Source organism: Rahnella sp. RcJ3 (genome assembly GCF_009498575.1).
In the GTDB taxonomy this organism is placed as follows: Bacteria; Pseudomonadota; Gammaproteobacteria; order Enterobacterales; family Enterobacteriaceae; genus Rahnella; species Rahnella aceris.
Map to the genome: position 1 here is coordinate 1 of NZ_QSNX01000023.1, position 57,671 is coordinate 57,671.

Annotated in this window: 47 protein-coding genes; 17 read left to right on the forward strand and 30 right to left on the reverse strand. The window is 53.7% G+C overall.

Going from position 1 to position 57,671, the window contains the following annotated elements:
* Positions 1-111: 111 nt before the first annotated feature.
* From lplT to DXU84_RS21670, 3 genes are all read right to left on the reverse strand, one after another.
* Positions 112-1,323, reverse strand: a complete 1,212-nt coding sequence (gene lplT, locus DXU84_RS21660) for a lysophospholipid transporter LplT (protein ID WP_153376639.1) — start codon at positions 1,321-1,323, stop codon at positions 112-114.
* The gene (gene aas, locus DXU84_RS21665; RefSeq protein ID WP_112152357.1) at positions 1,320-3,485 is read right to left on the reverse strand and encodes a bifunctional acyl-ACP--phospholipid O-acyltransferase/long-chain-fatty-acid--ACP ligase; all 2,166 of its coding nucleotides are present in this window, start codon (positions 3,483-3,485) and stop codon (positions 1,320-1,322) included. Before aas ends, lplT begins: the two co-directional genes overlap by 4 nt.
* Positions 3,486-3,842: 357 nt before the next feature.
* A complete protein-coding gene (locus DXU84_RS21670; RefSeq protein WP_119261284.1) occupies positions 3,843-6,101 on the reverse strand; it encodes a molybdopterin guanine dinucleotide-containing S/N-oxide reductase in 2,259 nt (752 codons plus the stop codon).
* Between the two features lie 252 nt (positions 6,102-6,353).
* Between DXU84_RS21670 and galR the strand changes: the two genes are divergently transcribed.
* Positions 6,354-7,361, forward strand: a complete 1,008-nt coding sequence (galR, locus tag DXU84_RS21675; RefSeq protein ID WP_013574155.1) for an HTH-type transcriptional regulator GalR — start codon at positions 6,354-6,356, stop codon at positions 7,359-7,361.
* Here galR and DXU84_RS21680 read toward each other — a convergent pair.
* Genes DXU84_RS21680 through DXU84_RS21700 form a run of 5 tightly spaced genes read right to left on the reverse strand, consistent with a single transcriptional unit; the run spans position 7,358 to position 11,761 of the window.
* Entirely contained in the window at positions 7,358-7,807 is a 450-nt protein-coding gene (locus DXU84_RS21680) for a GNAT family N-acetyltransferase (protein WP_013574154.1), read from the reverse strand. The genes galR and DXU84_RS21680 overlap by 4 nt on opposite strands.
* 5 nt (positions 7,808-7,812) lie before the next feature.
* Positions 7,813-8,586, reverse strand: coding sequence for an FCD domain-containing protein (locus DXU84_RS21685; RefSeq protein WP_013574153.1), 774 nt, complete (start codon positions 8,584-8,586; stop codon positions 7,813-7,815).
* Between the two features lie 38 nt (positions 8,587-8,624).
* On the reverse strand, positions 8,625-8,942 hold the full coding sequence (locus DXU84_RS21690; protein ID WP_013574152.1) for a PTS sugar transporter subunit IIB: 318 nt from the start codon (positions 8,940-8,942) through the stop codon (positions 8,625-8,627).
* A 14-nt stretch (positions 8,943-8,956) separates the two neighbouring features.
* The gene (locus DXU84_RS21695; RefSeq protein WP_153376641.1) at positions 8,957-10,393 is read right to left on the reverse strand and encodes a glycoside hydrolase family 1 protein; all 1,437 of its coding nucleotides are present in this window, start codon (positions 10,391-10,393) and stop codon (positions 8,957-8,959) included.
* Between the two features lie 24 nt (positions 10,394-10,417).
* A complete protein-coding gene (locus DXU84_RS21700) occupies positions 10,418-11,761 on the reverse strand; it encodes a PTS sugar transporter subunit IIC (protein WP_013574150.1) in 1,344 nt (447 codons plus the stop codon).
* A 277-nt stretch (positions 11,762-12,038) separates the two neighbouring features.
* On the opposite strand from DXU84_RS21700, the gene DXU84_RS21705 reads away from it, so the two are divergent.
* A complete protein-coding gene (locus DXU84_RS21705; RefSeq protein WP_013574149.1) occupies positions 12,039-12,356 on the forward strand; it encodes a PTS lactose/cellobiose transporter subunit IIA in 318 nt (105 codons plus the stop codon).
* A 164-nt stretch (positions 12,357-12,520) separates the two neighbouring features.
* On the opposite strand, the gene lysA is transcribed toward DXU84_RS21705, so the two are convergent.
* The gene (gene lysA / locus DXU84_RS21710; RefSeq protein ID WP_153376642.1) at positions 12,521-13,780 is read right to left on the reverse strand and encodes a diaminopimelate decarboxylase; all 1,260 of its coding nucleotides are present in this window, start codon (positions 13,778-13,780) and stop codon (positions 12,521-12,523) included.
* Positions 13,781-13,914: 134 nt separating this feature from the next.
* Here lysA and DXU84_RS21715 point away from each other — a divergent pair, with 134 nt between their 5' ends.
* Positions 13,915-14,838 carry a LysR family transcriptional regulator gene (locus DXU84_RS21715; RefSeq protein WP_112197521.1) on the forward strand — a complete coding sequence of 308 codons (924 nt, stop codon included), beginning with the start codon at positions 13,915-13,917 and terminating at the stop codon, positions 14,836-14,838.
* A gap of 64 nt (positions 14,839-14,902) precedes the next feature.
* Here DXU84_RS21715 and DXU84_RS21720 read toward each other — a convergent pair whose 3' ends face one another.
* Positions 14,903-16,066 (reverse strand): MFS transporter, encoded by a 1,164-nt coding sequence (locus tag DXU84_RS21720; protein ID WP_013574146.1) that lies wholly within the window; start codon positions 16,064-16,066, stop codon positions 14,903-14,905.
* A 220-nt stretch (positions 16,067-16,286) separates the two neighbouring features.
* Positions 16,287-17,204 (reverse strand): LysR family transcriptional regulator, encoded by a 918-nt coding sequence (locus tag DXU84_RS21725; RefSeq protein WP_013574145.1) that lies wholly within the window; start codon positions 17,202-17,204, stop codon positions 16,287-16,289.
* 115 nt (positions 17,205-17,319) lie between these two features.
* Here DXU84_RS21725 and DXU84_RS21730 point away from each other — a divergent pair, with 115 nt between their 5' ends.
* Positions 17,320-18,189, forward strand: coding sequence for an MBL fold metallo-hydrolase (locus DXU84_RS21730; protein WP_013574144.1), 870 nt, complete (start codon positions 17,320-17,322; stop codon positions 18,187-18,189).
* A 192-nt stretch (positions 18,190-18,381) separates the two neighbouring features.
* A complete protein-coding gene (locus DXU84_RS21735) occupies positions 18,382-21,159 on the forward strand; it encodes an RHS repeat domain-containing protein (RefSeq protein WP_153376643.1) in 2,778 nt (925 codons plus the stop codon).
* Positions 21,160-21,344: 185 nt separating this feature from the next.
* Here the strand turns inward: DXU84_RS21735 and DXU84_RS21740 are convergent, their stop codons facing one another.
* Positions 21,345-22,061, reverse strand: coding sequence for a tetratricopeptide repeat protein (locus DXU84_RS21740; RefSeq protein WP_112152353.1), 717 nt, complete (start codon positions 22,059-22,061; stop codon positions 21,345-21,347).
* 129 nt (positions 22,062-22,190) lie between these two features.
* Here DXU84_RS21740 and DXU84_RS21745 point away from each other — a divergent pair, with 129 nt between their 5' ends.
* Together DXU84_RS21745 and DXU84_RS21750 are read left to right on the forward strand one after the other, a co-directional pair.
* A complete protein-coding gene (locus tag DXU84_RS21745) occupies positions 22,191-23,945 on the forward strand; it encodes an ABC transporter ATP-binding protein/permease (protein WP_112152352.1) in 1,755 nt (584 codons plus the stop codon).
* A gap of 183 nt (positions 23,946-24,128) precedes the next feature.
* Positions 24,129-24,869, forward strand: coding sequence for a GntR family transcriptional regulator (locus DXU84_RS21750; protein WP_015689424.1), 741 nt, complete (start codon positions 24,129-24,131; stop codon positions 24,867-24,869).
* A 6-nt stretch (positions 24,870-24,875) separates the two neighbouring features.
* Here DXU84_RS21750 and DXU84_RS21755 read toward each other — a convergent pair whose 3' ends face one another.
* Positions 24,876-26,477, reverse strand: a complete 1,602-nt coding sequence (locus tag DXU84_RS21755) for a PTS transporter subunit EIIC (RefSeq protein WP_112152351.1) — start codon at positions 26,475-26,477, stop codon at positions 24,876-24,878.
* Positions 26,478-27,095: 618 nt separating this feature from the next.
* Between DXU84_RS21755 and DXU84_RS21760 the strand changes: the two genes are divergently transcribed.
* From DXU84_RS21760 to DXU84_RS21770, 3 genes are read left to right on the forward strand one after another with little or no spacing between them, the layout of a single operon-like run.
* Positions 27,096-28,229 (forward strand): efflux RND transporter periplasmic adaptor subunit, encoded by a 1,134-nt coding sequence (locus DXU84_RS21760; protein ID WP_134706627.1) that lies wholly within the window; start codon positions 27,096-27,098, stop codon positions 28,227-28,229.
* A 9-nt stretch (positions 28,230-28,238) separates the two neighbouring features.
* A complete protein-coding gene (locus DXU84_RS21765; RefSeq protein ID WP_013574138.1) occupies positions 28,239-31,388 on the forward strand; it encodes an efflux RND transporter permease subunit in 3,150 nt (1,049 codons plus the stop codon).
* Positions 31,381-32,784, forward strand: coding sequence for an efflux transporter outer membrane subunit (locus DXU84_RS21770; protein WP_013574137.1), 1,404 nt, complete (start codon positions 31,381-31,383; stop codon positions 32,782-32,784). The genes DXU84_RS21765 and DXU84_RS21770 overlap by 8 nt, the downstream gene beginning before the upstream one ends.
* Positions 32,785-32,843: 59 nt before the next feature.
* On the opposite strand, the gene DXU84_RS21775 is transcribed toward DXU84_RS21770, so the two are convergent.
* The 11 genes from DXU84_RS21775 to DXU84_RS21825 all read right to left on the reverse strand — a co-directional run bounded on the left by DXU84_RS21775 (position 32,844) and on the right by DXU84_RS21825 (position 45,743).
* Positions 32,844-33,110 carry a type II toxin-antitoxin system YafQ family toxin gene (locus tag DXU84_RS21775; RefSeq protein ID WP_013574136.1) on the reverse strand — a complete coding sequence of 89 codons (267 nt, stop codon included), beginning with the start codon at positions 33,108-33,110 and terminating at the stop codon, positions 32,844-32,846.
* Positions 33,111-33,113: 3 nt separating this feature from the next.
* Entirely contained in the window at positions 33,114-33,371 is a 258-nt protein-coding gene (locus DXU84_RS21780) for a type II toxin-antitoxin system RelB/DinJ family antitoxin (RefSeq protein WP_013574135.1), read from the reverse strand.
* Between the two features lie 167 nt (positions 33,372-33,538).
* Positions 33,539-33,808, reverse strand: coding sequence for a helix-turn-helix transcriptional regulator (locus DXU84_RS21785; RefSeq protein ID WP_047607556.1), 270 nt, complete (start codon positions 33,806-33,808; stop codon positions 33,539-33,541).
* A 310-nt stretch (positions 33,809-34,118) separates the two neighbouring features.
* The gene (locus DXU84_RS21790; protein WP_126124634.1) at positions 34,119-34,487 is read right to left on the reverse strand and encodes an endonuclease domain-containing protein; all 369 of its coding nucleotides are present in this window, start codon (positions 34,485-34,487) and stop codon (positions 34,119-34,121) included.
* A gap of 254 nt (positions 34,488-34,741) precedes the next feature.
* Positions 34,742-35,143 (reverse strand): hypothetical protein, encoded by a 402-nt coding sequence (locus DXU84_RS21795; RefSeq protein ID WP_131638655.1) that lies wholly within the window; start codon positions 35,141-35,143, stop codon positions 34,742-34,744.
* Positions 35,121-35,537 (reverse strand): polymorphic toxin type 44 domain-containing protein, encoded by a 417-nt coding sequence (locus DXU84_RS21800; protein WP_131638654.1) that lies wholly within the window; start codon positions 35,535-35,537, stop codon positions 35,121-35,123. Before DXU84_RS21800 ends, DXU84_RS21795 begins: the two co-directional genes overlap by 23 nt.
* Before the next feature lie 2 nt (positions 35,538-35,539).
* On the reverse strand, positions 35,540-36,025 hold the full coding sequence (locus DXU84_RS21805; protein ID WP_131638653.1) for an Hcp family type VI secretion system effector: 486 nt from the start codon (positions 36,023-36,025) through the stop codon (positions 35,540-35,542).
* Between the two features lie 610 nt (positions 36,026-36,635).
* Positions 36,636-38,084 (reverse strand): efflux transporter outer membrane subunit, encoded by a 1,449-nt coding sequence (locus tag DXU84_RS21810; RefSeq protein ID WP_153376644.1) that lies wholly within the window; start codon positions 38,082-38,084, stop codon positions 36,636-36,638.
* Entirely contained in the window at positions 38,077-41,202 is a 3,126-nt protein-coding gene (locus tag DXU84_RS21815) for an efflux RND transporter permease subunit (protein ID WP_153376645.1), read from the reverse strand. The genes DXU84_RS21810 and DXU84_RS21815 overlap by 8 nt, the downstream gene beginning before the upstream one ends.
* Positions 41,203-44,403 carry an efflux RND transporter permease subunit gene (locus DXU84_RS21820; RefSeq protein WP_153376646.1) on the reverse strand — a complete coding sequence of 1,067 codons (3,201 nt, stop codon included), beginning with the start codon at positions 44,401-44,403 and terminating at the stop codon, positions 41,203-41,205. It abuts the gene before it with no gap.
* Entirely contained in the window at positions 44,400-45,743 is a 1,344-nt protein-coding gene (locus tag DXU84_RS21825; RefSeq protein WP_134706620.1) for an MdtA/MuxA family multidrug efflux RND transporter periplasmic adaptor subunit, read from the reverse strand. The genes DXU84_RS21820 and DXU84_RS21825 overlap by 4 nt, the downstream gene beginning before the upstream one ends.
* Positions 45,744-46,214: 471 nt before the next feature.
* Here DXU84_RS21825 and DXU84_RS21830 point away from each other — a divergent pair, with 471 nt between their 5' ends.
* From DXU84_RS21830 to DXU84_RS21845, 4 genes are all read left to right on the forward strand, one after another.
* Complete coding sequence (locus tag DXU84_RS21830; RefSeq protein ID WP_037035205.1) at positions 46,215-47,045, forward strand: gamma-glutamyl-gamma-aminobutyrate hydrolase family protein; 831 nt, start codon at positions 46,215-46,217, stop codon at positions 47,043-47,045.
* Positions 47,042-47,587, forward strand: coding sequence for a D-alanyl-D-alanine carboxypeptidase family protein (locus DXU84_RS21835; protein WP_153376647.1), 546 nt, complete (start codon positions 47,042-47,044; stop codon positions 47,585-47,587). The genes DXU84_RS21830 and DXU84_RS21835 overlap by 4 nt, the downstream gene beginning before the upstream one ends.
* Positions 47,588-47,638: 51 nt before the next feature.
* The gene (locus tag DXU84_RS21840; protein ID WP_015689418.1) at positions 47,639-48,193 is read left to right on the forward strand and encodes a GNAT family N-acetyltransferase; all 555 of its coding nucleotides are present in this window, start codon (positions 47,639-47,641) and stop codon (positions 48,191-48,193) included.
* Positions 48,194-48,355: 162 nt separating this feature from the next.
* Positions 48,356-49,540, forward strand: coding sequence for a sugar transporter (locus tag DXU84_RS21845; RefSeq protein ID WP_131638650.1), 1,185 nt, complete (start codon positions 48,356-48,358; stop codon positions 49,538-49,540).
* Positions 49,541-49,615: 75 nt separating this feature from the next.
* Here the strand turns inward: DXU84_RS21845 and DXU84_RS21850 are convergent, their stop codons facing one another.
* Positions 49,616-50,032, reverse strand: a complete 417-nt coding sequence (locus DXU84_RS21850; RefSeq protein ID WP_153376648.1) for a DUF2000 domain-containing protein — start codon at positions 50,030-50,032, stop codon at positions 49,616-49,618.
* A gap of 132 nt (positions 50,033-50,164) precedes the next feature.
* On the opposite strand from DXU84_RS21850, the gene DXU84_RS21855 reads away from it, so the two are divergent.
* Entirely contained in the window at positions 50,165-50,641 is a 477-nt protein-coding gene (locus tag DXU84_RS21855) for an Lrp/AsnC family transcriptional regulator (protein WP_153376649.1), read from the forward strand.
* Positions 50,642-50,696: 55 nt separating this feature from the next.
* Here DXU84_RS21855 and DXU84_RS21860 read toward each other — a convergent pair whose 3' ends face one another.
* From DXU84_RS21860 to DXU84_RS21875, 4 genes are all read right to left on the reverse strand, one after another.
* A complete protein-coding gene (locus tag DXU84_RS21860) occupies positions 50,697-51,800 on the reverse strand; it encodes an amidohydrolase (protein ID WP_013574122.1) in 1,104 nt (367 codons plus the stop codon).
* A gap of 47 nt (positions 51,801-51,847) precedes the next feature.
* Positions 51,848-52,315 carry a YjiG family protein gene (locus tag DXU84_RS21865; protein ID WP_013574121.1) on the reverse strand — a complete coding sequence of 156 codons (468 nt, stop codon included), beginning with the start codon at positions 52,313-52,315 and terminating at the stop codon, positions 51,848-51,850.
* Entirely contained in the window at positions 52,308-52,988 is a 681-nt protein-coding gene (locus tag DXU84_RS21870; protein ID WP_015689416.1) for a nucleoside recognition domain-containing protein, read from the reverse strand. Before DXU84_RS21870 ends, DXU84_RS21865 begins: the two co-directional genes overlap by 8 nt.
* A 365-nt stretch (positions 52,989-53,353) precedes the next feature.
* On the reverse strand, positions 53,354-54,493 hold the full coding sequence (locus tag DXU84_RS21875; RefSeq protein WP_153376651.1) for a M20 family metallopeptidase: 1,140 nt from the start codon (positions 54,491-54,493) through the stop codon (positions 53,354-53,356).
* A 128-nt stretch (positions 54,494-54,621) separates the two neighbouring features.
* Here DXU84_RS21875 and DXU84_RS21880 point away from each other — a divergent pair, with 128 nt between their 5' ends.
* Both DXU84_RS21880 and argG read left to right on the forward strand, forming a co-directional pair.
* Positions 54,622-55,527: a LysR family transcriptional regulator gene (locus tag DXU84_RS21880; protein ID WP_037035253.1), complete on the forward strand. Its 906-nt coding sequence runs from the start codon at positions 54,622-54,624 to the stop codon at positions 55,525-55,527.
* A 150-nt stretch (positions 55,528-55,677) separates the two neighbouring features.
* The gene (argG, locus tag DXU84_RS21885) at positions 55,678-57,039 is read left to right on the forward strand and encodes an argininosuccinate synthase (RefSeq protein WP_015689414.1); all 1,362 of its coding nucleotides are present in this window, start codon (positions 55,678-55,680) and stop codon (positions 57,037-57,039) included.
* Positions 57,040-57,110: 71 nt separating this feature from the next.
* On the opposite strand, the gene DXU84_RS21890 is transcribed toward argG, so the two are convergent.
* Positions 57,111-57,362 (reverse strand): helix-turn-helix transcriptional regulator, encoded by a 252-nt coding sequence (locus DXU84_RS21890; RefSeq protein ID WP_013574116.1) that lies wholly within the window; start codon positions 57,360-57,362, stop codon positions 57,111-57,113.
* Positions 57,363-57,671 lie beyond the last annotated feature (309 nt).

Here is a 57,671-nt window from a genome sequence, read left to right on the forward strand (position 1 = left end):
CGAGGGAAGTGAGAGAAAAAAGGTCGAAATATCCCTTAAAAAACAATGCCGGTCACCTTAAGTGACCGGCATTAGGCGCTGAGCGCCCTTTTCTTTTGTGCGAAAACAACATTACGCCATACGGCGTTTCTGCATGTTTTTCCAGATCCACAACCCGGCAATCGCCAGCGCGAACACCACACCGAACCCGATGCCAATCGCCACCACCGGCGCACCGGCCATCACCACCAGCGAATACAAGCCGAGCATCAGCAGCATGGCGGTGTTTTCACCCAGATTCTGTACGGCAATCGCGTTACCGGCACCGACAGAAATTTTACCGCGATGTTGCAACAGGGCATTCAGCGGGACCACAAAGAAGCCGCCTAAAACCCCCACCACCACCAGCACAATGTAAGAACTCAGCATGCTGGTTTGCAGCGCAAAGACCACCACGGCGATACCAATGGCGACGCCTGCTGGCAGGCAGCGTTTCACGGTTTCCAGACGGATTAACTTCGCCGCTGCTCCCGCACCAAACACAATCCCGATCGCCACCATCGCATTCAGCAAGGTCGGGGTTTTGTTATCGGTGATGCCCAGCGCCACGGGAACCCACAGCACCAGCAGGAAACGCAGCGTCACGCCCGCGCCCCAGAACAAGCTGGTACCGACCAGCGAGAAGCGGGTTTCGCCATCCTGCCACAAGGTTTTGCAGGCAGAGAAAAATGTCCGGCTCATTTTTGCCGGATTCCATGACTGCCCCGGACGCGCCGGGTTCAGCTTCGGAATAAACCAGTTTGCCGCCACTGCCGCGCCATACGCCAGCACACAGATACCGAGCGCCGCCAGAATGCTCCAGTCAGCCAGTGCGCCACCGGCCACAGAACCCAGCAGGATCGCGGCAATAGTAGAGGCTTCCATCAGGCCATTGGCTTTCACCAGTTGTTCACCACTGGCGATCTCGCCCAGAATGCCGTATTTCGCCGGTGAATAAGCCGCAGCGCCAATGCCGACCAGCGTATAACCGAGGAACGGATTCATGCCCGCGCAAATCACCGCCGCGCCCGCCAGTTTCAGCAGGTTAGCGACCATCATCACGCGGCCTTTGGAAAAACTGTCGGCAAACTGCCCGACAAACGGCGCGAGAATGATGTACGTCGCCACGAACGCCATTTGTAAAACGGGCTGGCTCCAGTCGGGATAAAGCTGTTGTTTGATCAGCGCCAGCGCGGCAAACAACAGCGCGTTATCACCGAAAGCCGACAGGAACTGCGCCACGATCACCGCCGTCATACTCTTTGACATCAACGGCCCTGCAGCTGCCTTTAAAGGCTGACTCATGCTTCACTCTCCGGGTTCTCTGCCATCTCGCGCAGGGTGACAAAATCGGGTTTACCGCTGCCGAGCAACGGTAACGCTTTAACGACGCGAATTTCACGCGGCACGGCCAGTTCCGGCAACCCCAGTTCACGGGCAGCTTTACTTAACGCATCACGACGTAATTCAGGATCGGTGGTGAACAGCACCAGTGCCTCGCCTTTGCTGGCATCACTGCGCGATGTCGCCGCATGCTGTTTATCGGGTGAAGCCTTGATCGCCAGTTGCTCGACACTTTCCAGCGAGACCATTTCTCCCGCCAGTTTGGCAAAACGCTTCACGCGACCACGGATGGCACAGAAACCTTTTTCATCCAGCGTGACGATATCACCGGTGTCATACCAGCCCGCCTGCATTTCACCTGCGGCATTCTCAGCCTGCGGAGTTTCCAGCACACCCGGATTTTCGACGCGCAGATAGCCTTTCATGATGTTCGGCCCGCGCAGTTGCAGACGACCGCCCTCCTCAATGCCCGGCACGGTAATCAGACGAGACTCCATCCCCGGCAGAATTTTGCCGACGGTATTCACTTTGGTCGCCATCGGTACGTTGATCGCCACCACCGGCGCACATTCGGTCACACCGTAGCCTTCGAGAATGCGGATACCGAATTTGTTCTGCCAGATTTCTTTGGTGCTTTCAGCCAGTTTTTCCGCACCGGCCACCACATACCGCAAGCGGGCAAAATCATACGGATGGGCAAAGCGGGCGTAATTACCCAGGAAGGTTGAAGTACCGAAAAGCACGGTACAGTTCTGGTCGTAGACCAGTTCGGGCACGATGCGGTAATGCAGCGGACTCGGATACAGGAACACGCGAGCGCCGGTGATCAGCGGCGTTAACAATCCGACGGTCAGGCCAAAGGCGTGGAACAGCGGCAGCGACGACATAAAGCGGTCACGCGGCGTGAAGTCCGCCACGGTACGGATTTGCTCGACGTTAGCCAGCAGGCTGGCGTGTGAATGCACCACGCCTTTCGGATTGCCTTCAGAACCCGAAGTAAACAGCACCAGTGCTGCATCATCGGCTTTTTGCGGCAGCATCGCACGACGCGGGAAGATCAGATGGAACAGGATCCACAGCTTGTCCTGCGTGGTCACCGTGTCTTTCAAATCTTCCAGATAGACCCAGTTCGCCTCTGGCACGTTCTCCGGCAGGTGCGTCAGTTTGCCTTTTTCAAGGAACTGGCGGGAGGTAATAATGGTTTTGATCTGCGCCGCTTTCATCGCGCTTTGCAGCCCTTTGGCACCCGCAGTGTAGTTAAGCAACGCCGGAATACGGTTGCGCATTGACGCGCCAAACAGCGCCGCCGCCATGATCGTGGCATTTGGCAACAGCATCCCGACATGCTCACCTTCGCGGGTAAAACGTTGCAAAATGCGGCTCACGCCCAGGCATTTTTTCAGCAGTCCCTGATAGGTATCTTCTTTGAACGCGATATCAGCGATACAGGGTTTGCGACGGCCATAACGGGTTTGTGCGGACAAAAACGCCTGATACAGCGTTTCCGGTTCGCGGGTATCCATACGCGCCTGCATCATAATTTTATGCAGTTGCTCACCGGCGAGAATGCGGCGGTCACGTGAACGCGGCGCATCCGGCATCGGAATGGTAGTCGGCGGCAAAAGATTGATGGTGACCTTCGGGAACCAGCGGATTTTAAAGCTGCCGAACAACCGGCCAAACGGCGTGTATTCCGGCCCGTCTATGCGCACCGGAATGACGGTCGCCTGTGACTTCGCCGCCACAAAGGCCGCGCCGTCGTAAATCTTCATTAATGAACCGGTAACCGTAATGCGCCCTTCCGGAAACACAACTACCGGACGCCCTTTCTCCACTTCGCGGATCAAATGCTTGATCGCCATCGGTTTGGTGGGATCCAGCGGCATGAAGTCCACATAGGGTTTCAGCCAGCGCATAAACCAGCTGTCCGTGATGTTGGAATACACTGCAAATACCGGTTTGACCGGCAGGAAAAGCACCAGCAACATGCCGTCAATAAACGAGACATGGTTCGGCGTGAGGATTAAACGCGGGTAATTAAAATCGTTTCTCGCCGGGGTCACGGTAACCCGGAACATCAGGCGGAAGAGCCATCTGAACGCGGCGAAAAGAAAGTTATACATGTTTGCCATCTCCTTATGTGTCATCCCTGATCTTGAAGAAAAAGGTTGGGGAAACAGCATACTATAAGCCGCTGAAAAATGACGACAGTCAGAGAGAGTTTAGGAGGGAACTGATCGGTGTGCCGGAGTTGAGGCAAAAAAAAACCTACGCATCCGCGTAGGTTGGTGCAAATTTAATCGGTATCAACATGCAGAGCACGTTGATGATTCACCAATCAATACCTCTGGGACGTTCAATTTAGCTGTTTTGTACGAACCACAGCCAGCAGGCAATCGAAACATAATTCCGCAAAGTGTAACGAGTGGTGAAAATAGGCCCGATTTATCCTAAATCGGGCTAACTATTTAAAAACTACCTTAAACAGGTCCCACTTCGACCAGGCAACTCATGGCATTTGGCCCCTGCGTCAGACGCGACGTGCCGATATCCAGCGTCAGTACATTCGGGTTCCCCGCCTGCTCGGTTTCCTGCCATTGACCACCAAAGCCAGGATCAAACCAGGCGCCGGTCGACATCAGCACCACGCCACGCGTAATTCCGTCACTGAGTGACACCCCCGCCAGACAACTGCCACGCGCATTGTGCACTTTCACCCGGTCTCCCTCCTTCAGCTGACGGCTGAGAGCATCTTCCGGATGCATAAACAACGTTTCCTTACCGGCGGTTTTGTTCGACTGCGCCAGCGGCGACTGATCAAGCTGGCTGTGCAGACGATCTTTTGGCTGAATGGAAATCAGGTGCAGCGGCCACTGTTTGGCACTTTCCGCGCCCAGCCATTCGACCGGCGGCTGCCACTCCGGGTGCGGCGCGAAATCGTCATAACCGTAACCCGCGATGGTTTCGGAGAACAGTTCGATTTTGCCGCTGTGGGTCCCCAGCGGATTAGCACGCGGGCTTTTACGGAATTCCTCAAAGAACACGTAATCTTTTTCCGGCACCGGCAGTTCAACAAAACCGCGCTCCCAGAAGGTTTCAAAGTCAGGCCATTCCACGCCGGTGCCTTTCTGCGCTTCGCCGCACTGACGGTAAATATGGCGCAACCATTGATCTTCATTACGCCCCTGCGTGAACTGCTCGCGGTAACCGAGACGGTCAGCAATGTCAGCGAAAATATCAAAATCGTTACGCGCCTGATGTTGTGGCGCAACAGCCTGATGCATCGCCAGCACGAAGCGGTCGCGTGACGATCCGCCGATATCATTACGTTCCAGCGATGTTGTCGCAGGCAGCACGATATCCGCCATCTGCGCCGCTGGCGTCCAGACGTTATCCTGCACAATCACGGTGTCCGGCTTCTGCCAGCCTTCGACCAGACGGTTCAGTTGCTGATGATGATGGAACGGATTACCGCCCGCCCAGTGCACCAGGTGAATATCGGGATAATTCAGCGTTTCGCCCTGGAATTCATACGGCTGGCCGGGATTGAGCAGCATGTCACTGATACGCGCCACGGGGATCGACAAACCAGAAGGATTCGGCCCGGCACTGACGGCAGGCCCCGGCGTGTCATAACGCGGATTACCCACGCTGTTCATCGAGCCGTGACCGAAGGAGAATCCGCCACCCGGCAAACCGACCTGCCCGAGCATGGCGGAAATGGCGATCATCATCCAGTAAGGCTGCTCGCCACGGTGAGCACGCTGTACAGAATAAGAACAGGTGATAAAGCTGCGTACACCGATCAGATCATCCGCCAGACGCGCAATACGCTCAGCCGGCACGCCGGTAATGTGGCTTGCCCAGTCAGGGGTTTTCGGGATGCCGTCAGTGTCGCCGCGCAGATAGGCGGCAAGTTGCGGATAACCGACACAATGGCTCGCCAGAAACGCCTCGTCCTGCGCTTCTTTGCGCTGAATCTCAAACGCGACGGCCATCATCAGCGCCGCATCGGTGTTCGGGCGGATCGGGATCCACTCTGCATTCACGAATTCCGGACAGTCGTCGCGCATCGGGCTGATGTTAATGACGCGGGTGCCTTTTTTCGCCAACTGTTCCAGCGCCGGTTTCAGGGTATGTTCCACCGCGCCGCCGGACGCCACTTGCGCATTTTTCAGCGCCAGACCGCCAAATGCGACCAGAATGTCAGCGTGTTCGACCACACTTGGCCACGAGGTCACGCGTCCGGTCAGCGGGGTAAACGTGCCGATAACGTACGGCAGGAAAAATTGCGCCGAGCCCCAGCTATAGTTGCCCTGCTGATCCACCCCGCCGCCACCGGTGAAATAAAAACGACGCACCAGAGAACGGGCGTGATGCAGACGTCCGGCCGATGACCAGCCGTAAGAGCCGTTGAAAATGCCGGAAGCGCCGTAGCGATCACGCACGCGTTTATTCTCTTCGGCCACCAGATCCAGCGCCAGATCCCAGTCCACTTCGACAAAATCTTCGCGGCCCCGCAGCGAACGATCGCTGTTTTCGCGATGTTTCAACCACGAGCGGCGCACGGCCGGTTTGCGGATACGTTTGTCGGAATAGACCAGCGGCGCAATGGAATCGAGCAGAGGTGAAGGATCGGCATCCGCCTTATAAGGTTCACAACGGATTAAGCGGCCATCTTCCACCACAGCGGTATATGCGCCCCAGTGGGCCAGTTGCGGATAGCGTTTTATCGACATAATTTCTATTTTTCTCAGCGCAGATAAATGACTTTAAAAATACCATTCACTGCGCTGACACTTCAAAGAACAAATAATCTTAATAAAACGCATTTCCACCCTATCGCACTGGGATTTCGGTTAATCACCACGATCTTTTCCCGTTACATCGCGCTTACATCAAAAAGTTGCGATCAGCATCCTTGCAGCCACCGGTCTTTTCCGCAAAACTGGTCAGTGTAAACGATTACCCTCACGGAAAACGGAAGTGTTATGGCAACGATTAAGGATGTAGCAAAACTGGCAGGCGTATCGGTTGCGACCGTTTCACGCGTGATAAACCATTCCCCGAAAGCCAGCGACAGCTCGCGGGAAGCCGTACAGAACGCCATGCAGCATCTGCAATATCATCCGAATGCCAACGCCCGTGCCCTCGCCCAACAGGCAACCGAAACGCTGGGGCTGATCGTGGCCGACGTTTCTGATCCGTTTTTTGGCGCGATGGTCAAAGCGGTCGAACAGGTGGCCTACGCCACCGGCAATTTTCTGCTGATTGGTAACGGTTATCACAACGTTGAAAAAGAGCGTCAGGCCATTGAGCAGTTGATCCGCCACCGCTGTGCGGCGTTAGTGGTTCACGCCAAAATGCTGCCAGAAGATGAGCTGACCAGCCTGATGCAGCAAATCCCCGGAATGGTGCTGATTAACCGCACGTTGCCGGGTTTTGAACAACGCTGTATTGCACTCGATGACCGCTACGGTTCCTGGCTGGCGACGCGCCACCTCATTCAGGCCGGCCATCAGCGCATCGCGATTTTATGTTCCAACCACGGCATTTCCGATGCCAGCGACCGGCTTCAGGGCTATATCGACGCCCTCACCGAACACAACATTCCGGTAGATGACAAGCTGATTGCCTACGCGGAACCGGATGAAATCGGTGGTGAAAAAGCCATGGCGGATTTACTGGGATTGGGCAAAGGATTTACGGCGGTGACCTGTTACAACGACCCGATGGCCGCCGGTGCATTATCGGTATTAAGCGATAACAGTATTGATGTGCCGGGCGAAATTTCGCTGATTGGCTTTGATGATGTGCTGATTTCACGCTATCTGCGCCCGCGTCTGACCACCGTACGTTATCCGGTGGTGGCGATGGCGAATCAGGCAGCGCAACTGGCGTTAGCGCTGGCAAACGGTCAGCCGTTACCGGAAACAACCCATATGTTCAGCCCGACGCTGGTACGTCGTCACTCGGTGAGCGGCCCGGCAAACAGCTAAAGATGTTGATGGAAAAGATGCACCGGCTTATCCGGATAATCCAGCGCATCGCCGATGTATTTCCAGCCAAAACGTTCGTAATAGCCGGTGAATTCGGCATACAAATACAACTCACAAAAGCCGCTGCGGCGGCTCTGTTCCAGTACAAATTCCTGTAACTGCTGCCCCAGCCCGCACGAACGGAAATTTTCATCCACGTATAACGCCGCCAGCCACGGGGTAAGATCCTGACGGCTGATTAAATCACAGCGCCACAGGCCCACGGTTCCTGCCAGCCTGTCGCCTTCGAGTGCGATAAATGTTTGCGGTAAGTCCGCGCCGGACAGGCTGCTTCGCACCACGCTGGCAAAAAACTCCCGGCTGTTTTCGCTGCCAAATGCCTGCCAAAGCCAGTCTGTGACCGCGTCCTGAAATTCAGGCCGTTCACTCAGATTAATAATCTTCATCGTGTTCAGACCATCTTTCCCTGAAAAATCGGCACAGATTCAAACAGATAGCCGTCAAACTCCGGCGCATCCACATCCGACAATTCCATCAGCGTATTTTTCACATTTTCCATGTGCTGCCACATCGCCTGATACGAGCCCATGACGTCGCGGCGGCGCAGTGCGGCCAAAATATTCTGATGATCAGCCAGCCATTTCAGGCGGTAACCGCGGGTAGCAATATGGCTGTGTAACTGTTTCCACAGCGGGCTGGAATCCCGGTGCATCCAGATATTTTTCACCGAATCGAGCAGCATCTGGTTTTGTGTCGCACCGGCAATCAGCAGGTGGAACAGCCGGTCGTTATCACCGCTTTCGTCGTTAGCCACGATGGCGATTTGTTCCTGCTCCAGCGTGCGGCGCAGATTTTCGATATCCGCTTTGGTGGCCATTTTGGCGGCAAACGCGGCAATATTACTTTCGAGCAACTGCCGCGCCTGTAAGATTTCAAAGGGGCCAATCTGCCCCTGATACAACAGTTCGTCTTCGCCTTCTTCCTGAGAAGGAATGCGGATCACGTACACGCCGGAACCCTGACGGATATCCACCGTGCCCTCCAGTTCCAGCATCAGTAAGGCTTCGCGCACAATCGTCCGGCTGACGCCGTAGTTTTCCGCCATATTGCGTTCGGGCGGCAGGCGGGATCCCACGGCGAAATGCCCTTGCTTGATTTGCTCACGCAGGTCATGCCCGATTTCCTGATACTGCTTTCTGTCCTGCGAAACCACACCTTTTTCCACACAATCACCCTGATGCAAAAAACAAAAAAGACCGGATGTTACTGTATCAGAGATAATGCCTGATCCAGCACTTTTGCACCGTTTAACGTGCCGTAAGCCACCATGTCGATCACCGCAATCGGAATGCCGTGTTCATCGGTCAGCTTTTTATTCTCCGCCAGTTTAAAACGCACCTGCGGCCCGAGCAGCACGGCGACAATATCGCGGCCATAGGCTTCAAGCTCGTCACGCAGATTGTTTTCAGGGATCGCGTAGATCTGATATTCCAGCCCCCGCGCAGTAACTTCTTTTTCCATTTTGGTGACCACCAGTGACGTGGACATCCCTGCCGAACAAGCTAAAACGATTCGTTTCATAGTGTTTCCTTAGGTTATTTTTCCTGGTCATCGAGCGTTAAAGACAACACACCGCTTTCACTGAGTGATTTAAACCAGTGAGAGGATTTCTTCTGACGGCGATCACGATTGTTATCAAGATCAATTTCGATCAGCCCGTAACGGTTTTTAAAGGCGTTCATTGGCGAGACATTATCGGTAAAGGCCCAGAGCATATATCCCTGACAATTGGCGCCGTCTTCACGCGCTTTTAATGTCCAGTAAAGATGCTCGGCAATAAATTCAATACGATAGTTGTCCTGAATTTCCCCGCTGACGGCATCGCGAAACTGGCCTTCATTTTCGATACCCATGCCGTTTTCAGCCACAAACCACGAAATATTTCCGTATTCCGCTTTAATGCGCATCGCCATGTCATAAATAATTTTCGGATAGATTTCCCAGCCACGCGATTTATTCATCCGGCGTCCGGGCAATTCGAAATGTTCGTAGTAATACGCCGGATGGAATGGCGTGTCTTTATTCCATTCGCGGGACGGTGCTTTCACCCGGTGCGGGTAATAAAGATTAATACCCACTTCATCCACGGTGTTATTACGGATAACCGCCAGTTCCGCTTCTGTATAATCGAAATGTACGCCGTGCTTTTCCAGTAGCTCCAGCAATTCCTGCGGATATTCCCCGTTGATCATCGGGTCTAAAAATACGCGGTTATAGAATAAATCGTATAAATGCGCCGCCTTTTGGTCATGCGCCGCCGATGAACGGGCGTACGTCACTTCCGGATTTAAAATCACCCCGACGGTACCTGCGGCGTGATATTTTTTGCGATGGAACAGTTCGACCACTCTGGCGGTTGCCAGCACTTTGTGGTGATTCCACTGCATCCATTTCGCGGTGTTTTGCTCGAACGGCCAGCGGATCGCATCCAGATACACGCGGGTTTGCACCACCACCGGTTCGTTGAAGGTAAACCAGCGGCGGACTTTTCCGGCATACCGTTCGAAGACTTTTTCTGCATACAACACAAACAGATCGACGACTTTTTTCGAGCTCCAGCCGTCGTATTTTTCGATCAGAAACGCCGGTAATTCGTAGTGTTCCAGACACAGCATCGGTTCGATACCGTTACGTTTCATCTCATCGAGCAGATCGTCGATATATGCCGCGTATTCTTCATCGACCGTACCCAACTCATAGTCGGTGAAAAAGCGCGACCAGTTAACTGACGTGCGGTAATGACTCAGCCCGCTGGCTTTCATCAGCGCCACATCTTCTTTGTAGCGGTTGATGAAATCGGTGGCTTTCGCCGGGCCGTAACCGTTGTGCCAGACATGGCGGTTATTTTTGTACCAGAGATCCAGATACGAATCCTGCCCGTCTTTTTTGCCGCTCCAGCCTTCGGTCTGCCACGCAGAGGCGGCGGCACCGAGAATAAATCCGTCAGGAATGGCGATTGAAACCTTACTCATAACATCCCTCATTTTCCGAATAATTTACGCCGTGGCAGCCTGTTTCTGGCTCTGCTGCATGGCTTCAAGCTGAGCCTGATCGGCACGACGCGCCGCGACTTTCACAAACGGCAGATAAATCAGTACCGCCACCACAATGCAGCCAATCTGGGTAAACACCGCGCCCATCGATCCGGCCGTTGACAGCCAGGCGTTGATAATCGGCGGTGTGGTCCACGGCACCATCACCACCGCGCGTCCGGCGAATCCGAGGCTGGTGGCAAAATAGCCGATGGTGCCGGTGATCAGCGGCGTGATGATGAACGGGATAGCCAGGATCGGGTTGAGCATAATCGGCATACCGAAAATCACCGGTTCATTGATGTTGAAGAAACTTGGCCCGAGGGACAGTTTGGCGATTTCGCGCATCTCTTTGCGGCGGGTAGCGATCATCACCGCCAGCAACAAACCGATGGTACAACCCGAGCCTCCGATGCTCATATATACATCCCAGAACGGCATGGTGATGATGTTTGGCACCTCATGACCCTGCTCAAACGCGGTCATGTTAACCATGATGGCGCCGAGCAACAGCGGTTCGCGAATCGGTTTAATCATCTGGTTGCCATGAATACCAATCACCCAGAACAGCTGCGCGACAAACATCAGCAGCAGAATGCCCGGCAGACTTTGCATCACCGATTCCAGCGGACGCTGAATCACCTGATACACCGCATCGTACAGATACATGCCGGTGACGCGGTGGAATACAAAGCCGAAGGTAGCGACGAGCACCACGGTAATAATGGCGGGAATTAACGCCGAGAATGACGCCGACACATTGGGCGGTACGCTCTCAGGCATCTTTATACGCAGGCCGTTAACCCGTTCCAGACGGGAATAAATCTCCACCGACAGAATGGCAATAAACATGCCGAGGAACAGACTTTTAGTATCGGAGAATTGTTTTGCCAGCACATCTTTCACTTCCTGCATCTGGCCGTTAACCATCATATCGACGGTGGTTGGCGTCACGGCAATAAAACAAATCACTGCCAGCAGGCCGGGAAATAACGAACGTGAGCCGTTAATTTTCCCGAGTTCGATACCAATTAAAAACACCGCACCGATGGTCAGAAAACTGAGCGTGGCGTAGTTAATACTGCTCATGATCGGTTTGAGGGTGGCCAGCCAGGAGAACATTTCAAAATGCGCTAATCCGTTTTTCGGATCCATCACCATATTTGAAATTAAAACTGAGAATGCCCCCACAATAATAACGGGCATTAACGTGATAAAAGACGCCTTAATAGCCATGATGTATCGGAAGCTATTAAAGGTGTTGGCGAATCCCCCCAGAGAATCGATAAAGCGGTCTTTCAGTGACATGACAGCACCTCATTTTCTTTTTTCTATACTTCACAGGTGTTGATTTCGTCTTCACCTTTTATATTGAATGAGGAATAAAGGTGTCGTACGAAGCAGGGTCAGATTCCGGTTCTGTAAATCATCCTGTCGGCCATATTTCGGGAATAATTTCGTAATGTGGCATGCCAAAAAATAGCGGAATACGAATTAATTTCTGTGACAGCGTTCTCACATGTGAATATTGGAATTCCAATATGATGACTTCACCCCTTTCTGGTATACCAATTTGGAGTTTTCGATGGAATTCGATCTGGAACAAACGGTGATGGAGTTATTGATCAACGCCGGAGAAGCACGATCTAACGCCATGATGGCGATTCAGCATGCACGTAAAAAAGAATGGGAACAGGCTGATGCGATGCTGAAAGCCTCGGACGACGCGGCGCGTGTTGCGCACAAAGTACAGACGCAACTGATTGGCCTGGATGAAGGCGTGGGGAAAATTCCGGTGAATCTGATCATGGTGCACTCGCAGGATCATCTGATGACCGCCATGCTGTGCCGTGATCTGGCAGAAGAAATCGTGTTACTGAGAAAAGAGATGTTTGATAAGTAAACTTTCTCCCCTGCGAAGGGGAGGGTTGGGGTGGGGTATTAAGGTCAAAAACAAAATTCAAAGTGTGCTTTAACTCATTGCTTTGTATTTAAAACCCCCTCCCCGCCTCCCCCTTCGCAGGGGGAGGAGCAAAGCAAGCCACCTCACCGGCTCAGACGCAGAGACTAGAGCTCCAGAGCAATTAACTCTTCCACCGTCTGCCTGCGACGAATCAGTCTTGGCACGCCATTCTCAAACAATACTTCCGGCAGCAGAGGTCGGGTGTTGTAGTTCGATGACATGGATGCGCCATAGGCACCTGTATCGTGGAACACCAGATAATCGCCGATGTGTACCGGCGGCAGCGGGAAGGTTTCCACTCCGCCGCCTGCCTGCTGGGTAAACACGTCGCCGGATTCACACAGCGGACCGGCGATCACGGAATCCGTCAGCGGTTGTCCGCTCACATCGCGGCCATCGGCCGGTAACAGTGAAATATGATGATAGCTGCCGTACATCGCCGGGCGCATCAGGTCATTAAAGCCTGCGTCGCACAGCACGAAATGACGGCTGCCCATGTTTTTCACCGCACGGATTTGCGCCACCAGCACGCCGGATTCCGCCACCAGGAAACGCCCCGGTTCGATCTCCAGTTTAATCTCATGCCCGAGATGCGCGGCAATCTGCTCGCGCGCACGATTCCACAGACCAAAATAGTGGCCGGTATCAATGGATTCTTCTTCAAAATGATAGGGGATCGACAGGCCGCCACCGGCGGAGATCGCTTCAATATCGTGTCCTGTTTCAATCACCTGGCGCACCATCGCATCGCAAACCTGCTCAAGGTGACCATAATCCACGCCGGAACCGATATGCATATGAATGCCCACCAGTTTCAGGTCGTAACGGGCAATCTCTGTCAGCGCCTGCGGTAAATCGGCATACCAGATCCCGTGTTTACTGTTTTCGCCGCCGGTATTGGTTTTCTGGCTGTGCCCGTGACCGAAGCCCGGGTTCACGCGCAGCCACACCGGATGCCCGGCTTTATGCTGACCAATCTGACTGAGCATGTCGATGGAACCGGCGTTCACCGGAATATCCAGCGCTGTCACGCGCTCCAGCGTCGGTTGATCCAGTACGTCAGCAGTAAACACAATCTCACTGTCTGTGCCGCCCGGAATAAAACCGGCCACCAGCGCACGCTCAATTTCACCCAGAGAAACGGAATCGACCTTCACGCCCTGCTCGCGCATCAGACGCAGGATATGAATATTAGAACAGGCTTTCTGCGCAAAACGGATCACGTCAAACTGGCGCAACTGCGCGATGCGCTGTTTGATAATCTCAGCGTCATACGCCCACACAGGGCAGCCAAATTGTTGCGGCAGAGCCAGTAAATTCGCGGCATTAAGCGCGGTAGACATATCGTTCAGAGCGCGTGGCATAAGATTTTCCGTCAGTTGAAGTCCGTCATATTTCCCTCAGTATGCCGCGTGGCAGACCGGCGATGAAATATCTATTTCAGGCAAGTCTATTCATTTATGATATGGGCTATTGTCATCGCTTAGCGGATGAAACCATGCCAGCTATTTCCCTGCGCCATATCGAAATTTTTCATGCGGTCATGACCACCGGCAATCTGACGGAAGCCGCTGCGTTGCTCAATACCTCGCAGCCGACAGTCAGCCGTGAACTGGCGCGCTGCGAAAAGTTGCTGAATCTGCAGTTATTCGAACGCCTGCGCGGACGGTTGTATCCGACGGTGCAGGGGTTACGGCTGTTTGAGGAAGTGCAGCGCTCGTACTACGGGCTGGACAGAATTATCAGCGCAGCGGAAGGCATCCGCCAGTTCGAGCAGGCGCAACTGTCGATCGCCTGCCTGCCGGTGTTCAGTCAGTCGCTGCTGCCTGCGGTGTGTAAACCGTTTCTCGACCGCTACCCTGACGTCAGTTTCAATATTGTGCCGCAGGAATCGCCGCTGCTGGAAGAATGGCTGTCGGCGCAGCGCCATGATTTGGGGTTGACGGAAAACACCCAGACCCCAGCCGGAACCGAGCGCCAGACGCTGCTGACACTGAACGAAGTGTGCGTGCTGCCTGCCGGACATCCTTTGGCTGAGAAATCGCGACTCACACCACAAGATTTCAGCGGGCTGAATTATATCAGCCTGTCAGCGACCGACAGTTACCGGCAACTGCTGGATACGTTATTTATGGAACAACAGGTTACGCGGCGGCTGGTGATGGAAACCCACAGCGCCGCGTCAGTGTGCAGTATGGTGCGCGAAGGCGCGGGCGTGTCGATCGTCAACCCGCTGACCGCATTGGATTATTGTGACAACGGACTCGTCCTGCGGGAATTCAGCGTCGCCGTACCCTTTACCGTCAGCCTGATCCGGCCATTGCACCGCCCCGCTTCGGCGCTGGTCACCACATTTATCGAACACTGCCATCAGCAGGCGCAACGCTTTGCCGGGCATCTCGAGGCCGCGCTGATGCGCTGAACAGAAAAAAATAAGGCCACGCCGGAGAAATCCTGCATGGCCTTTAATTTTTTTAGCGGCTGAATTACGCGGCCGCTTTTTCCGCTTTCTTCGCCGCACGGCGGAAAGTGATCACACACAGTACGAAGCCGATAGCGCCGAGTGCGCCCGCCGCCAGCGGCACAGTGCTCAGTCCCATTCCGCGTTCAATCACCGCGCCGCCCACCCAGGCACCCAGCGCATTGCCCACGTTAAACGCCGCAATGTTCAGGGTCGACACCAGGTTTGGCGCGTTTTTGCCGTAGGTCACCACGTTAACCTGCAAGGCAGGCACCGCGGCAAAGTTCACCATCGCCCAGATAAACAGCGTGATTTCCGCCGCCACCAGATGAACGCTGGTGTAGCTGAACAGCACGGAGAATATGGCGATCATCAGGAAAGTCAGGGTCAGCGAGATACCCAGACGCCAGTCCGCCAGACGCCCGCCCAGCACGTTACCGATGGTCAGACCGAGGCCGATCAGCAGCAGCGTCCAGCTGACACCGTGCTCAGACACGCCGGTAATTTGCGTCAGGATAGGCGCGATATACGTGAACAGCGCGAACATCGCGGCAGCAAAGAAAATAGTGATCGACAGCGACAGCCATAATCCCAGGCTACCCAGCGCACGGATTTCCTTACGCAGATCAGTCGGCTCTTCTTCTTTCTTATCCGGCAGCTTTTTATAGAGTGCGAACAGTGAGGCCACGCCAATCACCGCCACCACCCAGAAGGTTGAACGCCAGCCGAAAGCCTGTCCGAGCGCAGTACCGAGCGGAACGCCCAGCACGTTAGCCAGTGTCAGGCCGGTGAACATCAGCGCAACCGCTGAAGCACGACGGTTAGGCGCCACCAGACTTGCCGCTACCACCGCGCCAATCCCGAAGAAGGCACCATGACACAGCGCGGTGATCACGCGCGCCAGCATCAGGAAATCGTAGCTGTACGACAGCGCGCACATCACGTTGCCAATAATAAAGATGCTCATCAGCAGCAGCAGGGTGTTCTTGCGCGGCAGTTTTGCCGTCAGCACGGCCATGATCGGTGCCCCGATTGCCACACCCAGCGCGTATCCGCTGATTAACCAGCCTGCAGAAGGAATACTGACATTCAGATCCCCCGCCACGTTGGGGAGCAGCCCCATGATGACGAATTCAGTGGTACCGATGGCAAACGCGCTGAGCGCCAGTGCCAGGAGTGCGACAGGCATAAAAACTCCGGATATTTTTAGTGATGAGTAAAGGCACCGGCATTGCGCCGGATGGGTTTAAATACCACGTTGATCACACTTTTGACCAGACGCAGTCTGTGCCCTTGCTGCCTGAAAAACACCCGATATCAGGATTAATCTTTACATAACAATACATTGCAGGGAATGCGCGGAAGACGAAAAAGGGACCGATTCCACTGGCTTATTCCCTGCCGGTGACTCAGCGTTTTTCTTCTGTCAGCGACAGCCAGCGCGGATGGCCTTTGAACCATTCCACCAGAAAATCGAGCAGCGCTCGCAACGCCGCCGGCATTTGCCGCCGGGACATGTAAATCGCATAAATCCCCATTTCCTGTGGCTGCCACCCGCTGAGTAAGGCGACGAGCTGGCCGCTGGCAATCAGCGGTGCCGCCGAATAATAAGGCTGCATGACGATTCCCGCGCCTTCCACTGCCCCGGTCAGCAGCACCAGCGATTCATTGGCGCTCAGATTTCCGCTCACCGGAATCGCGACCTGTTCACCCTGCCGTGCAAACTGCCACAGGCTTTTGCCGAACCAGGTGTACGTCAGGCAGTTGTGGACTGCCAGATCCTGCGGATGCTGCGGCGTACCCTGCGCGGCCAGATAAGCCGGAGACGCGCAGACGACCGACGGACACAGCGCCAGTGGCCGGGCGATCAGGTTCGGATCCAGATCGTTAGTGATGCGCAGCGCCAGATCGATCCGGTCTTCCACCAGATTGATCGCCCGGCTTTCCAGCTGAAGATCGATACTGACCTGCGGATGTCGGCGCAAAAATTCACTGACCGCAATCACCACCGCACCCTGCCCGAAAGATTGTGAGCAACTCAGACGCAGCAAACCGCGCAACGCTTCATCGCCCGTATCCGCCACGCTGCTCATTTCCGCCGCCACCGACAGCATTTTCCGGCAACGCGCCAGCGTGTTTTCGCCCGCATCCGTCAGGCTGAGTTTGCGGGTGGAGCGGTGCAGCAGGCGCGCGCCCGACCACTTTTCCATCTCCGACAGATAACGTGTCACCATCGCCCGCGACATATTCAGCGATTCGGCAGCACTGACCATGCTTCCCCGTTCAACAATGGCAACAAACACTTGTGCAGCGGTAATTCTGTCCATGATTCGTCCGGTTTATGCAACAAACAGTTGCGCATTATCCGGTTTTTCCCGCGGATTATGCAACGTACAGTAGAGTCTTACTGAATGTGATTATTTACGTCTCTGAGGAAAACCCATGCAACTGAAACATCTGACTCTGATCGCCGCCCTGCTGGGCAGCAGCCTGTCCGCTCACGCCGCCAGTGCACTGAAAATGGACGTGTATAACCCCGGTGAAAAAAGCGTTTTCCCGGTTTCTTCTGAAATCATTACCGGCGATAAAGAAGCGGTTCTGATCGACGCGCAGTTCCAGCGCAATGACGCAGAAAAACTGGTGGAAATGATCAAGGCGACCGGCAAGAAACTGACGACGGTGTACATCAGCCAGTCCGACCCGGATTACTACTTCGGGCTGGATGTCATCCATGCCGCGTTCCCGGACGCCAAAATCGTGGCAACGCAGGCCACCATCGACCAGATCAACGCCAGCAAAGACGGCAAAGTCGCTTTCTGGGGACCGCAGTTGAAAGACAATGCGCCAAAATCTGTTGTGGTTCCTGAACCGCTGAAAGGCACGACCTTTGAACTCGAAGGCCATAAGTTTGAGGTTCAGGGCGTAGATAAAGAACGGACGTTTGTCTGGATCCCGTCGCTGAAAGCGGTAGTGGGCGGCGTGCTGGTGAATGGCAATAACATGCATGTCTGGACAGCAGATACGCAGACGCCGAAATCCCGTAAACAGTGGGTAGAAGCGCTCAATGAAATTACCGGTCTTAATCCGCAAGTCGTTGTACCGGGACATTTCCTGCCGGGCGCGCCAAAAACGCTGGAATCGGTGGAATTCACCCGCCAGTATCTGCTGACGCTGGAAAAAGAATTACCGAAAGCGAAAGATTCTGCCGCGCTTATCGCCGCGATGAAAAAACATTATCCGCAACTGAAAGACGATTCTTCATTACAACTGAGTGCGAAAGTATTGAAGGGCGAAATGAAGTGGCCGCAATAAATATTGTTTCTCCTTTTTAATGACGAATTCAGAGGTACCGATGGCAAACGAGCATTGAGGGTGCTGAGCTCACAGCCCCGAAATGCTCGTGGGTTAACCCCCCGTAAGCTAAGTTCATAAGGTTCTGCGCGCATAAGCTAAAATTATCTCTGATGTGTACCTTACACATCGCTGAAGATAACGGAGCTTATTATGAATGTCTCATTATTTGGCCAAACCCCTGCCATCACGGTGCTTGATAACCGTGGTCTCTACGCCCGTAACATCACCTATCACCGCCATCCCGACACACCAGAAGAGACGGACGAACGTATCATGCGCCATCAGTACAATACCGGGGGCTTCCTGACACAAAGCAGTGACCCGCGTCTGTACGGATTCGGGCAGGCAAATTTTATCTATCGAAATGACCTCTCCGGTCATGTCCTGCGCGCACAGAGCGCCGATGCGGGCATCTCGGTGACACTCAATGACATAGCGGGCCGGATCCGTATGGCTGGATCCAGCATCAGAATTGATGACAAGGGTCGGGAGGACATCAGTCAGGCAGTCTTCCGCACCCGGCAGTATGAGGGGAATACACTGCCAGGCCGTCCTCTGAGTGTGACGGAAATAACTGCTGACGGCATATCCAGAGTGAGCGAACGGTTTGTGTATGCTAAAAACTCACAGGCAGAAAAGGACGTGAATCTGGCTGGCGAGTGCACCCACCATTACGATCAGGCGGGTTTGTTACAGACCAACAGTATGTCCGTAAGCAATGTCGCGCTGTCAGTAAGCCGCCGGTTGCTGAAGGATGCAGATAACCCCGCCACAGTGGCTGACTGGCAGGGAGACACTATCACTGCCTGGAATGTACGGCTGGATGAAGTGCGCCATACCACCCTGAGCACGGTGGATGCCACCACATCGGTATTAACCACCCTTGATGCCGCAGGTAACCGGCAGCGGGTGGCGTATGATATTGCGGGTATGCTGAAAGAAAGCTGGCTGACCCTGAAAAACGCTGAAGAGCAGGTTATCGTCAAATCTCTGACCTATTCTGCCGCCGGGCAAAAATTACGCGAGGAGCACGGTAATGGCGTTGTGACCACTTACTTCTACGAAGCGACAACACAACGCCTGACAGGAATGAAAACCGAGCGCCCGGCAGGACATGCCGCCGGAGCAAAAGTACTGCAAGACCTGCGTTATGCGTATGATCCGGTGGGCAACGTAACCACCGTCAGCAATGATGCTGAAGAAACCCGTTTCTGGCGCAATCAGAGAGTAAAACCTGAAAATGCCTATACTTATGACAGCCTTTATCAGCTGGTGAAAGCCACCGGACGCGAGATGGCTAATGCCGGTCAGCAAAGCAGTCATTTTTCATCCAGCCCCCTTGCCCTTCCTGCCGATAACTCAGCGTATACCCTTTATACCCGCACCTACACCTACGATACCGCTGGCAACCTGACAGAAATCCGACACAGTGCTCCGGCCACCAACACTTATTACACCACCTCAATCACGGTCAGCAACCGCAGCAACCGCGGAGTATTGAGCACGCTGACCAACAACCCCGAAGAAGTTGAAGCATGGTTCACGGCAGCCGGATATCAGATGCAACTACAACCGGGTCAGGATCTGACCTGGACGCCGCAGGGCGAACTCCTGACGGTGACGACAGTCTTGCGGGACGCGGGTGACAATGACGGCGAGAATTACCGCTATGACAGCATGAGTCAGCGCATTCTGAAAGTCAGTAAACGCAAAACAGGTGATACGCAGCAGACGCAGCACGTAACCTACTTGCCCGGTCTGGAGCAGAGGCTCTCTCTCACCGGCAGTACCGGGACAGAAAGCCGCCACACCATCATCGTGGGCGAAGCGGGACGCGCTCAGGTACGGATACTCCACTGGGAAAGCGGATTGCCCGCTGGCATGACCAACGATCAGGTGCGTTACAGCATTGACAATCTGACCGGCAGCAGCGGACTCGAGCTGGACGGGCAAGGCGAGATCATCAGTCTGGAAGAATATTATCCCTATGGCGGCACAGCATTGTGGGCTGCCCGCAGTCAGATAGAAGCTGAATATAAAACTGTCCGCTACTCCGGGAAAGAACGGGATGCAACGGGTCTGTATTATTACGGATATCGTTATTATCAGCCGTGGGCGGGCCGCTGGCTGAGCGCTGACCCCGCAGGAACGGTGGATGGCCTGAATCTATTCAGGATGAATAGAAATAATCCGGTAACGTTTTATGACAGTGACGGTAAAAAGCCTGTCGCGGGCAATGATGATTACAAAATTATCGTTGATACCGATGTTAAAGAGCTTTTCAGGGCCGATGGCCGCAGTCCGGAAGAGATAGTAAAAGCGGGAGGGTTCTCAAATGCCGTCAGTATTCATGATGCTGGCACATTGGGCCAATATCATAACGGTGAAGCGGCTGAACCTATTATCTATACAGCAGAAACGGCGCTGGGAATGAAAGACTTTGCGAATCAAATGCCCGGAGAGAAATACTTTTATCAGATTGACGCCGTGAACCTGCGGGTTGCCAGTTACGAAAAAAACTTTGCGACGTTGACGGCCAGAAAGAATCTGGTCCAGCATTTAAAACAACAGAAGAGTTTAATGGACAAGATTCTCAATGAAGGATGGGAAACGATGGATGAGAAAACGTTAAGGGACAAAATCTCTGATGTCAGTAATCCGGAATCCTGGCGTTCACTGACCACAGGTGTCAATGAAGCTCATGTTATTGGAGAACCCGAGCAATTGTTAACGGCGGCGCAATTGTCTCAGGGGGAAAATTCACCCATCATCCCGCTCGATCGCATAACCGTTATAGGTAAACGTTCGGAAGGAATATGGTCCGACAAAGGAAAACATATAAAACTGGCGAGTATGCAAGCCGGAAATGAACCCGCAGCAAACCTATCGCCAAAAAGCCGCCGCCGCGTATTATCACACGCCGACTGAACAGCCGGTTGACATAAGCGCAGAGACAGGGATTTAAGTCGTCAGAATGTCAGATAAAAAGATGGGTGCAATGTTCCGCGCTCATCTTTTATTCCTGAAGGCCCCCTCAGCCGGTACTGGTTTTTCTCAGCAAACGGTCAGGAGATTACAATCAGCGTCTGGCAATAATACAGACGCCTGGCAGGCTACTGCATCACCCGCACAAATTCGCCTTCGGCCTGCACGTTGTGACCGAAACCGCAGTCATTGGTGGTGTGAAGTTTAACGCTCCGGGGTGCGAAATTCATGTCCACGCTACACTCGCCGCCACCGGCGGAGGCATCATCGGCTTCGTGGTAAACCGCGTGATTATCCTTGATTGCCGTCACCACCGAAAAATCGCCGGTATTCGGGCCGTAATACAGTGACATCTGCCCCATGTATAAACCGCTGAAATCGATTTTAAACTGCGCTTCTTCGGCTTTCACTTCGACGATATTCCAGCTACCAAACCCGGCATATTGCCAGTAAATCCCTGCCGGACTTTCGGCTGGCGGCAAGGCATCCAGTTTTGGCTGCATCTGACTCAGGTTGTATTGTGATTTTTTGTCAGCAGGTGCCAGCATCAGCCAGGCCTTGGCTTTCAGATAATCGCCCTGCTTTATGTAGGTCAACGCAATGTTGTTGTAGGCCGTGGCAATCTGGTCCTGCGGCTTATGGCAAAACTCGCTCCAGGCGACCTGATTACGAAAAATTTCCCGGGCTTTGCCCATATCACCCTGCTGATAAGCCACTTTTCCGGCAGCGGCATAAATCCCGGCTTTAACACAATCGGCGTCGATATCCGGTTCATCAATCTGGGCAAACGCCTGAACACTGGCAAAACATCCTGCCACCAGCAGTAAATTCACTGCGACTTTCATCAAACATCCTTCTACTTTTGTGGTCTACAGAGCTTCGTGCTGGAAAAACATCCTTACAAGTGGCTCATTGCCCTATCGCACTGAGCCACTCATTCTGGGATGATTGGCTTTACAACATATCGATTACACATGGCTATTATGACTAAAAAACCTGGGAAATCGGCGCAATGGGGCGCCGTCTGGCAGTTAATTAAGCCTTACTGGCGCTCAGAAGAAAAGTGGCGTGCCTGGGGCATGTTGACCACAATCATCATCCTTTCGCTGGCCGGTGTGTACCTCAGCGTACAGTTTAACGAATGGAACCGTGTCTTTTATGACGCGCTGCAAAACAGAAACTATCCGGTTTTCAAAGCCCAGCTATTTAAATTTACCTGGCTGGCGCTATTGTTCATCGTTATCGCCATCTACAGAGTGTATCTGACGCAGGGTCTGCAAATGAGCTGGCGGCGCTGGATGACTGAAGAGTATATGGAGAAGTGGCTGACCAATCACGCCTATTATTACACGGAGTATCAGCATCAGGTGGATAACCCCGATCAGCGTATTTCCGATGACCTGAATGCCCTGACCAGCGGGACACTTTCTCTGGTGCTCGGTCTGCTGTCGAGCGTGGTGACGCTGTTCTCCTTCGTATTTATTTTGTGGTCGATCAGCGGGCCGCTGAACTTTATGCTCGCGGGCCATCACGTTGAAATCCCCGGCTACATGCTGTGGTTCGCGCTGCTCTATGCCGCCATTGGTTCCTTCATTATCTGGTATATCGGTAAACCCCTGGTAAGACTCGGGTTTAATCAGGAATGGTTCGAGGCGAACTTCCGTTTTGGCCTGATCCGTATTCGTGAAAACAGCGACGCGATCGCGCTGTATCACGGTGAAAAAAACGAGCACGATCAGCTGACCGGCAAGTTTGAATCCATCAAAACCAACTGGTGGTCTATCATGCGCGTCACCCGTCGCCTGAACGTGGCATCCAACTTTTACGCGCAGTTTGCCAATATTTTCCCGATCCTGGTGGCGTCACCGCGCTATTTCTCCGGCGCGATCCAGATGGGTGCGCTGATGCAGATTGCTTCCGCGTTCGGTCAGGTGCAGGGCGCGTTGTCCTGGTTCATCGATGCCTTTACCGATCTGGCAAACTGGAAAGCCACGGTTAACCGTCTTGCCGGTTTCAATGCGGCAATCGATCAGGTTAACGCTCAGCCGCGCGGCATCAGCGTAGGCAAAAGCACCGAACACGCCTTACAGCTTGATAAACTGACGCTGAACCTGCCGAACGGGAATCCGCTGTTTTGCAATATTTCTGCTGCCATGCAACCGGGCGAACGCGTGCTGATTGCCGGGCCTTCCGGTTGTGGTAAATCAACGTTGCTGCGTGCGATTGCCGGTATCTGGCCTTACGGCTCAGGCAATATTGCGCTGGCAGAAGGTAAGCGTTATCTGTTCCTGCCACAGCGCAGTTACATTCCGATTGGCACATTGCGCGATGCGCTCAGTTATCCTGACGCCAGCCGTGAATATACGGATGAACAGCTGCAACAGGTGCTGACGCAATGTCGTCTGTCACATCTGGCGGCGGTAGAAATTCTGGATGATTACGCCAACTGGAGCCAGCGCCTCTCGCCGGGTGAACAGCAGCGGCTCTCCTTTGCCCGTGCGCTGTTGATCAAACCCGATACGCTGTTCCTCGACGAAGCCACCAGCGCACTGGATGACGAAACCGAACAACAGGTATACGCTCTGCTGCTGAGCGAATTGCCGGAAACGTCAGTTATCAGTGTGGCGCACCGTAATTCGGTCGCGAAATACCATCAGCACTGCTGGCGGTTCAAAAATCAGGAAAATGGCCCGTGCGGATTCACCTCCACGGCGCTGTTGCCTGAATAACGCCTGACGCCACCGGAAAGTGGTTTCAAAATGCAGAAAGGTTGCTGATGTCAGCAACCTTTATTTTTTGTGTGTGCTGAAACCCATTTTGAGCAGAAAACCAACAGGGTGGCTGGCTGCTTTGTATAGCTGACTATACAATTATTCTTAAGTGAAATTTAAAAGGGTCGGAGGTAAGGGTTAATGAAGATAGACAAAAATTCGTTCACGCCGCTTTATCTGCAAATTGAGCAGCAACTTACCGAAAAAATCAGCACCGGTGAAATCCGCCCCGGAGATCCGATTCCGACCGAAGCCGCCATGTGCGAAATCTATGGTGTCTCGCGCATGACCGCGCGAAAAGCTGTGGATTATCTGGTGCGTCAGGGGCGTGTGGCCCGTTTTCGCGGTCGCGGCACCTTTGTCGTTGAGCCGCCAAAGCAGCAAAAAATCATTCTGCCGCTCGACCGGCATCTCACCGCCAGCGAAGTCGCCCAGGAAAATAATCAGCGCATTGAAAATCAGGTGCTGGAATTTCGCCGTATGCCTGCCAGTGAAGACATTGCCCGCGAACTGAATATTCCCGCCGGTACTGAAGTTTATTTTATGATCCGCCTGCGTCTGCTCGGTGATGAGCCGTTTGTGTATGAACAATGCTGGATGCTGTGCGACCGGTTCCCGGATATCACGCGCGCCGCCATGACATCGTCAAAATATGCTTATATTCGCTCGAAAGGTTTCCAGCCTGCGGGCAGCACCAAACTGATTTCGGCAGAACTGCCGTCCAACGAGATACGCGTCGCGCTCAACCTGTCACGCGACCAGCCGGTGCTGCATTCCCACGCGATTGTGTCGTTCACTGACGGCACGCTGTTTGAAGTGTCTGATGTCTACTACAACCAGAAAAACTATGGCTTCAGCGTCCATGCCAAAGTGAAAGCTTAAGCGCCGTCAGGCAATGCCCGACAACTCCGCCTTCACCAGATTCGCCACCTGCTCAACCTGCGGGCCATAGATCACATGCACATCCGTTTCGGTGATGCGTTTCACCCCCATCGCGCCGGTTTTCATTAATGTGCCATCCTGTACCTGAGCCATGTCTTTGACCTTCACGCGCAGGCGGGTGAAACAGCAATCGACCGCCGTAATATTCCCCTCGCCGCCCAGACCGATGATGATATTTTTGGTTTTTTCGCCCGTGCCCTGCGCCGGTTTTGCGCGTTCTTCGGCATCATTTTCATCCTCACGCCCCGGCGTTTTTACCTGCATCCGCAGAATGACCCAGCGGAACGTGAAGTAATACAGTGGCGCGTAGATGATGCCGAGGATCAGCGGATACCACCAGTGCGTGCGGCTGCCGCCGAGCACACCGAAGATCAGGAAGTCGATCGCCCCGCCCTGCACGTTACCGATCATCACATGCAGCATTTGCATCAGCACGAACGACAACCCCGTCAGCACCGCATGCAGGAAATACAGCACCGGCGAAACGAAAATAAAGCAGAACTCCAGCGGTTCAGTGATCCCGGTGGTAAATGACGCCAGTGCGCCCGCCAGCATCAGCGCTTTCACGCGGCCTTTATGTTCCGGCCGCGCGCAGTGATACATCGCCAGCGCCGCCGCCGGTAACCCGAACATCATCACCGGGATTTTCCCCTGCGCCAGGAAGCGCGTCGCCTGCTGCGTGACCGCATCGGAGATCGTGCCCGGATTGGCCAGCGCAGCATTAAAGATATTCAGCGCGCCGACAATACTCTGGTTATCCACCGTGGTGACACCGCCGATGGGGGTAAAGCGCACGGTTTCATTAATGATGTGATGCAAACCGGTCGGGATCAGCAAACGTTCTGAGGTGGCATAAATAAAGGTGCCGATCTCGCCCGTGCGCCCGATCAGCTCGCCGATCCACTGGATCCCCTGGGCGATCGTCGGCCAGATCAGCGACATCAGCACACCGACGATCGGCAGCACCAGCACGGTGACAATTGGTACAAAACGCCGCCCGCCAAAAAACGCGATCGCCGTCGGCAGCACGATGGTATAGAAACGGTTGTGCAGCCACATGGTGATCAGGCCGACCAGCACCCCGCCCAGCACGCTCATGTTGTAGGTGAAAATCCCCAGCGTGTTGGTGAACTCGGCGGCGTAAATCATCGCGTCACTTTCGGTCATGCCTTTTGCCGTGAGTTTGGCGACCGTAATGGTTTCCGGCGTAATACCCTGCGCCAGCAGGCTGTAATTAACCCCGACGTGCAGCCCGACAAAACCGATCACGGCGGAAAACGCCGCCGTGGCCTTCTCTGCATTAGCCAGCCCCATTGCCGTGGCGACCGCAAAAAACAACGGCAAATTAGCGAACAGCGCACCGGAGACCTGACGGATAAAGCCGATGACCAGTTGCAATGTTTTCATCTGGGTAAAGGTTTCACCAGTGACCGCCGGATTCTGCAATGCGGCGGCCAGGCCTAAGAAAATCCCGGCGGCGGCAATCACCGAGATAGGCGTCATCAGGGCTTTCCCCAGATCGTGAACCTTGCTGCCAAGTTTTATCATCTGTCTTCCCTCAATTCGCTGGCTAAAAATAAACCGTTAATTGAGTTAAGTCACAGAATGTATAGTTGTATAGACATAGCAGTCAGGAGTATGAAAGGGATCACAGTTTTGCGAGAGGAAAGCTGGCTGGCGGTGCAAAGGCAAAAAAAAGCCCACATCGGACTGTGGGCATGGGGGTTGCAACTGGCCGCTGTTCAAAACGGCTGGCAACAAGCAAATGTGAGAACTGCTCGTTCTCGGCCCTTAAGGTAACGGCTGCGGGCTTAATCCCTTAGTCTTTTCAGGTAAGGAGCGGGTTAAAATGTATAAATTTGTTTGATATGCATCACACTTTTTTAACACCTAACAATTCATTCACTTTTAGAACATCCCTCTGATAATTATTCTTATGGCCTATTAATTAGTTTACTAAGTAATGACTTTCCTGCCATTTTCCACTGCACGAAAAGATTAAAGCCTTACAATAACAAGGGATTATGTAGCAACATTATCCTCATATTTTGAAATATAGAAACATGGGTGATGACAATATCCTTACACCGGGAAATCAGGCGCTCTCGTATAGTGAAGGACTTGTTGAGAATGGTTATTCTCAATTCCCCAAAAAGAGTGAATTCTATGCGCCTGAAGTTACTTTCTGTCAGTACAGTGGTACTGCTTTCCGCATGTGATGGTTCTGCCAGTTCTGCTTCCCCGGCAGCACAGGCTCCTGCGGTGAATGTCGTTACTTTGCACAGCCAGCCCGTCGCCCTCACCACCAGTCTGCCCGGCCGCACCACCGCGGTTCGCAGCGCGGAAGTCCGTCCGCAGGTGAGCGGCGTGATCCAAAAACGTCTGTTCGTGGAAGGCAGCGAAGTCAAAGCCGGTCAGCAGCTTTATCAGATTGATCCGTCAACCTATCAGGCCTCTTTCGATCGCGCGATGGCGACCTGGAAAAGCGCCGACGCCACCGCCCGCCGCTATAAACCGCTGGTTGAAGCGCAGGCGGTCAGCCGTCAGCAATATGATGATGCCGTGGCCGCCGAGCGCGAAGCCGCAGCAGATGTCGAGACCGCCCGTGTCAATCTGCAATACACCAAAGTGTACGCGCCGATTTCCGGCCATATTGGCCGCTCGCTGTATACCGAAGGTGCGCTGGTGACCAGCGGCCAGACGGCATATCTGACCACTATCGATCAGCTCAATCCTATCTATGTTGACGTCAATGAATCCTCACAAGATTTGCTGAAACTGCGTCGCGCGCTGGCTTCCGGTAAGTTGCAATCCGCCGGTGACAACGCCGCGCAGGCCACCCTAACGCTGGAAGATGGCAGCAAATACGCCCTGCCGGGCAAGCTGGAATTCTCCGAAGTCACCGTGTCGCAAAGTACCGGTTCCGTTACCCTGCGGGCCTCTTTCCCGAACCCGCACGACGAACTGCTGCCGGGTATGTTTGTTCACGCCCAGTTACAACAAGGCATTGATGACAAAGGTATTCTGGTACCGCAGGAAGCCATCATGCATGACGTCAAAGGTGCGCCTTATGTGTATGTGGTGAAAGCCGACAGCACCGTTGAGCAGCGTTCCATCACCACCGGTCAGATGATGAACGGTAACTGGTTAGTCAGTCAGGGTCTGAATGACGGCGACAAAGTGATCACCGACGGATTACAGAACGTCAGGCCGGGCGCCAAAGTCAACGCCACCGAGCGTAAAGCCAGTGCCCCTGCCGAACAGGCTAATCTCGCGATGACCGATCCTTCCGCGCAATAGGTGAGCTGAATGTCTACTTTCTTTATTAACCGCCCCATATTCGCCTGGGTTGTCGCCATCGTCATCATGCTCGCCGGTGCGCTGTCGATCATGAAACTGCCGATCAGCCAGTACCCGAATATCGCGCCTCCGGCGATTTCCGTCAGCGTCACCTATCCGGGTGCGTCTGCGGAAACCGCCCAGAACACCGTAGTTCAGGTCATTGAACAGCAACTGAACGGGCTGGATAACCTGCGCTATATCGAATCGCAAAGTAACAGCGACGGCAGTGCCACAATCATTGCCACCTTTGATCAGGGTACTAACCCGGATATCGCGCAGGTTCAGGTACAGAACAAAGTGTCGCTGGCCGAATCGCAACTGCCGACCGAAGTGGTCAATCAGGGGATCCGTATTGCCAAATATCAGGCCAACTTCATGCTGCTGGTCAGCCTGATTTCGACCGACGGTAAAATGAGTAACTCGGATCTGAGTAACCTGCTGGTGACCAAACTGGAAGACCCGATCGTACGTACCAAAGGCGTCGGCGACTTCCTGCTGCTCGGTTCAGAATACGCCATGCGTATCTGGCTCGACCCGGCAAAACTGTATAAATATCAGCTGGTCCCAAGTGATGTCAGCGCGGCGATTGAAGCGCAAAACGTACAGGTGTCGTCCGGTTCCCTCGGCGGCCTGCCGACGGTCAAAGACAGCAAACTCAGCGCCACGATCATTGGTAAAACCCGTTTCGACAGCATTCATCAGTTCAAAAACGTGCTGCTGAAAGTGAACGCCGACGGTTCTCAGGTGCGTCTCAGTGATGTCGGCAACGTGGATCTGGGGCCGGAAAGTTATTCCATCTCCTCCACGTTTAACGGCAGGCCCTCTACCGCTATCGCCCTGCGTCTGGCAAGCGGCGCGAACGTACTGGACACCGACAGAGCAGTAAGAGAAACCATCGCCGGGCTGGAAGATTCTCTGCCGGCTGGCGTGAAAGTCGAGTTCCCGTACCAGACCGCGCCGGTGGTCAGCGCATCGATTGAGGAAGTGGTGAAAACGCTGATCGAAGCCATCGTGCTGGTGTTCTGCGTGATGTTGCTGTTCCTGCAAAACCTGCGCGCAACGCTGGTCACCACGCTGGTGGTGCCGGTAGTGCTGCTCGGTACCTTCGGTATTCTGGCGGCAGCGGGGTATTCCATTAACACCCTGACCATGTTCGGGATGGTGCTGGCGATAGGCCTGCTGGTGGATGATGCCATCGTGGTGGTGGAAAACGTCGAACGTGTGATGACGGAAGAAAAGCTCTCGCCGAAAGACGCCACCATCAAATCGATGAAACAGATCCAGGGCGCGCTGTTTGGTATCGCGCTGGTGCTGTCTGCCGTACTGGTGCCGATGGCGTTCTTCGGTGGCTCAACCGGGATCATCTACCGTCAGTTCTCGATCACCATCGTATCCGCGATGGCGCTTTCGGTGCTGATGGCGCTGATTTTCACCCCGGCGCTGTGCGCCACCATCATCAAACACAACGACGAGGAAAAATCGCAGAAAGGCTTCGCGGGCTGGTTTAACCGTAACTTCGACAAAGGCGCGATGCGCTACACCCGCGCCGTCGGCACGGTCATCTCACGCCGCCGTCTGTTTATGGGCATCTACCTGCTGATCGTGATCGCCACCGGCTTTATGTTCACCCGTGTGCCGACCACCTTCCTGCCGGATGAAGATCAGGCCGTGATGTTTGTTCAGGCGACGTTGCCTGCCAACGCCTCGGCGGAACGAACCCAGCAGGTGCTGGATAACGTCCGGGAATATCTGATGACGCAGGAAAGCGGCATCGTTTCTTCGGTGTTTACCGCCAATGGCTTCAGCTTCGCCGGACGAGGCCAGAACGTCGGGATTGCCTTCGTGCAGTTGAAAACCTGGGCCGACCGCCCGGCCGCTGCGCAAAAAGTTCAGGCGCTGGCCGGTCGTGCGATGGCGCATTTCGCCACCATCAAAGATGCCCGCGTATTTGCTTTCGTTCCGCCAGCCGTTATGGAACTGGGTAATGCCACCGGCTTCGACTTCTTCCTGCAAGACACCAACGGCAAGGGGCATGAAGCCCTGATGGCCGCGCGTAACCAGTTCCTGCAAATGGCGTCACAGGACAAACGCCTGATGGCTGTGCGCCCGAACGGGATGGAAGATGAACCGCAATATCAGCTGGAAATTGACGATGAACGGGCGCAGGCGCTGGGTCTGAGCCTCGACGACATCAACAACACCTTGTCAGCGGCCTGGGGTTCAGCGTATGTGAACCAGTTCATGTACAACGACCGCGTGAAGCGTGTTTACATCCAGGGCAAGGCGGCTTCCCGCGTCACGCCTGAAGATCTGAACAACTGGTATTTCCGTAATTCCAGCGGCGATATGGTGCCGTGGAGCGCCTTCGGCAGCGGCAAATGGGTGTACGGCTCACCGCGTTATGAACGTTTCAACGGCGTGTCTTCCGTCGAACTGATGGGTTCACCGGCACCGGGCTACAGCTCGGGCGATGCCAACGAGGCGGTGATGGAAATCGCGGCCAAACTGCCACCGGGTTACAAAGTGGCATGGCACGGCCTGAGCTACGAAGAGAAGCTTTCCGGCTCACAAACACCGGCGCTTTACAGTCTGTCGATGATCGTGGTGTTCCTGTGTCTGGCGGCGCTGTACGAGAGCTGGTCAATTCCGTTCTCCGTCATGCTGGTGGTACCGCTGGGGATTTTAGGCACCATCGGTGCTGTGTTGCTGCGCGGGTTGTCGAATGATGTCTTCTTCCAGGTTGGCCTGCTGACGACCGTCGGGCTGGCGGCGAAGAACGCCATATTGATTGTTGAGTTCGCCAAGGAGCTGCATGAGAACGAAGGGATGTCGGTGGCACAAGCGGCCATCGAAGCGGCCAAGCTGCGTATCCGGCCGATCATCATGACCTCAATGGCCTTCGTCCTCGGCGTATTCCCGCTGACCATTTCCAGCGGCGCGGGCGCGGGCAGCCAGCATTCCATCGGGACGGCGGTGGTCGGCGGCATGCTCACGGCCACCTTCCTGGCGATCTTCTTCGTGCCGATGTTCTACGTCACGGTTGTGAATCTGTTCACCCGCAAATCGAAAAAACACGATAAGGCGCTTCCTGCACCAGAGGCAACACACCATGAATAAACCGCATTTCGCGCTGTCGCTTATCGGCGCGTTTTCACTCACCCTGCTGGCCGGCTGTACGATGGAGCCGGATTATCAGCGCCCTGCGCTGCCGGTTGCCAGCAACTGGGACGGCGCCAAAACCGGTGCTGCGCAGGATATCGGCTGGAAAGCCTTCTTCAATCAACCGGCGATGAAGCAGCTGATTGGCATGTCCCTGGCTAACAACCGCGACCTTCGGGTCGCGGCATTAAACGTCGATACCGCCCGCGCTACCTTCCAGATTGACCGTGCCGCGCTGCTGCCGACACTCGACGCCAGCGCCGGTGAAACCAACCAGCATCTGCCGGGCGGATTGTATTCAACACAAACCAGCGGACCGGTGACGTATCAGCAATACAGCGCGAATCTGGGCGTAACGTCTTATGAGGTTGACCTGTTTGGCCGCTTACGCAGCCTGCGCGATCAGGGGCTGGAAACTTATCTGGCGACAGAAGCCACACAGCGCGCCACGCAAATTTCGCTGGTGGCTGAAGTCGCTTCCGGCTATCTGAGTCTGGCGGCGGATAACGATCTGCTAAAACTGGCGATCAGTACCGCCGACAGTCAGAAAAAATCTTACGAACTCACCAAACGCAGCTACGATTCCGGCATCGACACTTCACAGGATCTGGTGCAGGCCGAAACCACGGTGCGCGCGGCGCAGGCCGACATCGCCCAGTACACACGTCAGGTACGTCAGGACGTCAATGCACTGACACTGCTGGTCGGCACCACCATTCCACAGAGTTTGCTGGCGAACGCCACCCTGCAACAGGACTGGAAATTCCCGCAGACACCGGCCGGTTTGCCCTCTGATCTGCTGACCCGTCGTCCGGATATTATTTCCGCTGAACATACGCTGAAAGCGGCTAATGCCAATATCGGCGCGGCGCGTGCAGCGTTCTTCCCAAGCATTACGCTGACCGGCACGGCAGGCACAGAAAGCGGCAGCCTGAGTAAACTGTTCGACGGCGGCACCGGTGCCTGGTCATTTATGCCATCGGTTAATATCCCGATCTTCGACGGCGGCGTGAATCAGGCCAATCTCGACATCGCTAAAGACACGAAGAAAATTGATATCGCCAACTATGAGAAAGCGATTCAGACGGCGTTCAAGGAAGTCTCCGACGGCTTAGCCGGTCAGGCGACCTACAAAGATGAATTGCTGGCCCGCCAGCAGGACGCCGACGCCAATCAGCGCAACTACGATCTCTCGCAGATGCGCTTCAAAGGCGGTGTCGATAACTACCTGAGCGTACTGGTCGCGCAGCGCTCCCTGTATTCTGCTCAGCAAACGCTGATCACCACACAACTTGCCCAACTGAATCAGGACATCAGTTTGTATAAAGCGCTGGGCGGCGGCTGGAAGGAGTGATTTTTGAGTGAATGGAAACGCCGGCGGAAGTCGGCGTTTTTCGCAGGGTTCATCTGATATCAGAATAATTCAGAATGACTCCCTACCCGGTACAATTTTAATTCTTCGTCATTTCTCTGATAAATGAGTAAAAGATCTGGCGCACCATGGCATTCCATATATCCCGCATAACCACCTGAAAGCCGGTGTTCACAATATCGAATAGGTAAAGGTTCACCCGTCTGCAACAAGGATAATGTCTCCAGAATAGCTCCCTGCGCTCGTTTGTCGTTGTTGTATTTTTTCGCATCCTTTTTAAATCTTGTCTGATAAACAATCCTTAGCACATATCACCATCCCAGATCGTGCTTCAACTCCTCAATCGTTGCGACACTTTCAACACCAATTCCATTTTCCATATCACGAATGGCCTGAAGTGTTTTTGCATTAGGCTGCAACAAATCGACGGGTAGCTCAGCATTCACAGCCAACCTATTTACAACCATTCGAATGATTGTCGAAAGATCCAACCCCATTGCCTTTGCGTTTGCCATTGCAGCAGCCTTTGACGCTGAAGTTACTCGAGCTCTGACAACAGTGTCAGTCATAAAACCTCCGGATCAATTTTGTCGTGTAGCTACATTGTAGCCCTCATGTAGCCACTGAACAAAATGTATTCACTTACAGAGCAGTGTGCAGAATATAGATTACTGTTTTATCAGCAACTCTGTACTTTCATCGCTGCGGCAAAGCTTCCAAAAAAGCTCATCATCACTCAGGATTTAGCTGAATTCCGAATGACTTTCACTACCAGCTCTCCCCGCGCATCAAAATAACGGCTCGGCCAGATCACGCTCGGATGCACCTCCAGCGCCTGTGCAATCACCTTCTCCCCTTTCGGCCATGATCGTGACAGCGCATTCGATAAGGTGGATGAGCTCAACCCGGCACTGCGCGATACCGCCGCCAATGTCGTACCCCGTTTACGCAATGCCGCAATGATGTCTGCCTGATGCCAGTCGGTATGATTCTGTGCTTTGTTCATGGAGGATCCTTTCCTGAGTTATGAGTAAACAAAACGTCTACACAGGAAGAGTAAACCGGGAGAAAAATTATCCCAAAACGGGATAAAACCAGATGAATAGTGATCAGGTCATTGATAGATAAGATGAAATGTAATATTGATGAGTTAACTGAGCTAAATACTGATAAAAATTATTTTGGTGGGAATTTTTTCACCGAGTAACCATTAATACCCCACCCCAGCCCTCCCCTTCGCAGGGGAGGGAGCCGACCGAGCTTTTAACTCCTCCCCCTGCGAAGGGGGAGGCTGGGAGGGGGTATTACAAATAAAATCAGAAGGTTAACATTGTCTTCCGTCGTACAATTTCGCATCGCAAATGCTCAAGAACTTCAGGTAATTCCTGCATAACCTGAAGATTCGTAAACCGGATAACTTTCATTCCTGAATCACACAGAAAGTCAGTTCTGATTTTATCCGCCGCCATTCCTTCCTCACTGAAATGACTTTCACCATCCAGCTCAACCACCAGCCTCACCTCACCGGCGTAAAAATCCACGATATAGCGCCCAATCCCATGCTGACGGCGAAATTTAACACCCAGCGCTTTACACCGGACCGCCTGCCATAAAACAAACTCTGGATAAGTAAGATTTCCCCGCAGATCCTTGCGTAATTCTTTCTGTTTTGAATCGTTGAACATGTCACACCGAGTTGTCTTTAATACCCCCACCCAACCTCCCGCTTCGCAGGGGAGGAGCCGTACTGAGAGTATCTGCAAATGCGGTGATAATATTTTTCTCACACCATTGCTGCGGCCTTTATTCCAATCTTTTTAATATTCCCTCATTTTCGTCCACCGTCACATTTGCTAATTATTTATATTAAATTAGTTAAAAAATTAAGATGTTTTTTTAGAGAAAAACTGAAGTGGGGCAAAGCCCCACTGTGTTTATTTTAATAAGGCGCGGCGTCCAGATGCACAATGACTTTATAGCTTCCATTATCGAATGAGAATATATCGCCCCGAACGCGAAGATATAGATGATCATTGTTGGCTGTGGCCGTTGCCTTGCTGTCAGAGGTGACCATGAACGCTCTTTGGTCATCAATATGAGCCATAAAATCAGCCTCACTTTTCGTCGCATCATACAAATAATAGTGGTACGAGAATGAAGTCATAGCTCCGGCGCTGGCCTGGGTTATATATAAGGTGACCAGGTTATTCACTTTAACCGTCTTATACACCTCCTGCTCTACCGGAAATTTGAGAAAGTGAATGACCCATGCGATTAACATAAACGCAAAAAGTACAGGCACCAAAACATAGCGTTTTTTAAAACCCCGTTCTTTTTGCATAATCGATACCCTGCTTTATCCAGAATTGATCTTGTGGGTCGTCACCATGGGGCGATGGGCCATGCCATTTTCCATCTTCTGCCTTCGCATTTCCCGAACGAGATTGCGCCCACCCCGCCGCCCGTAACAATACAGGCTCAGTTATTCCAGCTGCGGTACCCACCGCACCGTAGTGGAAATTTCCAAAGTTCTCATACTGCCTCCCTGCGTGCGTTTTATAATCCCAAGGTCCATGTAGTCTGACTTGTTGATAAAACCACTGGTACGTGAGTGCTGATGGACCGTGATGAAATCTCGAGAGCATCATATTATTAATGACGTTTACGCCTGGTGGCGAAAATGAGGATACATCATAGGGCGGATGAGGCGAGGCCGCTAATGTAGGGTATCTCATAATTACGCTCTATCTTTCCAACTGTCTGAGAACATCAAATTACCATCGCAGTGCTTCCAGGTGATTTTTTCATAGCGCAGTTCAATGCATTCAAGATGGTTATGCTTTTCTTTCGTCGGATCTTTAGTGTCATGCATAATTGGCGATACACCTACAATTTTTACGTCCTCAAGCATAATGTTGAAATACTCAACCTCTTGCCCTGCATCATTGATGTTATACCACTTAAACTCTGCTGACTTTAGTGTTTGTCCGGTAGCCACGGCCTTGTACAGATAAGGTGATGAAGAATCAAAATCTTTCTGGAGCAGAACTGCGGAATGTTTACGGGTGCCTGTAATTACCCCTGTCATCCCATCAGTTGGAAGGCTCAGGTTATGAGAGAAGCCATTCACCTCGATACTACCTTCACGATCCCTCACATCAACGGAACCTTTAATTGGTGCACCGCCATCGTCTTTAAGCCATAAGTAAGCTGGTATTGCCATTTTCATAAATCCATTTTAAAAAGAGAGGCTTTACGTTATGCCTCTATGTCTTGGCATACCATTAGTTAAGTTGGAAAACCGAAATTTTCAGAAGTTTATTACTAACGAGCGGTAATTTATTCTCCGGCTACCAATATTCACATTTTTAATCCGCCTTGAATAAATAGACTTGCATTAACTCAAACGAATTAATTAAAACAATAATTCCCCACGTTAATCTAAATTCACAGACCATCATTAATTATTATCATTATTAATAACCTCATTAAAAACAAAAAATAATCTTGCAGTTATTATTCCGAGGAGTGATTTATTTATTACTTTCAATAGGGACATAATCCACAAATAAAAAACATCTCTACTTTAAATGCTTTCGGAACTGTACAGGTATATTAAATGGCTCCCTTGAATTGATCGTTGTGATTGCACGTCTTATCGCATATCGGAAACAGGCAACCTAGTATCATTGCTCCCCCGCAAGTTAATCGCTATGTATGAAGTAGTTGAGGCGACCCACGATGAATGGCAGCAATCGCACTGAAAATGAATGATGTTCTCTACACCAAAGACCGTTTTATGTGTCCTTCGTGCAGAGATAATTCAAACTCTCTTACTTACCCACATCCCCGTTCCATCCCCCGCCCAGTGCGGCGATCAGCTTGACGCTGGTGACCATCTGGGTGCTGAGCAGTGACAGGACGCTTTGTTGCTGGGTCAGGCTGGTGTTTTCGGTGGTCGCGACGTCGAGATAGTCGATCATCCCCGCCTGATACTGGTTGTAGGTCACGCGGGCGGATTCTTTGGCGGAATCGGCGGCGTTCTGGCGGGCGACCAGTTCGCTGTCCAGCGTGTGCAGTTCAACCAGATAATCTTCCACTTCCTGCATCGCGGTTAACACGCTCTGGCGATAACTGGCGACGTCGGCGTCATACGCGGCTTCGGCTTGTGCCACTTTGCCACGGGTGGAACCGAAATCCAGTACCGTCTGGCTGAGCTCCGGGCCTAAAGACCAGACGCGGTTTGGCAGCGAGAACAGGTTATGGAAGGCCGAGCTGGCAAAACCGCCGCTGGCACTTAAGGTCAGATCGGGATAATACGCGGCAGTGGCGACACCGACTGCCGCATTGGCAGAGGCCATGGTGCGCTCAGCGGCGGCGATATCAGGACGACGCTGCAGCAGTTGCGACGGAATCGCATCCGGCATCGCAGGCAGGTTCAGTTTTACGTCGCGGGCGGCGAGGCTGAACTGCGCTGGCGGTTTGCCGATCAGTACGGCGATAGCGTGCTCAAGCTGGGCGCGCTGCCATTGCAGATCCAGCGCCGACGCTTTGCTACTTTCCAGCTGAGTCTGTGCCTGCGCCAGTGTGCCACGCGAGGTACTGCCACCGGCATACTGGTTCTCAATCACGGTCAGATAACGCTGATAGGCGTCAATACTTTGCTTATACAACGCGATTTGCTGATCCATCACCCGCAACTGGAAATAATCCTGCGCCAGTTCGGATTGCGCGCTGAGCGTCGCATCGGCCAGATCGGCCTTGCTGGCCTGCGCGCTGGCATCCTGTTCTTCTGCCGTGCGGCGCAGTTTGCCCCACAAGTCCAGTTCCCAGCTTGCACTCAATTGTGCGGACTGGCTGTTGCTGGTGGAGGTTGAGGTGCCACTGCGCGTGCTGCCGACGGTGGCATCCACGGAAGGATACAAATCAGAACGCGCCTGCGTCACCAGTGCCTGGGCTTCGCGGTACTGCGCGGCGTACTGGGCAACGTTCTGGTTGGAAATCTGCACCTGTGTCAGCAGGGACGACAGCTCAGGATCCTGATACACCGCCCACCAGTCGCCTTTGGCCTGATTATCTTTCGGGATCGCGGCCGTCCAGCCTTTGGCTTCTTTAAATGCCGTTGGCATAGTCACATCCGGCCGTTTGTAATCAGGACCGACGGCACAGGCGCTGACCAGTAAGGCCAACGCCAGCGGAGCAAGACGGAACACCATTGAACGTGTTTTTTGCAGAGTCATCAGATTCGCTTCAGGGTAATGAGTTTCAGTGTGATCAGTCATGAGAACTGGCCTCCGGCGGCGTCGCGTGAGGACGCAGACGTTGCCACAGACGATGCGTCGCGCGGCTGGTGCGATCCATATACAGGTAAACCACCGGCGTGGTGAATAACGTCAGGATCTGGCTCAGTGCCAGCCCGCCGGCAATTGCCAGACCCAGCGGACTGCGCAGATCCGCGTCCCCCCCGCTGCCCATCGCCAGAGGCAGGGCACCAAAGAACGCCGCCAGCGTGGTCATCAGGATCGGACGAAAACGCATCAGACAGGCCTGAGTGATCGCCTGTTGTGGCGTCAGACCAAGCCGCCGTTCGGCGTCGAGCGCGAAGTCGATCATCATGATCGCATTCTTTTTGACGATGCCGATCAGCAGCAGGATCCCGATCAGCGCGATCACCGTCAGTTGCGTATTGGTCATCAGCATCAGCAACAGCGCCCCCAGACCGGCGGAAGGCAGCGTGGAAAGAATGGTCAGCGGGTGAATATAACTTTCGTACAACACGCCGAGCACGATATATACCGCCGCCAGCGCGGCCAGGATCAGCCACGGCATGGAACTGGCCAGCGCTTCAAACGCCTGCGCCGTTCCCGCATAACTGCCATGAACGGTATCCGGCAAGCCGATTTGTGCCATGGCGGTTTTCAGCGCAGCCTGCGCATCTTCCAGCGCATAGCCGTCGGCGAGATTGAACGCGATAGTCGTGGTCGCTGTCTGCCCCTGATGGGATACCGACAGCGGTGCGTTGGCGCCGCTGAAGGTGGCAAACGCCGACAACGGCACCTGATTACCAGAATCGGTCACGACATACAGCTGATGCAGGACATCCGGATTGCTGGTGTAGTCAGACGTCAGGTTCATGACCACGTGATACTGGTTCAGCGTTTTATAGATCGTGGCAACCTGCCGCTGGCTGAAAGAATTGTTGAGCAACGTGTCAATCATCTTCACGTTGACGCCCAGTTGCATGGCACGATCCCGGTCGATATTGAGCATGACCTCCTGACCGCCGGTTTGTGCATCGGAATCCACACCGGTCAGTTGCGGCAGTTTCGCCAGCGCTTTCTGCACCTTCGGAGCCCATTCCCGCAGCACCGAAAGATCGTCAGATTGCAGACTGTACTGATACTGCGCGTTGGCGCTGCGCCCGCCGATATGCAGATCCTGCGCCGCCATCAGGAACAACTGCGCGCCCGGCTCCTTGCCGGTCGCCATCATCAGACGGTTCGCCACCTGATTGGCGGTCGAGGTACGTTTGTCGAAATCTTTCAGACGCACGAAGAACGTGGCGGTATTACGTGAACCAAAGCCGCCGCTGCCCGCCGAACTCATCACCGCTTCTACCGCCGGATCGTCCTGAATGATCTTGCTGTATTTCAGCACCTGCGGCTGGATCGACTGAAACGACGTGTTCTGATCCGCACGCAACATGCCCATCAGCATGCCGGTGTCCTGATCCGGGAAGAAACCTTTTTCCACCACGGTATAAAGATAGAAATTGAGGATCACGGTGAGGAACAACCCGACCAGCGTGATCAGCTGATGGCGCATAACCCAGCCGAGCGCGGCAGAATAGGCCGCCAGCAGTTTGTTAAGGCCATGCTCGATCATGCGGTAGATGCGCGGCTGACGTTTTTCCACCGGCGGTTTACGTTTGAGGAAACGTGCGCACAGCATCGGCGTGAGGCTCAGTGACACCAGCATCGAGATGATCAGCGAGACACTGAGCGTCACCGCAAATTCGCGGAACAGACGCCCGACGATACTGCCCATCAGCAGGATCGGAATGAAAACGGCGATCAGCGACAGCGTCATCGACAGCACGGTGAAGCTGACTTCCTGTGCGCCTTTCAGCGCCGCCCGCACCGGTCCCATTCCCTCTTCGATATGCCGCGTAATGTTCTCCAGCACCACAATGGCATCATCAACCACGAAACCGGTGGAGATGATCAGCGCCATCATCGAGAGGTTATCCAGACTGTAGCCAAGCAGATACATCACCGCGCAGGTCCCGATCAGTGACACCGGTAGCGCCACGGCGGGGATCAGCACAGCATTCCAGTTACGCAGGAACACAAAGACCACCGCGATCACCAGCAGCGTGGCTTCCAGCAGGGTCATTTCCGTATCACGCAGGGAAGCGGAAACGTTAGGCGAACGATCCAGAGCCAGGTTCAGTTGCACATCGCCCGGCAGACTTTCTTTCATCAGCGGCAGCGCGGCTTTGATCGCCTGAATGGTTTCCAGCATGTTCGCGCCAGCCTGGCGCGTTACACCAATCATCACCGACGGCGTGCTGTTGTAATACCCGACGTTGTATTTGTCTTCGACGGAATCATACACATTGGCGATATCGCTGAGGCGGATGGCCGAACCGTTGATGTAGGTGACAATCAGCGTTTTGTACTGCGCGGCGGTACTTTGCTGGCCGTTGCCTTCAATCATCCACGACTGATCCGACCCTTGCAGCAAACCTTTCGGCAGGTTGCTGGTGCTGTCGGCAATCGCAGCACGAATGGTGTCGAGGGAAATCCCGTAAGAGGTGACGGCTTCAGGGCGTAAATCAATACGCACACCCGGCAGCGCGGACCCCACCAGAGAAACCTGCCCGACGCCGTTAACCTGTGCGATTTTCTGTTGCAACTGGCTCGAGGCAATATCGTACAACTCACCTTTACTGCGCGTGGCCGAGGTCAGCGCCAGCATGATGATCGGCGCATCCGACGGGTTGGCTTTGCGGTAGGTCGGCAGCGACGGCATGCTGCTGGGCAGTAACGCACGGGAGGCGTTAATCGCCGCCTGCACGTCACGCGCCGCGCCGTTGATGTCGCGATCGAGATCGAATTGCAAAATGACACTGGTCGAACTCTGCGAACTGCGCGAGGTCATTTCCGTCACACCGGCGATTTGCCCGAGCGCCCTTTCCAGCGGCGTCGCCACCGTCGCCGCCATGGTTTCAGGGCTGGCACCCGGCAGACTGGCACTGACCAGAATGGTCGGAAAATCGACCTGCGGCAGCGGTGCCACCGGCAGCAGGCGATACCCGAGCAAACCCAGCAGGAGTATCGCCATGGTCAGCAGCAATGTCGCGACCGGGCGGAAGATGAAGAAACGCGAAATGTTCATTTATTCCGCCTGCTTCGCTGCACGCCGGTGACGTGGATTAAGGCGGTGAGAAAGCCGGTCAAACATCAGGTAGATCACCGGCGTGGAGAACAGCGTCAGAACCTGACTGAAGATCAGACCGCCGACGATCACCAGCCCCAGCGGCTGACGCAGTTCCGCGCCGGATCCGCTCGCCAGCATCAGCGGCAACGCCCCTAGCAGCGCGGCCATGGTGGTCATCATGATCGGACGAAAACGCAGTAAACACGCCTGGTGAATCGCCTCACGCGGCGATAATCCCTGTTTGTTTTCCGCATCCAGTGCAAAGTCGATCATCATAATGGCGTTCTTTTTCACGATGCCGATCAACAGGATCACCCCGATCAGTGCGATCAGACTGAATTCCGTACCGGCAAAGATCAGCGACAGCAACGCACCGACCGCCGCCGACGGCAGCGTGGAAAGAATGGTCACCGGATGGATAAAGCTTTCGTACAGAATACCGAGCACGACATACATGGTCAGCAGTGCGGCGAGGATCAGCCACAGCGTGTTGCCGGTGGCACTTTCAAATGACGCCGCCGCACCCTGATAGCGCAAAGTGATGCTGTCCGGCATGGCGATATCAGCCACCGTGGTTTTGATCGCCTGCTGCGCCTGCTCCAGCGAATAACCGTCTTTGAGGTTAAAGGAGACGGTGACCGCAGGGAACTGATTGAGGCGCGCCTGCAACAATGCGCCGGTGCGCATGTGGATTTTGGCAATCGACGTCAGTTTGACCATGCCATTGGTCGCCCCGGCATTGGTGGTGGTGGTCGAGGTGCCGCTGTCCGATGTCGAAGAAGACGTGGTGCTGGTGGTGGTCGCCACCGTGCCGGATGTTGAGGTGCTGTTGTTGGTCGCCAGATAGACATCGTCAAAAGAAGCCGGTGACTGCTGGAACTGCGGGGCCACTTCCAGCACGACGCGGTACTGGTTCGCCTGGGTAAAGATGGTGGAAACCAGCCGCTGGCCGAACGCGTTGTACAGCGCGGTATCGACGTCAGACGCCGTAATACCGTAGCGTGCGGCAGCGTCGCGATCGAGCTCCACATAGGCGATCTGCCCCTGATTTTGCAGGTTGCTGACCACTTCGCTGAACTCCGGCAATGCACTGAGTTTCTCAATCAGCTTCGGTGTCCATTGCACCAGATTTTCGCTGTCGGCATCATCCAGCGTGAACTGGTACTGGCTTGGCGTGACCTGATCGTCCACCGTCAGATCCTGCGAAGCCTGCATATAAAGCTCAATGCCCGGCACGCCTGCGGTCTCCTGCTTCAGGCGTTCAATGATCGCCGGTGCACGTTCGCTGCGTTCATCAAAGGATTTCAGGCTGATCTGCAAACGTCCGCTGTTCAGACTGGTGTTATTACCGTCCACGCCGATGGTAGACGACACGCTTTCCACATCCGGATCATTGAGGATAGCGGCGGTCAGCAATTGCTGACGACGCCCCATCTCGCTGAAGGAGACATCCTGCGAGGCCTGGGTGATCCCCTGGATCATGCCGGTATCCTGCGACGGGAAGAAGCCTTTTGGCACAATCACGTACAGCAACGCGGTGAACACTAACGTCGCGGCAGCGACCAGCAGCGTGAGCTTCTGATGGTTCAGTACCACGATCAGCATACGATCGTAACCGGCGATCATTTTGTCAAAAAACTCACCGCCTTTACGGTAAAACTTGCTCTGTTTTTCTTCCGGCGTGTGACGCAGCAAATAGGCGCACAACATCGGTGTCAGGGTCAGCGACACCACCATCGATACCAGAATCGACACGGCCAGGGTAATGGCGAATTCGCGGAACAGACGCCCGACCACATCGCCCATAAACAGCAGCGGGATCAGTACCGCAATCAGCGAGAAGGTCAGGGAAATAATGGTGAATCCGATCTGCTGCGAACCTTTCAGCGCCGCCTGCATCGGTGTTTCGCCCTCTTCGAGGCGTCGTGAAATGTTTTCGACCACCACGATGGCGTCATCGATAACAAAACCGGTGGCGATGGTCAGCGCCATCAGCGAGAGGTTGTTAAGACTGAAACCGCACAGGTACATCACACCAAAGGTGCCAACCAGCGAGAGCGGTACGGCCACGCTTGGGATCAGCGTCGCCGCGACATTACGCAGGAACAGGAAGGTGACCATCACCACCAGCGCAATCGACAGCAACAGCTCAAACTGAACGTCGCTGATCGAGGCACGGATAGTCTGGGTACGGTCAGAAATCACGCTGATTTTGACCGAATCCGGCAGCGCTTCCTGCAATTTCGGCAGTTGTGCTTTGATGGCATCCACCACCTGAATCACGTTGGCGCCCGGCTGACGCTGAACGCTGATAATGATCGCCGGTTGTTTGTTCGCCCACGCAGAAAGGTACTGATTTTCCGCTGCTTCGGAGAGCGTCGCGACGTCGCGCAAACGCAGCGCCGCCCCGTTTTCATAATTAACAATCAGGTTGCCGTATTCAGCGGCGGTGCGTAGCTGGTCATTGGCATCGATGGTGATCGAGTGGTGCGGCCCGTCAAAGCCCCCCTTGGAACCGTTGACGTTACTGTTGCCGATCAGCGTGTTGATGGTTTCCATGCTGAGGTTATGCGCCGCCAGTTTGCGCGGATCCACCTGCACGCGGATCGCAGGCTGATGCCCGCCCGCCAGCGTGACCATACCGACGCCGGAAATCTGCGACAGTTTCAACGCCACGCGGGTATTCACCAGATCCTGCACTTTGGTCAGCGGCAGGGATTCAGAGGTCGCGGCTAATGTCAGCACTGCGGCATCCGCCGGGTTCACCTTCTTGTAAGTCGGCGGATTGGGTAAATCGCTGGGCAGCAGGCTGTCAGCGGCATTGATCGCCGCCTGCACTTCCTGCTCAGCCACATCAAGGGACAAATCCAGCGAGAATTTCAGCGTAATAATGGAGGAGCCGCTGGCGCTGGTGGAATACATCTGACTCAGCCCCGCCATCTGCCCGAGCTGACGCTCAAGCGGCGCGGTAATACCCGACGCCATCACGTCCGGACTGGCGCCCGGATACAGCGTGGTCACCTGAATGGTCGGGTAATCGACCTGCGGCAGCGCCGAGGTCGAGAGCATGTTGTAGGCGAAAATCCCCGACAACAGCACGGCGACCATCAGCAGAATGGTCGCGACCGGCCGGAGTATAAAGAGGCGTGAAGGATTCATTTAGACCCGCTGTCTTTACCGGCTGTAGTTGGGGGTGCATCAGGCGCGACGGCCGTTCTATCCGCGCCGGTGGTGGCTTTATCCACACCGCCGCTCTGCTGACGCTCTTTGGAAGAGCCACCTGCTGCTGCAGCCTCACCAGAATTCGGTGTGACAATCTCGACTTTAGTGCCGTTGTTCAGACGGTCAATACCGGTGGTGACCACCTGCTCGCCCGGCTTCACGCCGGACAAAATCGCCACCTGGTCATCACCAAAATCCGGGCCGGACTTCACGCTGCGACGCTCAATGGTGCTGTCGGCTTTCACCACATACACAAAGTCGCCGTCGCTGCTCAGCTGCAATGCCGCCGCCGGGATCACCGTGGCATCTTTCAGCGTCGCGACCTGTAAGCGGGCATTCACAAACTGATTCGGATAGAGTTTTTCATCGTCATTATCAAACAACGCTTTCAGCTTGATACTGCCGGTACTGGTGTCAATTTCGTTGCTGATAAATTGCAGTTTGCCCTGTCCGAGCACTTCGCTGCCGCTCTGGTCAAAAGCCGTGGTTGGCAACTGATTGCCGCCGCGCAGGGCTTTGAGCAGGGTTTGCAAATTGCTTTGCGGCACGCTGAAGGTCACGGCAATCGGCTGAGTCTGGGTAATGGTGACGATGCCGGTGGTCGAACTGCTGGTGACCATGTTGCCCGGATCCACCAGACGCAGGCCGACGTGGCCGCTGACCGGCGCGGTGATTTTAGCGTACTCAAGGTTCAGCTTAGCGGCGGCGATTTGCGCCAGATCGGCTTTCACTGCTCCCGCGTACTGACCGGCGGTCGCAATCTGGCTTTCCAGATCCTGACGTGCCAGGGAATCCTGTGCATACAGTTTGCGGTAACGTGCCAGCGTCAGTTCAGCACTTTTCGACAGCGCCTGATTCTGCGCTAAATCGCCCTGATACTGTTCCAGCGTGGCCTGATAACTGCGCGGATCAATCTGCGCCAGCAACTGACCCTGCTCCACTTTCTGCCCTTCGGTGAAATACACCTTCATCAGCTGACCATCGACACGGCTGGTCACCGTCACCGTCGCGTTCGCCACCACCGTGCCCAGCGCACGCAGATACACCGGCACATCGGCCTGTGCGGCCTTTCCTGCCTGCACCGGCGTTGCCATTCCTGCCATCATCTGGCCGCGCATTGCGCGCATGCCGCCACGGCCCGGTTTTTTATGGGCAGAGGGATCAGAGGCACTTTGGTGGAAAGCAAAAAACCAGACCAGGATCGCGGCAACGATAATGGCGACAATAACCCACACGAATGTGCGTTTTTTGGAACGAGACGAGGCAGTCGGCAGCATAAATTTCTTGGTTTCGCAGTATTAATGAGGAGAAAACAGCTGAAAAATGACCTTCAACCAGAGATTTTCAATATCAGTCAAAAAACCATTATCCCCGAAAAGTGCGGGTGTCTGTTTTTAGGACAACGTAAAGATTTCGTTAGCAATTAAGAATTTCTATTTCTATCAGCAGGATGAATTATACCCGCTAATTTATCCTTTCGAGGCATCTAATGTTAATCACTAAATGAGAATGAATATTGAAGACCGCAACAAAAAAGCATCAGGAAGTGTCAACGAAGACCGGAATTTTGTCAGGAAAACGCGGAGTTAGTGCGGAAAATGCACTGAGATCCCACCCGAACAGGTGAGAAAACCAGAGCTAAATCCTGAAAATATGACCTATAGATAATTTATATTGTTTGCGCCGACCACGGCTTGATATGGTGAAATTTCTGATTGTTTTTCATTTCCATGCAGGGACTCAGGCGAATGCAGACAAAATTTCAATCCAGACCAGTCATTGGGGTAACGCTCGACAGCGAGGAAGCCGGTGGTTATGCCGATTATCCCTGGTACGCCTTACGTCAGAACTATATGAACAGCCTGGCGGAACTGGGTGCCGTTCCGCTGGCGTTGCCACATCACGCGGCGCTTGCCGATGAATATCTGGCGCTGTGCGACGGCATTGTCGTGACCGGCGGGGCGTTTGATGTACCGCCTGAACTGTTTAATGAGCAACAAACCAGTGATCAGGTTCGCCTGAAACCCGCCCGCACCGAATTTGAAAAAGCCATTGTTAAAGGTGCCATGCAGCGCAATATGCCGCTGCTCGGGATTTGCGGTGGCCAGCAACTGCTTGCCGTATTAACCGGCGGCACGCTGCATCAGCATATTCCCGATGCGCTGCCCGATGCCCTGGAGCACAGCACGACTGTTGACACCGAAAACGCGGGCGGCAAAAAACGCGCGCGTCACCCGGTAGAAATTGTTGAAGGTTCACTGCTCAGCCGCTGCGTAGATCGTGACCATTACGTCGTGAACAGCTCACACCATCAGGCAGTGAAATCCGTCGGCCCCGGCTGTATCGTCAATGCTTACGCACCCGACGGCGTGATCGAAGGCATTGAATGTGAAGGCTATGATTTCTGTCTTGGCGTGCAATGGCACCCTGAATATCAGCAACATGCGCAGGATACTCAGCTTCTTAATGCATTTGTTGTTGCCGCTTCGCGCTATCAGCAGTCGATGCGCTCAGCAGGTAAGGCGATGACCGAAGCCATGAATGATGTGATCGGCCGTGCGGGAGACGAACCGGCATGAACCCGGCGGCACTGAAATCGCAAACGGAGCAGATACTGCGGGAACTGCATATCGACCCGGCGGTTATCGCACATCGCACGCTGCCGTATTTTGAAGAAGTAAGTGAGCACTTACTGGTGGAGGCGGAAACGGATGCCGAAAGCGGTAAAATATACCGTCTGACCGCCCCCGCCTCTGCCGCCTGGCATACCATGAGACAAAAGGCGGCTACTGACGGCGTGGGGATTTATCTGGTTTCCGCCTACCGCAGCCTGAATTATCAGGCTGATTTAATCCGCGCCAAACAACTGGCAGGCATCGCCCCGGAAGATTTCTTTACCTCGCTGGCGCCGCCCGGATGCAGCGAGCATCACACCGGCTGCGCCGTGGATATCAATACGCCCGGCTGCGACGAAGTGACCGGCGTTTTTGGTGAAACAGAAGCTTTTCAGTGGCTGCAAACCCACGCCGCCGGATTCGGTTTTGTGATGTCATTCCCGCTGAACAATCCCTGGGGATTCATTTATGAACCGTGGCACTGGTGCTGGCATTCCAATTCCTGATGAATCCTCTACACTTACCGCCCTCTCCGCTACAGGCTTTAAGGGACCACCATGGAACTCGCCGTCACGAACGCTGATTTTTACCTTAAAATTTTGGGGCCGGAAGACACGGCTGTCGTTCATGCTTATTTTCGCGATAACGCCGCGCATCTCGCGCCGTGGGAGCCTTTACGGCCAGCGGACTTTTACGCGCCTGAAACCCTGCGGGTCCGTCTGAGCAATGCTTTTGATGAAGCAGCCTGCGGTACGGCATTCCAGTTTGGCATCATCAGCCGTGAAACCGGTGACATGCTCGGTGCCTGCAATTTTACCGGCATCGCCCGCGGCCCCTTTCAGGCCTGCCATCTGGGATATTCGGTCGCGGAAAACCAGCAGGGAAAAGGACTGATGCATCGGTCGCTGGCAACCGCCATTGATTACCTGTTTCGCGAGCAGGGTCTGCACCGCATTATGGCCAGCTATATTCCGGACAATCATAAAAGTGAGCGCGTACTACTGCGTCTGGGCTTTGAACGCGAAGGGTATGCGAAGTCATATCTGAAAATTGCCGGTTGCTGGCAGGATCACGTACTGACTTCCCTGATCAATCCTCACGACAATGCGTGAGGAACATCACAGTTACCATCACTAAAATTGTCGCCTGAAGATTTATCTGATAGGCCAATTTTCTGTTTCATTTTTCGAACAAATAAAACACACTATGCGTTCAACAGGCATCTGGCAGACAGATGCCTGATTTCAACATCTTCTTATAAGTCATAAATTTCAATGCAATCAGATACCGTTTCGCGCAGGACAGCATGGCTTCGCGTTGTGATGATGGCTATTGCCGCATTCATCTTCAATACCACTGAATTTGTGCCCGTCGGATTACTCTCCGACATCGCCGCCAGTTTCAATATGCAGACAGCACAGGTCGGCCTGATGCTGACCATTTACGCGTGGGTGGTCGCGCTGATGTCGCTGCCGCTGATGCTGCTGACCCGCAACGTTGAACGAAAGCGCCTGCTGATCATCATCTTTTGCCTGTTTATCGCCAGCCATGCGTTATCTGTCGTCGCCTGGGATTTCTGGAGTCTGGTGGCCTCGCGCGTCGGTATCGCCCTCGCCCACGCCATTTTCTGGTCGATCACCGCCTCACTGGCGATCCGTGTGGCACCGGCCGGTAAAAAAACACAGGCACTCAGTATGTTAGCGACCGGCACCGCACTGGCAATGGTGCTCGGCTTGCCGCTGGGTCGTCTTATCGGTCAGTATCTTGGCTGGCGAACCACCTTTATGAGCATCGGCATCGTTGCGCTGATCACACTGATTTGTCTGATTAAACTGCTGCCGCCGCTGCCAAGTGAACATACCGGTTCACTGAAAAGCGTGCCGATGTTGTTCCGCCGTCCGGCGCTGGTCGGTATGTATCTCCTGACTGCGCTGATAGTGACCGCTCACTATACTGCATACAGTTATATCGAACCGTTTATCCAGAGCGTTGCCAACATGGGTGAAAACTTCACCACTTTCCTGCTGCTGATTTTCGGCGGCGCGGGTATTCTCGGCAGCATTGCGTTCAGTTTGCTTGGCAACCGTTTCCCGGCAGCCATGCTCAGCGGCCCGATCCTGCTGGTCACGCTTAGCATGCTCCTGTTGTTTGTGGCGGTGATGAATCCGGTCGCGATTTCAGTGCTGTGTATTATCTGGGGACTGGCGATGATGATTATCGGCCTGGCAATGCAGGTGCGCGTGCTGGCGCTGGCGACCGACGCCACCGACGTGTCAATGGCGCTGCTTTCCGGTATTTATAACATCGGTATCGGTGCCGGCGCGCTGATCGGTAATCAGGTAAGTCTGCATCTGGAAATGAGCAACATCGGCTACGCCGGTGGCCTGATCGGCTGCATTGCGTTCGTCTGGTGTCTGACGATTTTCAAACGCTATCCGCAACTGAAAGCGACGAGCTGAATACGGATTAGCGCAAAACTCAGACCGAATACCATTCCTGTATTCGGTCTTTTTTATATCTGTATCTTCAACACATTAGCGCAATAATTTCAGGTTTCCCGTCAGCGATTTAATCCACTTTTCCGGCCCCACCAGCCCGACACCGTCGATCACTTCATCGTATAAATCCCGCAACGGGAACATCATCTCGTATTGCTCAAACTGATGCATCGTGCGCGCAAATGCCGGGAACGGCACCACGCTGCGCTCGCCTGCTGCGTCCAGTGCTTTAAACATCAGCGCCTTAATGTGATCGGGCGTGGCCTGCAGAATGGGCAGCGGAGTTTTAGAGATAGTATCGGTCGTGACACCCTTTGCGTCAGTCAGCGAACTGCCCGCCAGCATCGGGAATTTTGCCGCTAATCCGATGCCAATTACGCCTGCCGTGTTCGCCAGTAATCCCGGCGGAAGTTCGGGATTGAGAATAATTGCCACCCGCAGTTTATCTGCCATTTTTGCGCCCTTTTCATCATTATTGATGACAAAAATGATAGCGCCTGGCCGCTGAAAGGTGCTTTCTTTTCCCGCCGTAAAATGCCCTAATCTGGTTATCTCTTTCTTAAAATCACATTTAAAAGGCAGATTATGTCCATATCTGAAATTTCACCGGCAGACCTTCGCATTCTCAAACAACTTCAGGGTTCGGGCAGAATGACCAATCAGGAGCTGGCGGAAAAAGTGGGCATGGCCGCTTCTCCCTGCTGGCGGCGCATGAAACAGCTGGAAGACAGCGGCGTAATCACCGGTTATCAGGCGAACATCGACAGGAAAAAAATCGGGCTGGGGTTGCTGGCGTTTATCCGGGTGAAAATCGACAGTCACAGCGAGGAAGATGCGCAACGTTTCGAGCAGGAAGTGGGGGCGCTGCCTTCGGTGATTGCCTGTTACGCGATTGCCGGCGATGCGGATTTTCTGTTGCAGGTGGTCGCTAAAGATCTCGACAGTTTTTCCAGTTTCGCGATGGAAGTGGTGCGTCGTCTGCCGGGCATCAAAGAGATGCAAACCTCGTTTGTGCTCAGGGAAGTGAAACCGCTGGATGTGCTGCCGCTGGAGGGAATGTAAGGCAATGCCCGACAAAAGCCGGGCATATTTTTAAAACAATGACGCGCCGTAATGCTTATCCCAGCACTCTTTTCACGCAGCCTTTAAATACCCTGACACCAATGTCCAAAGCGTCGAGATCAAAGCGCATATCAGGATGATGCAGCCCGGGCGTGAGATTCGCGCCCAGTCCCCAGAACCCGGTTTTAATGGCCGGACGCTGGCGTGAATAGTGGAAGAAATCTTCACTGCCCGGTGTAAATTTCGGTTCAGTCAGGCCCTCTGCACCTAAAACTTCTGTAACAGATTCCGCGATAATCGCGGTCACGTCACTGTCGACTTCTGCCGCAGGCATCTCTTTCATCACATGAATTTCCGCGGTGGCACCCAGCGCCGCCACGCTGTGCTCAATCGCACGAATCACCTTTGCTTTCAGTTCATCCATCGGTTCATTGTGCTGCGAACGCAAATCCCAGCACACGCGGGCTTCCGCTGGCACAGAATTGGTCACACCCGCATCGCACAGGAAACGGGTGGCTTTCACGCTGTATGTCAGGCTCGGTGCCAGATGAATAGTATTCACTGCCTGAACCGCCGCCACGGCGGCATCCAGCGCGTTAATGCCCAGGTGCGGGCGCGCCGCGTGAGAAGGAACACCGGTGATAATCGCCTCCACCGTCGCACAGGCAGAGTAATACATTGCGGGCACCGCCTGCCCCATCGGGCATTCTTCAAGTGGCCGCACATGGAACCCCAGCAGCATATCCACATCATCAATGGCGCCCCCTTCCACCATGGCCAGGGCGCCGGTGCCCAGCTCTTCAGCGGGCTGAAACAAAATTTTCAGGCGGCCTTTTTTAACCATGCCTTCTTTCATGATTTCCTGCGCCGCTGCGAGCACGACAGAGGAGTGACCATCGTGGCCGCAGGTATGGCGCGCCACCAGCTCGCCATCAATGATATGGCCGAGTGCATCCATATCGGCACGCAACGCCATGACCGGACCGGGCTTGCCGCTGTCGATTTCAGCGATAATTCCTGTGGTGCCGTTCACATGACGCGTGACGTTAAACCCCGCATCTTCAAGCGCCTGCGCGATATAAGCCGATGTTTTAAATTCGGTAAAACCCAGTTCAGGGATGAGATGTAAATGTTGATAATGTTCAATAGCTTTCGACACGGGTAAAGACTCCGGTAAATTCATTTTCAAAACAGTGCAATCGAAAATCAGGCAAAAATTCGCATCAGGATCATCGAAATAATGGCGTTCAGTACGCTGGTCAGCATCAGCAGAGGCCAGTATTTTTTCGGCACATCCGCCACGCCAAGCAGGCGTCCCATGTATTGCAACTGAGAACCCATCAGGAAAATTGCCGGTGCCAGGATGGTAATCTGCGTCATATCCAGCGTGCCTTTGGTCAGCAAACTGATAGCTACACCCGTACCCGCCGAAGACGATAGCCATGATGTGAGCAGCACGGTAACGGCTTCACCTGGCAATCCCAGCAACCCCATGAGCGGCGCGAAAATGTGCCCCACCAACGTCATTACGCCGAGCAGATTGAGCATTTCTGAAATGACGTAAGCCATTACCACGTTAGGCATCAGATTATTGATAGCAATATTGAAGCCTTTACGGGCACCGACCACGAAAATATCGAACGGGTTTGAGGAAACTCGGGTGGCATTACTCATTTTCAAAATCTCTTTTATAAACGGTGTTCAACACAAAGCGGACAAATACCGCGCCGACAAATTTCATCACGAACATCACCACCAGCGGAATAATCACCGGCATGGTTAATGATGCAAACATAGCGGAACCGATGGAGAAATAGTTGTTGATCAGACCGGCACCGGAATATTGCCATGCACCCATGATCACTACATCTTTCTTTGTGACCTGTTTATTATCGTAAAGCTCTTTACTTAATGCAGCACCGGCATCAGTGCTTTGCAAATCGGTAATTAATGCCAGACCGGTGTGGCCGGGAATGCCTAATATCGGCTTAAGCAGTGGTGTTAATAATTTATGTGCAGCCCGGATTGCCCCGTAGTGCGTAAATATTTCTAATAATCCCAGTGCCAGCATGACCGTCGGCACCAGAGATAAGGCAAAAAGGAAACCGGCTTTCGCACTGACACCGCCCGCCCCGACAAACGTGCTGGTTTCACCTTTCATGGTACCGAACGAACCGCCCAGCGTGGTGAAGTCAAAGGCTCCCAGCCACGCCATGCCATCCACCTTTAAAAATGCACCAGAAAACAGCAGGATAACGACAATAAGCGACACGTATGCCCCCTTACCGACTTTCCACTCGTCCACCTCAGGGGTGGCTCTCTGTTCTGATATTCGTGTGTCACTCATACTAACGTTCCTTCTCTGGTATCTGTCTGCAATAAAAAATCAGGAATACAATTCCTGTCAGTTTTCAATGAATGTCATGTGAGAAAACAGGTTATTCATTCAGCACCTGATTTCTGCTCATTTTTATTTTTAACCACAGACAAGAGAGCAGGAAACGTGCCAACTTTCACTTTTTAATAAACAGTAAAAATAGTTAAAAAACAGATAAAAAATAAAAACGAAAAATAGCCCTCATCGTAATAAAGGCTTTTTAATAAAATCATTCAATCGCGATGAAATAACCGGGAATTCATTGCACCATTTTGGTTTATGACGCACCAATAAAGGGCCCGGGTATTTTATTTCATGCACTGTTTATCAACATGTCATATGGCTACTTCCCCGCTGCCCAGAATTATTTCAGCAAGCAACGCTGTCCGCAGCGGAATATCATCAATAATAATATGCTCGTCCCGGGCATGAATGCCGGAGCCTGTCGCACCCAGTCCGTCGAGCGTGGGGATACCCAGCGCCGAGGTAAAATTACCGTCGCTGCCGCCGCCGACCGCTTTGCCTTTCAGCGCAATTCCCAGCCGTTCAGCGGCATGCTGCGCCTGCAAAAAAAGCGCTAAATTCTGCGGTGTCTGTTCCATTGGCGGGCGGGACATCCCGCCGGTGACCACCACCTGCGCACCTGCAAGATGCGGCTGGCAATCTTTGATGGCCGCTTCCACGCGCGCGGCCTCTGCCATATTGCTCACACGTAAATCCACACCCAGTACGGCATGATCGGCGACCACATTAATTTTGCCGCCACCGCTTGCCAGTCCGACGTTGACCGTCGTGCCAGCCTGCGGGGCATTCAGGCTGTGAAGGGCTAAAATCTGATGCGCCATTTCCTCAATCGCGCTGATGCCATCTTCCGGATTGTTGCCCGCATGGGCCGAACGACCGGTGATTTTCACTTCAAACCTGCCGGATCCTTTACGGGCAATTTTGGCCTCATGGGTACGCGCCACGGCCGGTTCGGCCACCAGAACCCGTGCGGAATCAGCAGCACATTGTTCAATCCATTTACGCGATGACGGGCTGCCGAGTTCTTCATCCGAAGGACAAATAAACTGAATGCGATGCGGCGACAGCACGCCGGTTTGTACCAGCGCCCGCACCGCCCAGATTGCCTGCACCAGCCCGCCTTTCATATCCAGCACACCGGGCCCATATAAACGGCCGTCTTTTTCCACCATCTCCAGCTCACCGCATTCCCACACAGTATCGAAATGGCCAAGAATACTGGTCACCTGCGGCCCGTTACCGACACTGAACAGCAGATGATTGCCGAGTTTTTCCTGCGGGCAAACCTGTGCCTGCACATCCAGCCGCTCCGCCATGATGCTTTGCAGTACGTCTCCGCAACGGTCAACCGCCACTTTATTCAGCGAAGGGGATTCGGCCTGAACCAGGCGCTTTATATCACTGAGGATCAGCGAGGCATGTTGTTGCAGATAGTCATACACGGTTGGCATGAAATTTCCCGATGTCTGTTTTGTCGTCAATTTTGATTATCTACAACCCATCACATAATATAAATGTCGTTTCAATGACTATATTGTTGCCTTTTGGTCAACAGACACCGGGAACACCGATGAGCCAGATGTTTCACGAGAAGCAGATCAGTTATCTCTACGAGGTGGGGATCCAGGGCGGGATCCGCCGTGCGGCCGATATTCTGGGCGTCAACGCTTCGGTGATCAGCCGTCAGATCGCCCTGCTGGAACGCACACTGCAACTGCCCTTACTTGAACGCAGCGGACGCACAGTGGTGCTGACCGATGCAGGAAAACTGCTGGCGGATGATTTTTTTGAAAGCCGGATACGTCGCGAAAAACTGGAGCGGCATTTAAAAGATTTGCGCTATATGAAAGGCGGCGCAGTCACCATTCGCGTCGGTGCCGGACTGGTTGATACGTTTGTCGAGCACGTACTGAAAAACTTTGCGACATCTTATCCCAATGTTTTTGTGGAAATTGTCGCAGGGAATATGCAGGAAACACTGGCGTCGATTGTCCAGGGAGAGGCCGATATGGCACTGGCGTTTGGCCCGATTGGTAACCCGGAACTGAAGCGACACAGTTTTCCGTGGGGGCCGATCTGCGCAGTGGTCAATCCGCAGCACCCGATCGCACATCTGAAAACAGTCTCGATCGAAGAACTGAACAAGCACCCGCTGATTTCGCTCAGTGAGACGTTTGGTTTGCAACGCCACATGAACGCGATGTTCCAGAGCAAAGGTTTTTTGTTCACTCCTGCCTACCGCTGTAACCTGTTCTCGACGGCCATGAGCCTGAGCATTTCAGGCATGGGGATTTCCTTTATGAGCGCACAGGCGGCAGGTGAACGCATCGAGCACGACATTCTGGTGGCGGTTCCCATTGATCACCCTATCGCCACCGAAGCCCAGTGCCATTTATTGCGCAATTCAGACCGGCGTTTCACGCCCGCAGCGCATCATTTATGGCAGTTACTGCTGAATTTTTTCCAGAAACAAAATGAGCGGTAAGGCGTTTTGCAGTGCATGACAATTAGATAGTTATGCGGTAAAATTTACATAAATATGCAAAATGTCTTTTACCCGACGCCGGTTTTGCGATATCAATATAGGCATTGAAACTTTTAGCAGACAGACCCCCATTCATACAGGATTTAACCGATGACAACTATTCTCAAGCACCTTCCTATCAATCAGCGTGTGGGGATTGCATTCTCCGGCGGTTTGGACACCAGTGCAGCCCTGCTGTGGATGCAGAAAAAAGGGGCGATTCCTTATGCCTACACGGCCAATCTGGGTCAGCCTGATGAAGAAGATTACGATGCCATTCCGCGTAAAGCGATGGAGTACGGTGCAGAGAAAGCCCGCCTGATTGACTGCCGTAAACAACTGGTTGCAGAAGGGATTGCCGCCATTCAGTGTGGCGCATTCCATAACACTACGGCGGGCGTGACTTACTTCAATACCACGCCGCTGGGCCGTGCCGTGACCGGCACCATGCTGGTTGCCGCAATGAAAGAAGACGGCGTCAATATCTGGGGCGACGGCAGCACATATAAAGGTAACGACATTGAACGTTTCTACCGTTACGGTCTGCTGACCAATGCTGAACTGAAGATTTATAAGCCGTGGCTGGATACCGACTTTATCGATGAACTCGGTGGCCGTCATGAGATGTCCGAATTTATGATTCAGTCCGGTTTCGATTACAAAATGTCGACCGAGAAAGCCTACTCCACTGACTCCAACATGCTGGGCGCAACGCACGAAGCCAAAGATCTGGAATTCCTCGATTCCGGCGTCAAAATCGTTAACCCGATTATGGGCGTGAAATTCTGGGACGAGAATGTGGTCGTGAAAGCGGAAGAAGTCTCCATCCGTTTTGAGCGTGGTTATCCTGTCGCACTGAATGGCGTGACCTTTGACGACAGCGTGGAGCTGATGATGGAAGCCAACCGCATCGGCGGTCGTCATGGCTTGGGGATGAGCGACCAGATTGAAAACCGTATCATTGAAGCCAAAAGCCGTGGCATCTACGAAGCCCCGGGGATGGCGCTGCTGCACATCGCTTATGAGCGTCTGCTGACCGGTATCCATAACGAAGATACCATCGAGCAATACCATGCAAATGGCCGTGTACTGGGTCGTCTGCTGTATCAGGGCCGTTGGTTCGATCCGCAGGCTCTGATGCTGCGTGACTCCGCACAGCGTTGGGTCGCCAGCGAAATCACCGGTGAAGTGACTCTGGAACTGCGTCGCGGTAATGACTACACCATCATGAATACGGTATCTGAGAACCTGACTTACAAACCAGAGCGTCTGACCATGGAAAAAGGCGATTCTGTGTTCTCACCGGATGACCGTATTGGTCAGCTGACCATGCGGAACCTGGACATCACCGATACCCGCGAGAAGCTGCAAAACTATGTTGAGACAGGCTTGCTGACTTCTTCCGCCTCTACCGGTTTACCGCAGGTGGATAACAATAATCTGCCACGCGGATTGCAGGTGAAGAATAAGTAATTGCTGTTAGCTTAAACGAGCGGGCAGGATCATCATCATTACTGATGCCCTGCCCGCTCAATAATTTGCACCTAATGATTTCGTGTACGGCGTTCAATTAACTGATGTGTTTTCGGGTTGTAATAACGGCTCGGCCAGATCACCGCAGGATGCACACCAATTGCCTGACCAATCAGTATTTCCCCTTTCGGCCACGGACGCGAAAGCGCATTCGATAGCGTTGAAGAACTTAACCCCGCAGCCCGTGATACCGCCGCCAGTGTCGTACCCTTCTTGCGTAACGCCGCAATAATATCTGCCTGATGCCAGTCTTGATTATTCATGAGTTTGTGCTCCTGATGTCAGGATCACAGGGGAATGTGGGAAAGGTAAAAAGGTGAATAACTGATACAGGTTCATTGAGAACTCCATCTAACTAAGCTGATGTTTTCGCACAACAGAAATTGTGCCGTTTCCAGTAGAGTTCGAGTTCTCACGCCCGGCTGCGGATTTTGCCGCAGCGACGCGACTATAGCGTAAAGCGCGTGACTAAACCAAGTGGCTAAGAACGAAACTGAGGTGATGATTCCAGATAAATTTAATGGTTTGCAAGGAGTTGCAGGGATTGCAGGTGTGCTCCTCCTCCTGCGAAG

Coding starts and splice junctions, on each gene's coding strand:
- aas (WP_112152357.1), bottom strand. CDS start 3,485: ATGTATAACTTTCTTTTCGCCGCGTTCAGATGGCTCTTCCGCCTGATG.
- DXU84_RS21755 (WP_112152351.1), bottom strand. CDS start 26,477: ATGATAAAACTTGGCAGCAAGGTTCACGATCTGGGGAAAGCCCTGATG.
- DXU84_RS21725 (WP_013574145.1), bottom strand. CDS start 17,204: ATGGACAGAATTACCGCTGCACAAGTGTTTGTTGCCATTGTTGAACGG.
- DXU84_RS21825 (WP_134706620.1), bottom strand. CDS start 45,743: ATGCTGCCGACTGCCTCGTCTCGTTCCAAAAAACGCACATTCGTGTGG.
- DXU84_RS21705 (WP_013574149.1), top strand. CDS start 12,039: ATGGAATTCGATCTGGAACAAACGGTGATGGAGTTATTGATCAACGCC.
- DXU84_RS21785 (WP_047607556.1), bottom strand. CDS start 33,808: ATGAACAAAGCACAGAATCATACCGACTGGCATCAGGCAGACATCATT.
- DXU84_RS21855 (WP_153376649.1), top strand. CDS start 50,165: ATGTCCATATCTGAAATTTCACCGGCAGACCTTCGCATTCTCAAACAA.
- lysA (WP_153376642.1), bottom strand. CDS start 13,780: ATGCCACGCGCTCTGAACGATATGTCTACCGCGCTTAATGCCGCGAAT.
- DXU84_RS21690 (WP_013574152.1), bottom strand. CDS start 8,942: ATGAAACGAATCGTTTTAGCTTGTTCGGCAGGGATGTCCACGTCACTG.
- DXU84_RS21770 (WP_013574137.1), top strand. CDS start 31,381: ATGAATAAACCGCATTTCGCGCTGTCGCTTATCGGCGCGTTTTCACTC.
- DXU84_RS21730 (WP_013574144.1), top strand. CDS start 17,320: ATGCAACTGAAACATCTGACTCTGATCGCCGCCCTGCTGGGCAGCAGC.
- DXU84_RS21845 (WP_131638650.1), top strand. CDS start 48,356: ATGCAATCAGATACCGTTTCGCGCAGGACAGCATGGCTTCGCGTTGTG.
- DXU84_RS21805 (WP_131638653.1), bottom strand. CDS start 36,025: ATGGCAATACCAGCTTACTTATGGCTTAAAGACGATGGCGGTGCACCA.
- DXU84_RS21875 (WP_153376651.1), bottom strand. CDS start 54,493: ATGCCAACCGTGTATGACTATCTGCAACAACATGCCTCGCTGATCCTC.
- galR (WP_013574155.1), top strand. CDS start 6,354: ATGGCAACGATTAAGGATGTAGCAAAACTGGCAGGCGTATCGGTTGCG.
- DXU84_RS21670 (WP_119261284.1), bottom strand. CDS start 6,101: ATGTCGATAAAACGCTATCCGCAACTGGCCCACTGGGGCGCATATACC.
- DXU84_RS21890 (WP_013574116.1), bottom strand. CDS start 57,362: ATGAATAATCAAGACTGGCATCAGGCAGATATTATTGCGGCGTTACGC.
- DXU84_RS21715 (WP_112197521.1), top strand. CDS start 13,915: ATGCCAGCTATTTCCCTGCGCCATATCGAAATTTTTCATGCGGTCATG.
- DXU84_RS21760 (WP_134706627.1), top strand. CDS start 27,096: ATGCGCCTGAAGTTACTTTCTGTCAGTACAGTGGTACTGCTTTCCGCA.
- DXU84_RS21750 (WP_015689424.1), top strand. CDS start 24,129: ATGAAGATAGACAAAAATTCGTTCACGCCGCTTTATCTGCAAATTGAG.
- DXU84_RS21815 (WP_153376645.1), bottom strand. CDS start 41,202: ATGAACATTTCGCGTTTCTTCATCTTCCGCCCGGTCGCGACATTGCTG.
- DXU84_RS21765 (WP_013574138.1), top strand. CDS start 28,239: ATGTCTACTTTCTTTATTAACCGCCCCATATTCGCCTGGGTTGTCGCC.
- DXU84_RS21680 (WP_013574154.1), bottom strand. CDS start 7,807: ATGAAGATTATTAATCTGAGTGAACGGCCTGAATTTCAGGACGCGGTC.
- DXU84_RS21795 (WP_131638655.1), bottom strand. CDS start 35,143: ATGCAAAAAGAACGGGGTTTTAAAAAACGCTATGTTTTGGTGCCTGTA.
- DXU84_RS21740 (WP_112152353.1), bottom strand. CDS start 22,061: ATGAAAGTCGCAGTGAATTTACTGCTGGTGGCAGGATGTTTTGCCAGT.
- DXU84_RS21870 (WP_015689416.1), bottom strand. CDS start 52,988: ATGAGTGACACACGAATATCAGAACAGAGAGCCACCCCTGAGGTGGAC.
- DXU84_RS21780 (WP_013574135.1), bottom strand. CDS start 33,371: ATGACTGACACTGTTGTCAGAGCTCGAGTAACTTCAGCGTCAAAGGCT.
- DXU84_RS21850 (WP_153376648.1), bottom strand. CDS start 50,032: ATGGCAGATAAACTGCGGGTGGCAATTATTCTCAATCCCGAACTTCCG.
- DXU84_RS21865 (WP_013574121.1), bottom strand. CDS start 52,315: ATGAGTAATGCCACCCGAGTTTCCTCAAACCCGTTCGATATTTTCGTG.
- DXU84_RS21810 (WP_153376644.1), bottom strand. CDS start 38,084: ATGACTGATCACACTGAAACTCATTACCCTGAAGCGAATCTGATGACT.
- DXU84_RS21835 (WP_153376647.1), top strand. CDS start 47,042: ATGAACCCGGCGGCACTGAAATCGCAAACGGAGCAGATACTGCGGGAA.
- DXU84_RS21800 (WP_131638654.1), bottom strand. CDS start 35,537: ATGAGATACCCTACATTAGCGGCCTCGCCTCATCCGCCCTATGATGTA.
- DXU84_RS21700 (WP_013574150.1), bottom strand. CDS start 11,761: ATGTCACTGAAAGACCGCTTTATCGATTCTCTGGGGGGATTCGCCAAC.
- DXU84_RS21880 (WP_037035253.1), top strand. CDS start 54,622: ATGTTTCACGAGAAGCAGATCAGTTATCTCTACGAGGTGGGGATCCAG.
- DXU84_RS21745 (WP_112152352.1), top strand. CDS start 22,191: ATGGCTATTATGACTAAAAAACCTGGGAAATCGGCGCAATGGGGCGCC.
- DXU84_RS21790 (WP_126124634.1), bottom strand. CDS start 34,487: ATGTTCAACGATTCAAAACAGAAAGAATTACGCAAGGATCTGCGGGGA.
- DXU84_RS21830 (WP_037035205.1), top strand. CDS start 46,215: ATGCAGACAAAATTTCAATCCAGACCAGTCATTGGGGTAACGCTCGAC.
- DXU84_RS21695 (WP_153376641.1), bottom strand. CDS start 10,393: ATGAGTAAGGTTTCAATCGCCATTCCTGACGGATTTATTCTCGGTGCC.
- DXU84_RS21720 (WP_013574146.1), bottom strand. CDS start 16,066: ATGCCTGTCGCACTCCTGGCACTGGCGCTCAGCGCGTTTGCCATCGGT.
- DXU84_RS21840 (WP_015689418.1), top strand. CDS start 47,639: ATGGAACTCGCCGTCACGAACGCTGATTTTTACCTTAAAATTTTGGGG.
- DXU84_RS21735 (WP_153376643.1), top strand. CDS start 18,382: ATGAATGTCTCATTATTTGGCCAAACCCCTGCCATCACGGTGCTTGAT.
- DXU84_RS21820 (WP_153376646.1), bottom strand. CDS start 44,403: ATGAATCCTTCACGCCTCTTTATACTCCGGCCGGTCGCGACCATTCTG.
- lplT (WP_153376639.1), bottom strand. CDS start 1,323: ATGAGTCAGCCTTTAAAGGCAGCTGCAGGGCCGTTGATGTCAAAGAGT.
- argG (WP_015689414.1), top strand. CDS start 55,678: ATGACAACTATTCTCAAGCACCTTCCTATCAATCAGCGTGTGGGGATT.